The sequence below is a fragment of the Flavobacterium sp. HJSW_4 genome, from assembly GCF_042436695.1.
Taxonomy (GTDB): Bacteria; Bacteroidota; Bacteroidia; order Flavobacteriales; family Flavobacteriaceae; genus Flavobacterium.
Window position 1 is genome coordinate 1 of record NZ_JBHNPP010000030.1, and the last position, 55087, is coordinate 55087.

Annotated in this window: 37 protein-coding genes, 1 tRNA gene and 1 pseudogene; 21 read left to right on the top strand and 18 right to left on the bottom strand. The window is 32.9% G+C overall.

Annotation, left to right across the window (positions count from 1 at the left end; genetic code table 11):
* Both ACE01P_RS20505 and ACE01P_RS20510 read right to left on the bottom strand, forming a co-directional pair.
* The coding region (locus ACE01P_RS20505; protein WP_379700898.1) for an AMP-binding protein at positions 1-1751 on the bottom strand (1751 nt) is incomplete at its 3' end.
* A 506-nt stretch (positions 1752-2257) separates the two neighbouring features.
* Complete coding sequence (locus tag ACE01P_RS20510) at positions 2258-2908, bottom strand: response regulator (protein ID WP_379700899.1); 651 nt, start codon at positions 2906-2908, stop codon at positions 2258-2260.
* A gap of 375 nt (positions 2909-3283) precedes the next feature.
* Here ACE01P_RS20510 and ACE01P_RS20515 point away from each other — a divergent pair.
* Positions 3284-3499 (top strand): annotated as a pseudogene (locus ACE01P_RS20515) (T9SS type A sorting domain-containing protein); the annotation flags it as partial.
* Between the two features lie 599 nt (positions 3500-4098).
* On the opposite strand, the gene ACE01P_RS20520 reads toward ACE01P_RS20515, so the two are convergent.
* Positions 4099-4881, bottom strand: a complete 783-nt coding sequence (locus ACE01P_RS20520) for a T9SS type A sorting domain-containing protein (RefSeq protein ID WP_379700900.1) — start codon at positions 4879-4881, stop codon at positions 4099-4101.
* Positions 4882-5708: 827 nt separating this feature from the next.
* On the opposite strand from ACE01P_RS20520, the gene ACE01P_RS20525 reads away from it, so the two are divergent.
* The 6 genes from ACE01P_RS20525 (at position 5709) to ACE01P_RS20550 (ending at position 12544) form a co-directional block, all read left to right on the top strand.
* Complete coding sequence (locus tag ACE01P_RS20525; protein WP_379700901.1) at positions 5709-5867, top strand: TIGR04149 family rSAM-modified RiPP; 159 nt, start codon at positions 5709-5711, stop codon at positions 5865-5867.
* Between the two features lie 340 nt (positions 5868-6207).
* A complete protein-coding gene (locus ACE01P_RS20530; RefSeq protein ID WP_379700903.1) occupies positions 6208-6897 on the top strand; it encodes an ATP-binding cassette domain-containing protein in 690 nt (229 codons plus the stop codon).
* A gap of 1 nt (position 6898) precedes the next feature.
* The gene (locus ACE01P_RS20535) at positions 6899-8473 is read left to right on the top strand and encodes a vitamin K epoxide reductase family protein (protein WP_379700904.1); all 1575 of its coding nucleotides are present in this window, start codon (positions 6899-6901) and stop codon (positions 8471-8473) included.
* Positions 8474-8475: 2 nt separating this feature from the next.
* Positions 8476-10668 carry a peptidase domain-containing ABC transporter gene (locus ACE01P_RS20540; RefSeq protein ID WP_379700906.1) on the top strand — a complete coding sequence of 731 codons (2193 nt, stop codon included), beginning with the start codon at positions 8476-8478 and terminating at the stop codon, positions 10666-10668.
* Between the two features lie 28 nt (positions 10669-10696).
* On the top strand, positions 10697-11980 hold the full coding sequence (locus tag ACE01P_RS20545) for an HlyD family secretion protein (protein WP_379700907.1): 1284 nt from the start codon (positions 10697-10699) through the stop codon (positions 11978-11980).
* Between the two features lie 479 nt (positions 11981-12459).
* Positions 12460-12544, top strand: a tRNA-Ser gene (locus ACE01P_RS20550).
* A 194-nt stretch (positions 12545-12738) separates the two neighbouring features.
* Here the strand turns inward: ACE01P_RS20550 and ACE01P_RS20555 are convergent.
* The 9 genes from ACE01P_RS20555 to ACE01P_RS20595 form a co-directional block, all read right to left on the bottom strand.
* Positions 12739-13419, bottom strand: coding sequence for a hypothetical protein (locus ACE01P_RS20555; protein ID WP_379700908.1), 681 nt, complete (start codon positions 13417-13419; stop codon positions 12739-12741).
* Positions 13420-13592: 173 nt separating this feature from the next.
* Complete coding sequence (locus ACE01P_RS20560; RefSeq protein ID WP_379700909.1) at positions 13593-14492, bottom strand: ROK family protein; 900 nt, start codon at positions 14490-14492, stop codon at positions 13593-13595.
* 21 nt (positions 14493-14513) lie between these two features.
* Positions 14514-15977 carry a glycoside hydrolase family 125 protein gene (locus ACE01P_RS20565; protein WP_379700910.1) on the bottom strand — a complete coding sequence of 488 codons (1464 nt, stop codon included), beginning with the start codon at positions 15975-15977 and terminating at the stop codon, positions 14514-14516.
* 6 nt (positions 15978-15983) lie between these two features.
* Positions 15984-18269, bottom strand: coding sequence for a GH92 family glycosyl hydrolase (locus ACE01P_RS20570; RefSeq protein ID WP_379700911.1), 2286 nt, complete (start codon positions 18267-18269; stop codon positions 15984-15986).
* Between the two features lie 119 nt (positions 18270-18388).
* Positions 18389-20665: a GH92 family glycosyl hydrolase gene (locus tag ACE01P_RS20575; protein WP_379700912.1), complete on the bottom strand. Its 2277-nt coding sequence runs from the start codon at positions 20663-20665 to the stop codon at positions 18389-18391.
* 137 nt (positions 20666-20802) lie between these two features.
* Positions 20803-22794, bottom strand: a complete 1992-nt coding sequence (locus ACE01P_RS20580) for a glycoside hydrolase family 2 protein (protein ID WP_379700913.1) — start codon at positions 22792-22794, stop codon at positions 20803-20805.
* Positions 22795-23230: 436 nt separating this feature from the next.
* Positions 23231-24745, bottom strand: a complete 1515-nt coding sequence (locus ACE01P_RS20585) for a SusD/RagB family nutrient-binding outer membrane lipoprotein (protein ID WP_379700914.1) — start codon at positions 24743-24745, stop codon at positions 23231-23233.
* An 11-nt stretch (positions 24746-24756) separates the two neighbouring features.
* Positions 24757-27849 (bottom strand): SusC/RagA family TonB-linked outer membrane protein, encoded by a 3093-nt coding sequence (locus ACE01P_RS20590; RefSeq protein WP_379700915.1) that lies wholly within the window; start codon positions 27847-27849, stop codon positions 24757-24759.
* A 175-nt stretch (positions 27850-28024) separates the two neighbouring features.
* Entirely contained in the window at positions 28025-29035 is a 1011-nt protein-coding gene (locus tag ACE01P_RS20595) for a LacI family DNA-binding transcriptional regulator (RefSeq protein ID WP_379700916.1), read from the bottom strand.
* Positions 29036-29414: 379 nt separating this feature from the next.
* Here ACE01P_RS20595 and ACE01P_RS20600 point away from each other — a divergent pair, with 379 nt between their 5' ends.
* On the top strand, positions 29415-31019 hold the full coding sequence (locus ACE01P_RS20600) for a class I SAM-dependent methyltransferase (protein ID WP_379700917.1): 1605 nt from the start codon (positions 29415-29417) through the stop codon (positions 31017-31019).
* Positions 31020-31345: 326 nt separating this feature from the next.
* On the opposite strand, the gene ACE01P_RS20605 is transcribed toward ACE01P_RS20600, so the two are convergent.
* The 6 genes from ACE01P_RS20605 to ACE01P_RS20630 form a co-directional block, all read right to left on the bottom strand.
* On the bottom strand, positions 31346-33163 hold the full coding sequence (locus ACE01P_RS20605; RefSeq protein WP_379700919.1) for an alkaline phosphatase: 1818 nt from the start codon (positions 33161-33163) through the stop codon (positions 31346-31348).
* 144 nt (positions 33164-33307) lie between these two features.
* Positions 33308-34843, bottom strand: a complete 1536-nt coding sequence (locus tag ACE01P_RS20610) for a RagB/SusD family nutrient uptake outer membrane protein (protein ID WP_379700921.1) — start codon at positions 34841-34843, stop codon at positions 33308-33310.
* A 19-nt stretch (positions 34844-34862) separates the two neighbouring features.
* Positions 34863-38234: a TonB-dependent receptor gene (locus tag ACE01P_RS20615; RefSeq protein ID WP_379700923.1), complete on the bottom strand. Its 3372-nt coding sequence runs from the start codon at positions 38232-38234 to the stop codon at positions 34863-34865.
* Positions 38235-38305: 71 nt separating this feature from the next.
* The gene (locus ACE01P_RS20620) at positions 38306-39226 is read right to left on the bottom strand and encodes a FecR family protein (protein ID WP_379700925.1); all 921 of its coding nucleotides are present in this window, start codon (positions 39224-39226) and stop codon (positions 38306-38308) included.
* Positions 39227-39339: 113 nt separating this feature from the next.
* On the bottom strand, positions 39340-39897 hold the full coding sequence (locus tag ACE01P_RS20625) for an RNA polymerase sigma-70 factor (protein WP_379700926.1): 558 nt from the start codon (positions 39895-39897) through the stop codon (positions 39340-39342).
* 637 nt (positions 39898-40534) lie between these two features.
* Positions 40535-41218 carry a helix-turn-helix transcriptional regulator gene (locus ACE01P_RS20630; protein ID WP_379700928.1) on the bottom strand — a complete coding sequence of 228 codons (684 nt, stop codon included), beginning with the start codon at positions 41216-41218 and terminating at the stop codon, positions 40535-40537.
* Between the two features lie 309 nt (positions 41219-41527).
* Between ACE01P_RS20630 and ACE01P_RS20635 the strand changes: the two genes are divergently transcribed.
* The 13 genes from ACE01P_RS20635 to ACE01P_RS20695 all read left to right on the top strand — a co-directional run.
* A complete protein-coding gene (locus ACE01P_RS20635) occupies positions 41528-41665 on the top strand; it encodes a hypothetical protein (RefSeq protein ID WP_290973438.1) in 138 nt (45 codons plus the stop codon).
* Complete coding sequence (locus tag ACE01P_RS20640) at positions 41658-41936, top strand: hypothetical protein (RefSeq protein ID WP_379700929.1); 279 nt, start codon at positions 41658-41660, stop codon at positions 41934-41936. The genes ACE01P_RS20635 and ACE01P_RS20640 overlap by 8 nt, the downstream gene beginning before the upstream one ends.
* A gap of 21 nt (positions 41937-41957) precedes the next feature.
* Positions 41958-42668, top strand: a complete 711-nt coding sequence (locus ACE01P_RS20645; protein ID WP_379700930.1) for a DUF3164 family protein — start codon at positions 41958-41960, stop codon at positions 42666-42668.
* Positions 42669-42907: 239 nt separating this feature from the next.
* Positions 42908-43147, top strand: a complete 240-nt coding sequence (locus tag ACE01P_RS20650; RefSeq protein WP_379700931.1) for a hypothetical protein — start codon at positions 42908-42910, stop codon at positions 43145-43147.
* Between the two features lie 521 nt (positions 43148-43668).
* On the top strand, positions 43669-43809 hold the full coding sequence (locus ACE01P_RS20655; protein ID WP_264551920.1) for a hypothetical protein: 141 nt from the start codon (positions 43669-43671) through the stop codon (positions 43807-43809).
* Positions 43802-44074: a hypothetical protein gene (locus ACE01P_RS20660; RefSeq protein WP_379700932.1), complete on the top strand. Its 273-nt coding sequence runs from the start codon at positions 43802-43804 to the stop codon at positions 44072-44074. Before ACE01P_RS20655 ends, ACE01P_RS20660 begins: the two co-directional genes overlap by 8 nt.
* Before the next feature lie 1265 nt (positions 44075-45339).
* Entirely contained in the window at positions 45340-45627 is a 288-nt protein-coding gene (locus ACE01P_RS20665; protein WP_083219804.1) for a methyl-accepting chemotaxis protein, read from the top strand.
* Complete coding sequence (locus ACE01P_RS20670; RefSeq protein WP_379700934.1) at positions 45624-46076, top strand: CHAP domain-containing protein; 453 nt, start codon at positions 45624-45626, stop codon at positions 46074-46076. The genes ACE01P_RS20665 and ACE01P_RS20670 overlap by 4 nt, the downstream gene beginning before the upstream one ends.
* 28 nt (positions 46077-46104) lie before the next feature.
* Positions 46105-46596: a hypothetical protein gene (locus ACE01P_RS20675; RefSeq protein WP_379700935.1), complete on the top strand. Its 492-nt coding sequence runs from the start codon at positions 46105-46107 to the stop codon at positions 46594-46596.
* Between the two features lie 72 nt (positions 46597-46668).
* The gene (locus ACE01P_RS20680; RefSeq protein ID WP_379700936.1) at positions 46669-48732 is read left to right on the top strand and encodes a hypothetical protein; all 2064 of its coding nucleotides are present in this window, start codon (positions 46669-46671) and stop codon (positions 48730-48732) included.
* Between the two features lie 30 nt (positions 48733-48762).
* Positions 48763-52458: a peptidoglycan-binding domain-containing protein gene (locus tag ACE01P_RS20685; protein ID WP_379700937.1), complete on the top strand. Its 3696-nt coding sequence runs from the start codon at positions 48763-48765 to the stop codon at positions 52456-52458.
* 93 nt (positions 52459-52551) lie between these two features.
* The gene (locus tag ACE01P_RS20690; protein WP_379700938.1) at positions 52552-53676 is read left to right on the top strand and encodes a hypothetical protein; all 1125 of its coding nucleotides are present in this window, start codon (positions 52552-52554) and stop codon (positions 53674-53676) included.
* Between the two features lie 622 nt (positions 53677-54298).
* A partial coding sequence (locus ACE01P_RS20695) for a hypothetical protein (protein ID WP_379700940.1) occupies positions 54299-55087 on the top strand: 789 nt, incomplete at its 3' end.

The following is a 55087-nucleotide window of genomic DNA, read 5'->3' on the forward strand; positions in this document are numbered from 1 at the left end:
TAACCGCGAGCCAGTCCAGATCCAGAAATGTACAGCTTTCCTATTACTCCTATAGAAACAGGATTTAGAGAATCGTCCAATATGTAAAGTCTCGTATTAGAAATGGGTTTGCCAATAGGGATAATTGTTTTGTCAATATCATTCTCTGTAACTTTATATATAGAAACGCAAACCGCACATTCGGTAGGGCCATAGGCATTATAATAATCAATTCCTGATTTTATAATTTCTAATGCTTTACTAGGATTTGCGGATTCTCCCGCAGTAATAATACATCTTAATACTGAAATATCATCTTGAGATAACAATCCTAAATAGCTTGGAGGAAAAGTAACGACCGTTGATTTTGTTTCTTTTAAGAATCTTACAAATTCATCTTTATCTTTAATGATTTCTTCTGTTGGAATACATAAAGTTGATCCAATATATAAACACATCATGATTTCCGATATGGAGGCATCAAAAGAAACGGAAGCAAACCATACTACTTTATCTTTTTCGGTAATCTTAAATGATTTAATCTGATCCAGAGACATATTAACGTTACTGGTATGTTTTACCATGACACCCTTGGGCCGTCCTGTAGAACCCGAAGTGTAAATGATATATGCTAAATCTTTGGATGAAATTTCTTTGTATATATTTTGGCTACTATATTTTTCTAAATTAATGTCATTAATATTTAGTATATCACAATTTGCTGTTATTAAATCAAAACCGTTACCAATTAGCAATTTCAAGCCACTATCTTTTATTAAGTAATCAATTCTTTCTTGCGGATAATGAGTGTCTATAGGCAAATAGACTGCCCCTAATTTTAATATGGATAATAAAGTAATAACCCCAATATCTGATTTGGGCAAAAAGACACCGACTATATCTCCTTTATTTATATTATATTTAGAAGAAATACTACGAGCTAATTGGTTCGCCTTTTCATTTAATTCTTTGTAAGTTAATGAGCATCCTTGAAATGTAACAGCTGTATTATTTGGTGTTTTTATAACTTGTTCTTCAAATAAATCTACTATTGTTTTGTTTTTAGGGTACCCTACTTCAGTATTATTGAATTCAACTAATAGTTGTTTTTTCTCTATGTCAGTCAATAGGGGATATTGAGACAAATTAACTGCGATATTGTCTTCTAAATTAATTAGAAAGTATCTAAAATGTTGAACTAAATAGTCAGCTATTAATGGATTGACAAATCCTTCTATGTAAGAAACTTGAATTTTTATATCTTGATTACCATTGATTTTTACATCAAATAAAAGACCATTACAGTCTGACTTAACATCTGCGTTAATATTAATTCCATAATTGGATAGAAAACCAAAACCCTCAAAAACTTTTTTTTCTACACTTTCTTTATTGAAATTGTCATGGCTTAAGGTCTCTAAAATTTCGTGTTTTACTTTTTGAAGATAATCTTTGAATGAAATATTTAAATCTACAGGAAATGATAGAAGTAAAGATTTACATAGATCTTTATAGTCTGAAATAACATAACCATCAAATTCATTAATCAGTTTCTTTAACAAAAAAGAATAAATAGCAGTTATAACAGTATATTGGGCAATTGGTTTTCTATTGGTAAGCCTATTAAAATAATTTAATTCATTAACATTAATAGCAATACATGGCAGATTATTTTGATTCTGATACGTCTTGAGAACTTCCCCTCTATTTAATATCTTTTTCTTCCAATATTTTGAAACTAAATTAATATTTGTCACCGTATACTTATCCATTAAATTTAACATTCTTATTTTCTGGTCACAACCAGCATTCTATTATACAACCTTAATTTAATAACCATTTGGAAGGATTACCTAAGACTCTCCATTTCTATTCTAAACTATTTTCCATAAAGTCTTGATTTCCCCTTAAATCAAATAAAATACTTTGAATTAGTCATTTAACTATGTTGATTTAATATTTGTAATTCAGCAAATTAAAATGTCTATTTTTTAAAAACATGTGCACATATTAATTGAAGTCCTTGATTCTTTATATTGATTTTTCACAACTCACTTAAAATCAGTTAAAATGAAGACATATTCACATTACTTAAATACATAACTCAAAAAATATTATTTATTTACATCTCAACATAATTAACTTTTTTACGAAAATAACAGGAACATTTATGTAAAAATTACGGGCTTTTTGAATAATCGTTACGGACTTACAATAAAAAAACGATACGATCTAATAATCATGAAATATCAGAAAATAGCCAATGACAAATTTAACCTCACAGTAATCCAATCTTTCTTGCATGAAATATTAAATCTTTATCAGTACCTTTTCCTTTTAAAAGTTGATCTTTTATATTCGCTTTTCTTTTTTCAATAGCACTCATAGACAGAGGAATATATTTTGGTAAATTAATAGTCTTAATCCCTTGAGAAATTAAAAGTAATATTTCATTATCATGACTGTCCCAATTTATATTTTTCTTAAACAATTCCTTTTGAGATTCAACAATACGTTGACTATAGTATACATTACCATCAATAATTTCTCCACAAATTGAAGAAAACGATTTAGAACACACATCACTTTTAGAAAAAAAACCTTCCGGTTTTATCTTTTTTATAATCTTATCAATTACCAAAGAATCAGTATGCATAATGCTTATAATTATCTTGCACTCTGTAAATTTTGTTCTAATAAATAAAGCAAAATCTAGAAAATTATTAAAATCAAATCCTTTGTTTGGAGTTAGAGCAGCATCTAATAGTGCTAAATTAATGTTCTTTTGAAATTTTAGATTCAAAAATAAATTGCTGTAGACATCTTGGTAGTTATAACTTTTAATATTTATTTTGTTTTTTATAAAACCAGTTTTAGTTAGCAAGTTACTATAGTGGTCTATAATCATTGGATGATCGTCTACAATCAAAATTTCGTAATTCAAGTTCATTCTTAAAATAGATTTCTAATATTAATACTACTTTTTAACTTAAAAACGAATGTAGAAAGTTTACATATTATATCATTACGGTTTTCCTCATTTTAAGTAAAAATTTTCCTATTCGCCGTTTTGAGCATAAATGGCTAATTATCTATATTAAGTTTGGCAACCAACAACAGCTGCGAATCTGGTTTCTATCATTACGCAGGGTCTGCTAATAAATGGCTTGATCATGATGATGTCAAATTTTACTTGACTTCAGCGGGATCTTCAAATACTTTGAGCATAAAAAAAGCAAAAAAATGAGACGTAGGTCACCTTCCAGATTCTACTCCTACTGGAAATTTTGTCGCATATCCAAATCCTGTAAAACAAAGATCATCAATCAATGTTTCTTCAAGTGTCGGATTGCCATTTAATGCTTATATTACCAAAATGAATGGCGAGACTGTCTTTTCTAGATTAAATAATAACGATAATCTTATTTCTATCCCAATTTCTAATTTAAACAAAGGAGTATACTTCCTGAGAACCACTAATTCGGCAAGGACAAGTATTCAAAAAATATTTGCAGAATAAATCAAAAACCTCATATCACTTAAATACAATTTAAAGCAGGGAATCTTATTTTAACATTTCCGTCTATAATTTTTAGATTCAATTAAAAGGATACTAATCGACAATCTATAAATTTTCTTTTAGCCGAATATTGTATATTTGTAACAACCACTGGGTAAATGTGTTTAAAAAATAAGAATTAACAAAAGATAACTTCTTTAAAAAACATAAAAGTTTGTTTGTTTGGAAGGGATACCTTCTTGCCACAAAAAATTAAGGCGGTTTTACAAATAATCTACTTTTTCATTATACTGCATACTCGTGGCGAATAACTTTTCAAATCCTTCTTAAATCATTAAAATTAGCCCCTTCTGTACTGAGGTTCAGATGGCAGCATGCCCTTCTTCAAAATTAGAATACATCTATTTTTACAAAAAAATAGGCGTGTTACTTTTTTACCAAACCCCTTATTAATTTGCTGTCTGGCTGAGACTATAAATGATTTTTCTTTACTGTTAAATTCATAATTATTGTATTATCTAATAAGCCATCCGTAAAACAGAAACCCTCAATAGGTGTATTGAAGGTTTCTGTTTTAATCTTTTATATTCCTATTTCCGTTATTTTTTTATAAACCTATTTGTTTGCCCATTTAATTTATAAATGTAAACGCCATTGCTTAATTCACTAACATCTAAGCTTATTTCTTTACTACCTCCAGTTATATTTTTTGCAATTACTTTTTTTCCGTTTGCATCAAAGATTTCTAAAACACCTTTTTCTCCATCGGTCAATTTGTTTGTGATATTTATGTTGCTATCTGTGGGATTTGGATAGCCTACAAACGAAGTTTTTAGGTAAACGTCTTGCTGAGGCACAGACAATGTACCAGAAAGTGAGTATACATCATATAAAAGTTTATTATCACCTCCGTTTGTACTTACCACCAATTTATATTTATCACTAGGTGTTTTAATTACTCTTGCAAATCCCTTATTCTGAATAATTTGAACCACAACACTATTTTCATTTATAAGACATAGATTGTAATTGTCAGTATACAAAATTTCAATTAAATTATCCTGATTAAATAATTTGTCAGTGATAAAATTAATTCTATTTGGTCTTGTTGGAAAATTAACTGTCTTAATTAATACATGTTGTTCATTATATATTCTCATAATATTAATTGCTGTATTATCCCAAGGAATATCCAATGTATAATAACAAATACCACTTTCAACATTAAATGCACTTAAAGGTCCTCCAGCAGCTTCAAGGGCTCCCCAGTTATTTTGATTATTTGTCCAATTTGAACTATATGAATGTTCTAATGTAGCTTGTCCAAAAGACAAAGTTGAAATTGAAACTGTAGCAATTAAGCCTAAAATAATTTTTCTCATAAATATTTATAGTTCCCGACATTTTTTGTGTTTTGGCTTTGGGATTTAAAATAGCCATCAATTGTTAGTTTTGTAATATATCTTTTTATTCAATTTTGGTAAAATAGCTTTATTTTCTATAATTACATTTAGCCCTATGTTTTCTCATTTTTCATTTTCAAACATACAAAACCATTTTATTTATTTTAAAGTTTTTCATATTAATATCATTATAAAGTTTTGAATATCACACATTAAACCGCTACAATTTTGCCACAGAAAGCTAGTCGAATTTTACTGATTTTTTGCCAGTTTTAGTTTTGTGGCAAAATCTTGGCACATGGTGTTTTTGAAAACAAGAAATCCAGAAAATAAGCCTGAAAGCTGTTTTAATTTTTATGCGATATTGCGATAAACTGTTGTTATACTGCAAATGTCAGGTGCAATAATTAACCGCCAACACATCTGGTAAATTGCACTAGTTTTTAATGTCAAAAATTATTGCAAAATGTGGATTCCCGTAATAAAAACTTACAAAATAAAGATAAATTTGGCTCTGAATTTCTATTAAAACAAAAATTTAACATTTTACAAAAGAAAGAAAAAAGCTATATTAAACAATTAATTATTAGGTTTTTACATTCTTTTATTTAAAAACAGGAATTAAAATATATTTTTTTTTAAGTTTTTTCTTAGTTTAAGATTTGTTATTATAACTAATAATTTTACTTTTGGACAGAATTTATCATTAAAGCATTCCTAATAGACTAAGTGCACTAGTTCAGAAAAAGCTACTTTATATGTTAAAATTTTAAACATTTTTTTATTAAATAACAAAAATCGAAAAGATGAAAAAATCTAAAATCAACCTTAGTGGAGTTAAGGAAAAATTATCAAGAACAGAAATGAAAAAAGTAAGCGGTGGTAAATATCCGCCAGATCACGTATGCACTAAATGCTATAACCAATTATGGGAATGGTGGTGTGATTTATCATACGGCTGTTAATAAACAATTAAAAACCTTTGAGATCAAAATCGAAGGTTTTTTTGATTTTTAATCTTCCTAACTAAAATGAAAAAACTTAGCATGTTCGTAGAATTTTATAAGAGTTCCCTGCCTATAAGTGCTGGCACTGCAACCCTTTCCCTTTTATTTAATTTTAAGACAGTAACATTTTGTTTAATTTTCTGCACATTAGGCTTACTGGCAGCTTTACTGTTTAAGGAGTATTATAGGAAAAATGATTTTTTCTTTTACTACAATAGCCAAATGGCAAAACTGCACTTATACTTTTTTACGTTTGCCATTAATGCACTAATATCAATAATAATCCTGATTCTCTTCAATGCATAACATTCTGGAAATCGACAGTATTGTCAAAAATTATGGAACAAGAACGATCCTTTCCGATGTGCATTTAAAATGTGAGACGAAAGATATAATTGGGCTGTTTGGCAGAAACGGAACAGGAAAAACAACGCTGTTAAAAATCATTTTTGGAATTGAGCCTGCCGATTATAAGCATTTAAAAATAAATGGTATCATCTCTCCCACTCCATACCTTTTAAAGGAATGTATATCTTATCTTCCGCAGGTCAGCTTTATTCCCAAACATTTCACCGTAAAAAAAGCCGCAGAACTTTTTTTAGGAATAAACCATAACGATATTTTTTTCAATGACATTAATATATACAAGATTGTAGACAATAAAATAAAAGATCTCTCGGGCGGGGAACTCCGCTACCTTGAAATAAAACTTGTTTTATTGCAAAAGAGCAGATTCGTAATGCTTGACGAACCATTTGCAGGCCTTTCCCCGATTATAATTGAAGATGTAAAAGGGTTGATTGTCAAGTCATCGGAGACTAAAGGTGTCATAATTACAGATCACAATTATTTGGATGTTCTGGATATATGCACAAAAAAATATCTGGTCAGAGACTGTAGCTGCAAGCTCACATCAGACCAAGAAGACTTAAAGAAGTATGGCTACCTGCAGCCAAATCTAACAAACGAGATTACCACAACAAAATAATATGCCTGATACCGTTACAAGAGAAAATTTTAATTATATTTTTCAATATTTGCAAAAAGAAGAAATTGTTCTTCCAAAATCTGACTTTATTTTTGAATTTGAGTCGCACAGCGAGTTTCCCTCCATGTTGGCAATCAGCGATACGCTGAATTTATTTGGGGTTAAAAATGCTGCACTCAAAGTCGGTCCCTCTGAAATTAGCGACTTGCCTGACTATTTTCTGACTGTTTTAAGAGACGGCGAAAGTCATCCAAAATATCATTTCATCGAGAAAATAGAAAATGATTATTTCTCCATTTCCGAACAAGGCAAAACAAAAATATCTTCCATGGAGTTAAATACCAGATGGCTTAATGTTGCTTTACTTGCCGAAAAAAATGATCTGCTGACAAAACCAAAATCAAAAAACCTCTTCAATGCATTTTTAATAGCCTTAATCGGAATCTGCCTTTCTGCATTTTTATTCAGTTCAAATATTAAAATCGCGGCAAAACTATTTATCCTGTTTCCTGCTGCAGGCACTATCTTTTCAGTTATTAGCCTTAAAAGCCTATTTGACATAAGAAGTAGCATTATTGACAGATTTTGTAATTCAGGTGAATCTATGGATTGCGAGGCAGTAACCGCTTCCAGCAAATGGAAATTATTCAAAAAACTGAATTTCAATACATTAAGTATTGTTTTTTTTACATTCCAGTTATTAGCCTATTTGCTTTTACTGCTTGTAAAACAGTTAGATTCTTACTTTTCAATACAGGGGATCCTTCTTTTTTCTTCAGTTCCACTTATAATAGCTTCGATTTATTATCAGAAGTTCATAGTCCAAAAATGGTGCCCGACATGCTTGGCCATTATGGCAACATTACTTTTTGAGATCGGCTGGATCTTCTTATTGGATTTTGGAGCAAATTTAACTCTCAAGACAATTATAGTGCACGCTTTTATAGCAGCCACAACGCTACTGATTTGGAACACAATAAAAAAAAATCTGGCAGAACTAAAGAAACTTAAAGAGTCTGAAATAAAGTCGAACAAATTTCAGCGCAATTATCCCTTATTCAGAAGCGCTTTATTATCACAGAAAAAAATAGAACTTCCATTAGAAAGCATTTTCCTTGGCAGCGACAACTCCCCGCTTTCTTTTCTTCTTATTTTAAGCCTCAAATGCCCGCACTGCGAAGCGGCATACAAGGTTTTAAAAAGGGAGCTTAATAAATATGAATCCTTAAAAATCCATTTGATCCTTAAATGCGATTGGGACAATGAGAATGTGGATATCAGAAAGGTTTATACGGATCTGCTCGGCATCTACATTGAAGAGGGAGCATATACATTTACAAAAGCACTCGACAGCTGGTTTGAAATGAACAGCTCGGATCTATGGCTTGAAAAATACGGCTTTGGCGATTCCGAAAACAGATATACTGATTTACTTAGATCGCAATACCATTGGTGTTTAAAAACAAATGTGGTACAGACCCCGTCAGTCTATATCATGGGGTACAGGTATCCAAATGTTTACGATATTGAAAATATTGAATTTTTTATTAATGATTTACTTGAAGACACCTTATAGCCGTGAAAAAATTCCCCCATTATAAACAGGCAGATTTTAAGGACTGCGGACCGACATGCCTTAAGATAATTTCTAAACATTACGGAAGAATCATCAATATACAGGCATTGAGGGATTTATGCGATACCAATAGAGAAGGAAGCAATCTGATGTCATTGAGCGATGGGGCTGAAAAAATAGGCTTCAGAACTCTGGGCGTAAAAATATCATCAAAAAAATTGGAAGACCTGCCGCTTCCCTGCATTCTTCATTGGAATGGATGCCATTATGTAGTTTTATACGAGACCAAAAACAATGTCTATTACATTTCAGATCCGGCGCACGGAATCATAGAATATTCAGAAAAAGATTTTTTAAAATTCTGGATCGGCGAGAAAGCAGATGGAGATACCCCTGAAGGCATTGCCCTTTTAATGGAAGCATCTCCCAAATTCTATCAGAATACCGATGATGAAGAAAAAAACCGTGCATTCGGCTTTTCTCTATTATTTAAGTATGTCATTCCTTATAAATCATACATTATACAGCTTATACTTGGATTAAGTGCCACAAGCTTACTGCAGCTAATTATCCCCTTTTTAACCCAGAGTGTGGTGGATGTCGGCATACAGAATCAGAACATAAATTTCATATATCTGATTTTAATTGCCCAGCTGTTTTTATTTATAGGCAAAACCGTCCTTGAATTGATCCGCAGCTGGATACTACTTCATCTGTCGGCAAGAGTCAACATTTCGCTAATCTCCGATTTCTTCATAAAGCTGATGAATCTTCCAATTTCATTTTTTGATGTAAGGATGACCGGCGATATTATGCAAAGAATAAATGATCACCGCAGAATTGAAAAAATCCTGACCACATCCTCACTTGATGTTTTATTCTCAACGATCAATATGATTATAATGGGGGGGATACTTGCCTATTACAATCTAACGATTTTCGCTGTATTTTTTACTGGAAGCCTGCTGTATTTCCTATGGATTATACTTTTTCTAAAGAAGAGAAAAACACTGGATTATAAAAAATTTTCAGAAGTTTCACAGGAACAGAGTAAAGTTATTGAGCTTATAAACGGAATGCAGGAAATCAAGCTTCACAATGCAGAAAGACAGAAGAGATGGGGATGGGAATTCATACAGGCAAGGCTCTTTAAAGTGTCCCTAAAAGGCCTAGCACTTGAGCAGACACAGAATATCGGCTCCAATTTCATCAATGAATTAAAAAATATTCTTATCATTTTCCTTTCTGCAAAATTGGTTATAGATGGTAGCATAACCCTTGGGATGATGATGGCTATCAGCAGCATAGTGGGCAATCTCAATGGACCAATTGTCCAACTGATAAATTTCATAAGGGAAGTACAGGATGCAAAAATATCGCTGGCCAGATTATCTGAAATTCATGAGAAAGATGACGAAATCCAGGACAGCAAAGAAAAAGTTACTGAAATCCCGCAAGATGAAGACATAATAATAAATGACTTATCTTTCAGGTACATCGGTTCGGACACGAATGTTTTAGAAAACTTGAATTTAGTAATACCAGCCAATAAAGTTACTGCAATAGTGGGAACAAGCGGAAGCGGCAAAACAACATTAATGAAATTGCTTCTGAAATTCTACAACCCAAATTCTGGAAATATATCATTAAATAAGATACCTCTGGAAAGAATCTCCCAAAAAACTTGGAGGCATCATATCGGAACAGTCATGCAGGAGGGTTATATTTTTAATGATACTATAGCCAACAACATAGCAGTAGGTGTCGACATAATAGATAAAGATCGCCTTCTCTATGCTGTTGACGTGGCCAATATCCGAAGTTTCATTGATGAATTCCCTCTGGGCTTCAATACCAAAATAGGTATGGAAGGCATCGGCATGAGCACTGGCCAGAAGCAGCGTCTGTTAATAGCCAGAGCAGTTTACAAGAACCCCGAAATGCTGTTTTTCGACGAGGCAACCAGTGCCTTAGACGCCAATAATGAGAAGGAAATAATGAAAAAGCTAAATTTCTTTTTTAAAGACAAAACCGTGGTCGTCATTGCCCACCGATTAAGCACAGTCATAAACGCTGACAACATCGTGGTTCTCGAAAAGGGAAAAATTACAGAGATGGGAACCCATGATGAACTTGTTCGCCAGCAGAAAAGCTATTACAGACTGGTGAAAAATCAATTAGAATTAGGAAATTAATTTTCGAAAAAGAAAAGTTTAATACAAAATGACCGAAAACAGAGAAATTGAATTAAGAAGTGAAGAAATGCAGGACATATTGGAGAAAATGCCAAATTGGGCAATCCGATACGGTTCTTTTGTTGTGCTTATGATTTTAGTGCTGATTTTTTTTATCTCCTGGCTAGTGAAGTATCCTGATATCATAACAACTCAGATAAGCGTCACCACCAATATACCGCCAGAAAAAATAGCAGCTAGGATATCTGGAAAAATTGAAGCTATATTGGTGAGAAACAACGACAATGTTTCTAAAGGCCAGCCAATAGCAGTGTTGGAAAGTTCGGCAAAGTATTCTGATGTTTTTTTATTGAAGACAATCCTGGACACCATAAAGATCGGCAGATCCAGATTTCCATTTGAAAAAATGAAATCTGCCCAGCTTGGAGATATTGAGGCATCTTATGCTATGTTTCAAAAAGAATACCTATCGGAACAGCTTAATGATCAACTGCATCCATTTCAGATTCAAAGCGAAGCGCAAAACGGCGAACTGCTACAGTTAAAAGAACGTCTTAATTTACTTGAGACACAGAAAAGCATCAACCTGAATGAAATGGAGTTACGGAAGGAAGATTTGAAAAGATATGAAAGCCTCTATAGTAAAGGCATCATCTCTTCCCAGGAACTTGATAAGCATAAACTGGAATATCTTCAGTCCAATAGAGCCTATAGAAGCCTTCTAAGTACAATTTCCCAAACAAAATCATCTCTTAACGAGCTTCATAAAAATTCGAAAACAACAAAAATAGAGGCAGAAAAAGAAAACGTAAATTTGGAGAGAAATTTAACACAGTCTTTTTATCATCTTAAAAACGAAGTCAAAAACTGGGAATTGAATCATGTTTTCTCCTCCTCTTTTAACGGCCGAGTCTCATTCCTAGAATTTTGGTCCCCAAACCAGTCCGTAACAGCGGGGGACAATGTTTTTACCATTGTCCCGATTAAAGAAAATCAATACATTGGTAAGGTAAAAGCTGCAGCTCAAAATTCGGGAAAAATAAGGATCGGTCAGAAGGTGCATATCAGACTTCTCAATTATCCGGACAGGGAATTTGGAATAATAGATGGAACCGTAAAAAACATTTCAATGGTTCCTGATAAAGACGGAAATTTATTAATTGATGTTTCACTTCCAAAAGGGCTATTAACTTCATACAAAAAAAGAATAAGCTTCCAACAGGAAATGATTGGTAAGGCAGATATTGTAACAGAAGATTTAAGACTTATTGAGCGATTGCTGTACCAGTTCAGGGATCTGTTTAAAAATTAAATAATTAAGCAAAGCAATAAAACGATACAAATGTCTGATTTAAAAATAGTTATAAAAAATAAAAAAAAAATAGTTATATCAAATAAATCTACTTCAGAATTCCATTTCGATTTTAGAAGAGTGTTAATTCAACCCTGTATTCATATCTATCATTAGCACTCAATCAAAAACACCTAAAAAATCCAGTATAGCATTTAAATATTTAATCGAAAATAAAATTTTATGGAATAATCTAAATGTTCTTAAAAAATTTAAATTACTTAGATAGCATATCAATAGTTTACAAAAAAATCCGATCTTATTTTTTTGTAGTTTATCTAGCATACCCAAATAAAAATCCTAACAATGTATTTTTCTGTGGCTTCACTTTTAAATAACTTACTAGTACAACTTCGATATAAATAGTGTGAAAAAATTTTTTTCATTCAAAAAAACATATTATCTTTGCACCCGCAATCAGATAATGAGAGCGACATACTGGAGAAATGGCAGAGCGGTCGAATGCGGCAGTCTTGAAAACTGTTGACTGTAACAGGTCCGGGGGTTCGAATCCCTCTTTCTCCGCTAAAAGCTTAAAAAGAGACTTTTTAAAGTTTACAAAAAAGCTAAAAAAAATAAACCCTGAAGATCAAATGATTCTCAGGGTTTTGTATTTTAAGCGTATTTTCAATATATACAAAAATCGCATCTTAATTTTATTTATAAATCTTTTAAAAAAGTACAGACTTTAAAATAAATTTAAATCTTCAAAAAACATATTAAAGATATAGATCTTCATCAGCATCCCAGTTCTTCTTTAAGGCTTCAAAATATTCATTCTTAGCTCCTTCTATTTTCAAATAAATCTGCTGACTTACTTTTTGAGGAAACCTGCTTAATTCGGAAAAATTAAGTGCTAATTTTATTCTTGCACATCCATAGGAAATAGAAGCAGCGACAAGAAATAGAACTCCTCCTGGCAAATCATATACAATAAACAGAAATCCTGCGATAGAAAGTAAAATAACGATTATGCTGAAATTTTTAAAACTGTTCCAATCTATCATTCCATATAGGCCAAGAGAACTTGCTAGCATAAGATTGACAAGTCCTGCTGAAAAAAAGTAGAATAAAAAAAAATCATTTACGTTCAAAATTTTCAAACAGTCAAATAAAGTAATAATGCCTATGCAAAGAGCAAAAACTCCCGACTGTAATAATAACTCCAAACCTATTACTTTTCTCTTGTTCGAAAAATAATAAATGATCATAAAAAAACCGTTACTGATTAGAAGCCCTGAAAAAATCTCTGCTTCGTAAAAATCAAATACCAACGCAGCCAAACAAAGAACGTTAAACAATAACCCGCTGATATACAACAGGAAATTAAAACGGGGTGCGTCTTGAATTATTTTATAAATTCCAAGAGTTCTCATTGTTCCTGTTCTGCCAAGTTCCATATTTCTTTTTTACTATTATTACACTACTTTTAGGCGCTAGCCATCTTATTTAAATGCCAAAATCATTCGAAACAAAAGTACATATATTTCTTATACGTTTGCTGAAAAGGCACTTATTGATTATGATATTCAAAATAAAAACGGATGAGCAACTTCTCGCATCCGTTTGTATTTTAATCACAAAGAAAACTTACTGCCCCTAACAAGGCTGCTATTTCATTGTCATTTGAAATAGAAACCTCAACTTTTAAGTCAGATTCCTGAATTGCTTTATTAAACGATGATAAAAACAAATCGCTTGCATTGGCAATTTTTCCGCCAATAATAATGTGATCTACTGTAAAGTTTTTAATCCACGGAATAATAACTGCTGCTAAATCCTCTCCCATTCTTTCAAATACTTGAATTGCCGATTGATCTCCGCTTTTCGCTAGATGATACAATTCTAAGCCATTATTAAGTTCAAGACCATTTAAAGATTTGTAATGCGATAAAAGCCCTCTAGCAGAAACATAATCTTCTGCAATACCATCTTTATAAGGCAAATTGTAAATTTCACCATCAGCTGGAACAGAATTTCCTGTACTGATTGACACTCCTTTATTAATAAAACAAGCTCCTAATCCTGTGCCTAATGTTATGGCCATTACTTTTTTAGAAAGATTCTCTTGTTGTTTGAAAACTTCTCCTTTCCCAAAACAAACCGCATCATTTTCAAAAAGAACCGGAAAATCTGATGGAAAACCGAGAGTTTCCAAAAGCAACTCTCTAATGTTTAATCCGTAAAAATGTTCATATTTGGACTGATCTTTAATCCAACAGATGCCGTTTTTATAATCAAATGGGCCTGGCATGCAAATGGCTATTCCTGTAATATCTTTTATTTTAGAATTTTCCATTGAGGTACAGATTACTTTTTTCCAAATATTCATAACCTCATCTGCTGGTAAATTCGAATCAAAAGATTCTTTACAGAGCGAAAAGTCCAAAACTTTCATCTCCGTTTTATTTATAACCGCAGCAGTAATATGTGTTCCTCCTATATCCAGCCCAATGGCGTGTGATGCATTCATTTCTACTTATTTTACTTAGTACTAGATAGTTTTGTCTTTTAAAATTTGAGGATAATGAATACTTGTGTGTACAATCATTTCGCCAAATAAGGTATTCGCCCATGCAAACCATTTGCGAGTAAACTTATTTACATCGTCTTTATGAAAGGATTCGTGCATAAATCCAGTATCAGCATTGGTTTTAATTAAATTACTAATGCAAGCCTTTATTTCTTTTTCATCGACACTTGTAATGGCTCTCAAAACAATACTCATAGGCCAGATTGTATCGACTCCAGTGTGTGGACCACCAATTCCTTCTCCTGCTTTTCCTTTGTAGAAAAACGGATTATTCTCTGACAATACCACTTTTCTTGTATTCAAATACAAAGGATCATTTGGAGCAATTGCACCTAAATAAGGTAATGATAATAAAGATGGAACATTAGCATCGTCCATCATGTGGAAACTGCCATATCCGTTTACTTCAAAAGCAATGATTTTTCCGAATTTAGGATGATTGATAATTCCGTGTTCATTCAAACCTTTTTGAACTTGATCTCTTAATTCTGTAGCTTTTGCAACTAAATCATTGTCTTTTAAAGCTGGAAGAGAGAAAATTTCGATCAAATAACCTAATATTTCAATAGCAAACATATTACTCGGAATCAAATAACCGAATAAGGTAGAATCATCGCTTGGTCTGAAAGTCGAAACAATTAATCCGCATGGTTTTACAGGATAACCGTAACCTCCTAACGGAACTCCGTCTGTCGCCCAAGCCGTCTGACGCTGAAAACTATATGGCCCGCCTTTTCCGTCTAATCTTTGTTGTTCTTTAAAAGTCTGCAAAACTAAAAGCATCGCTTCTTTCCATTTTGCATCGAATAAACTGATGTCTCCCGTCTCTTTCCAATAGCCGTGTGCTAATCGAACTGGGTAACACAAACTGTCGATTTCCCATTTTCTTTCATGAATTCCAGGTTGCATTTTGGTAAGGTCATTTTTCCATTCACTTTCCTTGGTAAAATCTTTATAAAAAGCATTCGCATACGGATCCAACAGAATACATTTCGCTTGACGATTAATTACTCCTTTTACCAATTCTGCCAATTTCGGATCTTCTTTTACAAACGGAATATACGGCCAGATTTGCGCCGTACTGTCTCTCAACCACATAGCATCAATATCTCCTGTAATTACATAGGTATCTGGTTTTCCGTCAATAATTTCAAAATCGACTGTCGTATCTAATGTATTTGGAAAACAGTTTTCGAATATCCAAGCCAATTCTGGATTAGCGATTTGTTTTTTAACGCGTACGATTACAGCTTCTATTGCTTTACTTGTAAATTTTCTTTCGGCAACAGGAGGTCTTTTCGAAACAAAATCTTTTAAAGGAAACTGAAAAGTATCTGAATTAAATCCGAAAGCTTCTGTTTGAATGGCTAATAATCCTGCTGAAAAAATGCCTGCGTTTTTTATAAATTTTCTACGTGACTGCATATCTTTTTATTTTGAAGTTGAATAAGAATATGGGAATGCTTCTTTTGATGTTCCTCTTTTAAAATTTGGAGAACCTGTCATATCAAAATTTAATTCTCCACCTTTTAATACATCAAAGTGATTGATGTAATTTTTGGTATGAAGCGCATTATTCCATTTTAATTCGTTTACATATTTGTTTGTTTCTGAATTATTTGGTGCATTGATAACAAGCTGTTTTCCGTTTTCTAACTGCAAGGTTGTTTTCTTAAATAATGGCGCTCCCAAAACATACTCGTCTGTTCCTGGGCAAACTGGATAGAATCCCATAGCAGAGAAAATATACCATGCAGAAGTCTGTCCGTTATCTTCGTCTCCGCAATAGCCATCTGGAGTTGGTTTGTACAAACGGTTCATGACTTCTCTTGACCAATATTGCGTTTTCCAAGGTTCACCAGCATAATTGTACAAATAAATCATGTGCTGAATTGGTTGATTTCCGTGAGCATATTGTCCCATATTCATGATCTGCATTTCGCGGATTTCGTGAATAACAGCTCCATAATAACTGTCATCAAAAATTGGCGGAGTGGTAAATACTGCATCTAATTTTGCTGTGAAATTTTTCTCGCCTCCCATTAAATCAATTAATCCTTGAATATCATGAAAAACGCTCCAACTGTAGTGCCAGCTGTTTCCTTCGGTAAAAGCGTCTCCCCATTTAAATGGATTAAAATTGGCTGGAAAACTTCCGTCTTTATTTCTTCCGCTCATTAAACCAACAGAAGAATTATAGAGATTTTTATAATTCATCATTCGTTTTTCATACAAACTGATTTCTTTTTTCGGACGATTTAATGCTTTCGCTAATTTCCAAATCGTAAAATCATCATAAGCATATTCTAAAGTTCGAGCTGCATTTTCGTTGATGTTTACATCGTAAGGAACATATCCTAAAGTATTGTAATACTGAACTCCTTTTCTTCCAACAGCTTCCAAAGGCCCTTCATTGTTGGCTCCGTGCAATAAAGCTTCGTACAAAGTATTAATGTCATAACCCCGTAAACCTTTCATATAGGCATCAGAAACTACAGAAGCAGAATTATTTCCAACCATTACATCTCTAAAACCTGGACTTGACCATTCTGGCAAAAATCCGCCTTCTTTGTAATCGTTGATTAAACCTTCCTGCATTTCTTTATTTATCGAAGGATAAACCAGATTTAACAAAGGATATAAAGCTCGGAAAGTATCCCAAAATCCAGTTCCTGCATACATATATCCTTGCAACACTTTTCCGTTGTATGGACTGTAATGCACAATTTTTCCGTCTTTATCAATTTCATATTGCTTTTGAGGAAAACAAACTGTTCGGTATAAGCAAGAATAAAAAGTCTTTAACTGATCTACATTTGTATCTTCTACACTAATTTTCCCAAGAACTTTATTCCATTCTGCTTTAGATTGTGCAACAGTTTCTTCAAAAGTCGATTTAGCTAATTCGTTTTTCAAATTCAATTCTGCTTGTTCTGAACTTATAAAAGACGATGCTACTCTAACGTTTACCTTCTCTCCTTTTTTAGTTTTAAATCCAACAACAGCACCAACATGATTTCCTTCTGATTCTAATTTATCAGCGTTTAAAACTTTATCCAGCCAAGTCGAATTGGTTTCAAACTTTTTATCAAAAACCAAAACAAAATAGTTCTTGAAGTTTTGAGGAACTCCTCCACTATTGCGCGTTGTATAACCGATTATTTTATTTTCTGATGGAATTATTTTGATATACGAACCTTTATCAAATGCATCGATTACAATAGAAGATTTTTCGTTTTCTGGAAATGTAATCTGAAAATGTGCCGCTCTTTCCGTTGTTGTAATTTCGGTTGTAACGTCATGATCAGCCAAATAAACGCTATAATAATAGGGCTTTGAAACCTCAGCTTTATGACTGAACCAACTCGCGCGATCGTCTTCGGCGAAAGCCAATTTACCTGTAACAGGCATAATCGAAAACTGACCGTAATCGTTCATCCACGGAGAAGGCTGATGCGTTTGTTTGAATCCTTTAATCTTTTCGGCTGTATACGTATAAGCCCAGCCATCGCCCATTTTTCCTGTTTGAGGTGTCCAGAAATTCATTCCCCAAGGTCTGCAAATTGCTGGATACGTATTTCCGTTCGAAAGATTATGCAGCGATTGTGTTCCCATTAAAGGATTTACATATTCTACAGGATCTAAAGTCTTTATCTGTGCATTTAAAAAAAGGCAGGATTGCAATATTCCTAAAAAAATTAAACTCTTTATTTTCATATTTCTGAATTGTAAATGGTGAATTGTGAGTTGTAAAATGTTAAATGGCTTTTATAATACCTACAAGGTTTTAAAAACCTTGCAGGACTGTGACTGAGACTGAAAACTGCGACTGAAAACTAAAAAGGTCTATCTTCCTTCTTAACTCCCCATGTTGTTGATGGTTTATTTCCCATATATAATTTTAGTTCCCCGCCTTTTACTATCATTTCTTGTGTGATGTATGATTTTGTGTATGGTTTTCCGTTGTATTCTACTTTTTGGATATAGATGTTTGAAGCACTATTATTAACTGCATTTATCGTAAAAGAAACATCTTTTTTATGATGAATCACGGCAGTATTTACTAACGGACTTCCTAAAACATAAACTCCATTTGCTGGATTAACAGAATAGAATCCCATTGAAGATAAAATATACCAAGCCGACATTTGTCCTAAATCTTCATTACCGCATAATCCGTCCGGTTTTACCGAATAAAATTTATTATCGATTTCACGAATTAATTTTGCTGTTTTCCAAGGCTGACCAACATACGCATACAAATACGGAATATGATGATTGGGCTCGTTTCCGTGAGCGTACTGACCGATTAAACCGCTGATATCTGGTGAAACATCCTCGCCTTCAACTTTATCGGTTAGTAAGAAAAGTGAATCTAGTTTAGCTATAAATTTTTCTTCGCTACCAAATAAATCAATCAAACCGTACGGATCTTGAGGAACCAACCAAGTGTATTGCCAAGCATTTCCTTCTACATAATCGTCTTTACGGTGCGCTGAAGAAAGCGGATTAAATGGTGTTCTCCAATTTCCGTTTGTCAATTTACCACGCATAAAAGTGGTTTCTTTATCGAAATATTCTTTGTATAAATTGGCTCTTTTCGTAAAATAATTATAATCGTCTGTTTTGTTTAAAGATTTCGCCATCAAAGCAATACAATAATCATCGATTGCGTATTCTAAAGCATTTCCAACAGATTCTAATTGTTTGTCAGCCGGAATATATTCCAATTTTTGAACATAATCCATTCCGTCGCGCGTTTGCATTGCTGTTTTTTTGATTGCTTCGTAGGCTAAATTCGTATCGTAATCACGATATCCTTTTAAATAAGCATCGACAATAACGGCTATAGAATGGTTTCCGTTCATGGTATTGGTTTCGTTACCCATTAAATGCCAAACTGGTAATCTGCCCTGCTGCTCATAAATCGCTAAAAATGATTTTACAATATCATTGATTTTTTCTGGCTGCGTAATGGTGTATAATGGATGCAATCCGCGGTAAGTGTCCCAAAGTGAAAAAGTGGTGTAATTGGTAAAATTAGCTTTTTCGTATACTTTTTTGTCTGTACCTCTGTAATCTCCGTTGGCATCATTAAAAATAGAAGGCGCAAACATGGTGTGATACAATGAAGTATAAAAAACTTTCATTGTTTTATCATCTGCTTTTATCTGAACTTTATTCAGTTCTTTATTCCATTTTGAATCTGCTAATTTTACAATGGCTTCAAAATTCCAATCTGGGATTTCTGCTTTTATGTTTGCAGAAGCATTCTCTGTACTTACTGGAGAAATTCCGACTTTTACTAGAATCTGTTTATTTTTTAAGGTTTTAAAATCTAAAACCGCTTTTATTTTTAAGCCTTCTCCTTCTGTCCCTTTTACCACAGCTGTACTATCGTAAACCGCCATATTGGTAATTGGTTCAGAGAATTCCATTGCAAAATAAACGCGCTGATCTGAAGCCCAGCCTGTCGAATAACGATATCCTTCTATTTTATTTTCGCTGATTTTTTTAATGAACGTTTTTACGGGTCTGTCCCAGCCAATTCCGTCAGCAAGGTCTATTAAAATGTGTGAATCATTTGTGTTTTCGAAAGTATATTTATGAAAACCAACTCTTTCGCTCGCAGTTAATTCGGCTTTAATTTTATATTTGTCTAATAAAACGCTGTAATATCCGGGTTTGGTCACTTCGTTTTTATGAGAGAAATACGAACCGTAACCGTTTACCATATCTTCTTTTGTGCCTTTGGTCAAACCAACTTTTCCGCTTACTGGAAGCACCAGAATATCATTTAAATCTCCAATTCCAGTTCCGCTTAAATGCGTGTGTGTAAAACCTAAAATGGTATTGCTGGCGTAGTTGTAACCGCTGCACCAATCCCAACCTTCAAAAATATTTACCGGACCTAGCTGAACCGCTCCAAAAGGAACATTAGCCCCCACAAAAACATGACCATGGCCAGCTGATCCGATAATTGGATCGACATATTGCGTATAATTTGTTTGTACTTCTTTGTCTTTTTTCTTCTGTGAATTTACAGGATTTACAAAAAACAGGTTTAAAGCTAAAATGCCTCCAAGAGCAATTCTGTTGTATTTTTTAACCATTTTGTTTGTTTTTATTATTTCAATGCAAATCAATAATTAAAAAAGATTTACGTATTTTTTATCACTTTGCGCAGAGGCACAGCAGTGCGCCTCTACAGAAAACCTTTGCCCCTTTGAGCCTTTGTCCCTTTGAACCTCTATTTATTTCTTTCCAAAACCTCAAACAAAGAATAAATCTTAACTTCAGATTTTGTTATTTTTCCTTCAAACGAAGTTATTTTTTCTTCTCCTGCAGCTAAATCAAAATAATTGTCGCTCCATTTTCCTGTATATCCTTTGGCAGAAATGCAAACATATTTAGCTGCTTTTTCTGCTTTTATGATAATTGAATTTCCTTTTATCTGCCAACTTAATTTTGGATCTTCCAATTTTAAATTTATTGGGCGCGTCAGATCAATTTCTGGTTTTATATCATCCCGATATGCTTCTTTTATGGCGTACCATGCCGCTTTTGGCTGTCGGTTTTCGTAATCGGTAATGCTCCAACTTGCCACAGGCCAACAATCGTTTAATTGCCAAACTAAAGTTCCCATGTTATAAGGCGCTTTCGAACGGTGAATTCCGACAATATTTTTTATGGAATAATAATGCATACACTGACTCAAATATGCGTAATCTTCCAAATTCATCTTTTTTATTTTAGAGGCATCAATAAAATATTTACCGAGATAAGAATCTAATTTTTCAAAACCTTTACCCGCTTTTAAATGTACTTTTAGTACATCTGAATATAAATGACGATCTTCTTCTGAAGTGAAATTTTCGACTGACGAATAGTTTGGCAAAGAAAGCATTCCGTACTCACTCACAAAACGTCCTGTTTTGGTTTTAGCGTTTTCAATATCTTCTAATCCCCACCAGATTCCCCAATAATGGCTATCTCCTTCGGTTATGCTTTTGGCTTTTGACCAATGATGCAAAGGCGACGAACTTAAATACGGACGTTTATCATCGACTTCTTTTACCCATTTCGGAATACTGTCGTGAAACAAACGCGTGTAATCTTTCCATAATCGAGTTGAATCTTGTTTGGAGATTTTAAAGCTTTTCATCCAACCCCAATTTTTAAAAGCTTCATCAGCTTCGTTGTTTCCGCACCACAAAACGATACTCGGATGATGGCGTAATCTTTTTACTTGGTACTGAACTTCTTTTTTTACATTATCAAAAAAAGCATCGTCTCCAGGAACCATTGTGCCTGCAAACATAAAATCCTCCCAAACGTTTATTCCGTATTTATCGCATAAATCGTAGAAATAATCGTCTTCGTAAATGCCGCCACCCCAAACACGGAGCATATTCATATTGGCTTCTTTGGCAGATAAAACTATTTTTTCGTATTCTTTTTTGGTTACTCTTGACAGAAAAGCATCAGACGGAATATAATTGGCTCCTTTCATATAAACCGGTTTTCCATCAATTTTAAAATAAAAAGATCTGCCCAAACTATCTGGTTCTTGAATCAATTCAATTTTTCGATTTAAAACATACGGTTTCTCAGGAGTTTTTTCGTCATAAGCTTCCAATCTTGGCGTTTTCCATATTCCGCAGGTAGTAAATTTTGGTCCCCAATCCCAACCGAAATGATATTGCGCTTTACGTACATAAGCACGCGGATTGTCTGGAATTACAAACGGATAATCTTTTTTTGCCAATGAATCGACTACATTTTGTGCCGATTGAAATACAATTCGTAAATCGTTATTTCCTGATTTCAAGACTTTTTTAACCTCAACACGCCATTGACGAAACATATTATCGGCTCTTAAAACCAACTGATTATTTACATATACAGATGCATAAGTGTCTAGTCCGTCAAAAACCAATTCTGTATTTTTCTTTTTCAGCATATTTGCTGTAACCTGAAAAGTGTTTTTGTATTCCCAGTTTTTGCGTTCTATCCATTGCAGTTTTTCTTCATTATCTCTGTAAAACGGATCTGGTATTAATTTGCTGTTTAGCAAATCGGTGTGAATTTCTCCAGGAACAGTCGCTGGATACCATTTTTGCGTTTTCTCTTCACGATATGTCCAATTGTTTTTTAAATCAACACTTTGCGCGAAAGCAATTGATGTAAAACCTATCAAAAACAGGCATATGAAACAGTGAAGTTTTTTTTGATAATTCATTTTATGAAGTGATATTTTAATACCTTCTAAAATTAGTAAAAAGGCAACTAATTTGGCAGTTTAGAGAAGGAAAGAAATGACCAAGTTTATTCCTTCTCTGTAGAATTTATTCTTTGTTAGTAACTCTAAAATACAACTAGAAATTTCTTCTTTACCACTGCCTTATGCTTTATTTTGGTTTTGATATGGATTGCTTTAAATTCAAATAATTGAATAAACTTTTAAGTATCGTTTTTTGAAATTTTTAAAATGCAGAAAATAAAATCCATCTTTTTCAGCAGAATCTCTATTAGTTTGCTGCGAAAAAAAGGCATTTGAATCTGCAAGGTAACTTTTCAAATTGTTCACTTTTTAGATCAATCAATTACAAGATTTAAAAATAAGCCGGGTATGCTCACTACCCGACTTATCTTAACTAACCAACCAAATTTAAAAATTACTTATCCCACCAAATTCTTGTGGTCATTAAATCTAAACCTTGACGCTGTATTGCTTCTTTATAATTAGCCTCGTTTGTAATAAGTTCTGACTGATCATAAATTAATCTTCTCGGAATTGTTCCTTTTGTTTCTCCTGTCGGATCATTTACGGGAACTAAAACTGGATATCCTGTTCTTCTGTATTCTGAGAATGCTTCAAAACCGTTAAACAATAATAAAATCCATTTTTGAGTGATAATCTGTTCGATTTTTTCTGCTTCTGTTCCTCCAGATTTAAACGGATAAGTCGTAATGTAAGTGTTGTATTCTGCTAATGAAACTGCAGGCACTTTATCTCCAAAAATCGTTAAAATATTCATTGCTGCTCTTACTCCATTTTCGTAATAAGTCTGATCAGATCCGCCAACATTCCAACCTTTTACTGCTGCTTCTGCCAATAAATACTGAACCTCAGCATATGACATAATTAATGTTGGAGCATCGTAACGCAATACTGTTGAAGTATTTGGATCTGAGAAAAGCTTTTTATCGCCGCCTGGAAAATCTTTTGCATCATTTGCCAAACCTAGCTGACTTGCTGGACTGTTATCTCCAGTTGCTTCTATTTTTGCATAAATTCTTAAACGCGGATCGTTTGTATTTTTCAATAAATCGATAAAAGTTTTACTGAATTTGATATTCGCTTCACCACCGTTCAAGTCATTTCTAACCCATGCAGAAGTAATAGGATTTGTTTTAACTCCCGGAGGCCCTGCATCATGGCGTAAAACCAAACTATCATCATTTGAAGTAAATACGCCTTTAGCATACGCTTTTTCTACAAATTCTTTTGCTTTTGCTGGATTTACTTTAGACAAACGCATTGCTACTCTTAACATTAAAGAGTTTGCTAGTTTTTTCCATCTTGCAACATCACTTTGGTAATACAAATCGGCATTTCCTACGAAAGGTTTTCCAGCATCTAAAGCCGTTCCAGCTTCATCCAATTCTTTTAAAAGATCATTGTAAATAGCTTCTTGCGTATCGTATTTTGGAGAATAAACACCTCCGTTGTACCCTTTTCCTGCTTCGAAATAAGGAACTTCACCGTAAGTATCTGTCAATTTTTGAAACAAAAATACTTTCATGATTCTACAAGCCTGAATCATGTTTGAATTTTCAGGCGTATTTTCTACTACAGATAATAATTGGAAAATCTGATTTAATCCTTTACCATAAGTTTCACCAAAAAGCGCTGCCGAATATTCAGAAGAATACGAGTATTTCGAACCTGCTCCTGTAGGTGACGAGAATTGCTGCACAATCTGCGCTGCGTAAATATTATTCCCTCTTGTGTTAGAAAAATCCTGTCCGTCTACATAAATCTCAGCAAGTGTAAACATCGATTTTACAGCTGGATCTGTTAAGGCATTTGGATTCGTATTCATTTCTTCGAATCCTTTATCGCATGAAGCCAATGTCAAAACACCAACAATTGCGACACAAAATATTTTGATATATCTATTTTTCATCTTTTTTAGTATTAGAATTTGACATTAAGTGCAAAACCATAATTTCTTGTCAAAGGCATTGAAGCTCTCTCCATACCTTGTGCATTACTGTTTGAGTAATTTGACTCAGGATCGATGTTTGGAACTTTGTCATAAATAGTCCATAAATTATGTGCTGAAAATGCTAAACTAACAGACTGAAATGGTGTTCTTTTTAAATACTCTTTTGGAAAATTATAAGCGAATGAAATTGCTCTAAGTTTCACGAAATCTGCATCGTAAACAAAGTTTGATGTTACATCACTGTAACTTCTCCAGTAATCGTAAGCCGAAACTGTTTTGTTTACAGGATTTCCGTTAACATCTGTTCCGCTTACTGCAACTCCAGTTTCACGACCAGGAAGTGTGATTTCAGATAATCCGTAACGTGTTCCTAACTGATTGGTAGCAGAATAGATTTCTCCTCCAAATTTAGCATCAACAAAAACAGAAAGAGTGAAATTTTTATATGAAAAATCATTTGAAAGTCCCATAGAAGTTGGCGCAACACCTTGTCCTGCAATAACTAGATTTCCTCTTAAGAATTTTCCATCTGCATCTAATACAACATTTCCGTTTGCATCTCTTAAATAATCATATGCTTTAATAACTCCAAAAGGTTGTCCTTTTTCTAAAACTACATTAGCTCTTCCGTCTCTGTTTCCTTCTAATGTTTTTGTTGTAATTTTATCAGAAAGATTTAAAACTTCACTATCGTTGTAAGCAAAATTATAACTCACATTCCAAGAAAAACTAGGCGTTTTAACTGCTTTCACATTAATCGCAAACTCCACCCCTTTATTTAAGATTTCTCCAACGTTGATTTTTGTAGTTCTATATCCAGAAGCTTGAGAAACATCCGCATCTGTAATATCGTTCGTTGTTTTTTTGCTGTAGAAAGTTAAATCTGTACTTACTCTATTATTGAAAAATGTGTTTTCAAAACCAAACTCAATTGTGCTTACGTTGTATGGTTTTAAAGTTCTGTTCGGAATTGTTTCTCCATTTACACCCAAAATTGGCTGTCCTAACGAATCTGTTTGTCCGTCTGGCGTTATATAAGTTAAAGCTAAAGCGTAAGCTTCTGGCAATGCACCCCCTACGTTACCCCAACCTGCTCTAATTTTACCATATGAAATCCATTCTGGAAGACCGATAACTTCTGAGTAAATGAAACTTGAACTTACAGAAGGATAGAAAGTGCTATTATTTGACGGATCTAAAGTTGAAAACCAATCTTCACGACCTGTTAAACTTAAAAACAAGTAATCTTTGTATCCTAAATCTGCAGAATAGAAAAGAGAGTTTACTTCACTTTCAGAGAATAATTTTTCTGTTTTATCTGGCTGTGTATTTGCGTAGAAATATTTGAACGGAACAATAAAGTTATTTCCTTTCATTTTAATACCACTGTATCTATTATGCTGACGGTTTGCACCAATAAAAGCATCTAATGAAAGATCTTTAGCAATATCTCCTTTGTAACCTAAGAAACCAGAAGCATTTACTTCAGAACGAGTTTCAACTCTGTTTTCGATAGATCCACCTGGGCTGTAATTTATTCCAGTAGGCTCAACTTCAGTATATTCATAATTAATATCATCAATACCAATAACAGCTTTAGCATAAATTTTATCTGTAATGTTATAATTTACTTTTGCAGAACCAATAAAACGCTTTCTAAGATCGTCGTTTAAAGGAGATTTTGTAGCAAAATAAGGGTTTGTATGATATACGTTTGCTCCTAAAAAGTCTTCTTCTCCGCCATTTGCATCATAAGGATCGCTTAACCATCTGATATCTGTTCCCGGAGTCATAAAAGTTGTTGGGAAAGATGGATTTCTTGGCGAATCATTTAAGTACGGACGGTTATGGCTTTTCTCAGAAATATATTGCGCATTGGTCTCGACACTTATTTTTTTATTTGGGGCAGAGTTTAAACTCAAAGCCACGTTATTTCTACCAAAAGTAGTTTCTGGCAAAATAGATTCGTCTTTGGTATTTCCAAAAGATAATCTAAAGTTTGTTGATTCATTTCCTCCAGAAATCGCTAAAGTATTACTGAAAGAATATCCAGTTCTGTAGAAATTTTCCACGTTATCTTTTCCATACGCTTGGTAAGGTCTAGTTTTACCGTCAAGAGACAAAGAAGGTGTTCCGTCATATTTATCTCCCCATGCAAAATAGTATGAATCTCTAAGTTCCTGTAAATTAGTAAATCTAGTTGGCACACCGTTTGCATCTGGCGCTCCGGCACCGTATTGGTCTTGCCATTTTAAAAGACTTGCAGGAGTATTAAAAGTAGAATTTGTACTAAAATCTACCCCTATTCCAGTTCCACTTTTTCCTTTTTTTGTTGTAATTAAGATAACACCATTTGAACCTCTATACCCGTAAAGAGCAGAAGCGGCACTACCTTTTAAAACTGACATCGAAGCAATATCATCTGGATTGAAAGAAGACATACCATCTCCTTTATCGGCACCACCCCACATTCCAGCATTTCCTTGTTGCGTATTATCAATCGGAATTCCGTCTACCACATACAAAGGCTGGTTCAATCCTGATGCTGAAGTTGCACCACGAATAACAACGCGGCTTGAACCTGATGGTCCTGTAACTGGAGCCGAAACGTTTACACCGGCAATTTTACCTTGCAAAGCATTTCCTAAATTGATTTCTTTATTTTTTGTCAGATCCTCGCCTTTTAATTCTCCAACGGCGTAACCTAAACTTTTCTTTTGTTTTTTAACTCCAAATGAAGTTACCACAACGTCTTTTAATTCCTGAGTATTTTCAACAAGTGTAACAGCAACTCTTGTTTCTTTTTCTTGCAATACAACTTGTTTTGACTGAAACCCTATAGAGGAAACATTAAGGGTAATTTTACCTTCTGGAACATTCATTTTGAATCGGCCTTCAGCATCTGTAACAGCGCTAAATGGTTTTCCTTGAACTTCGATTGATGCAGCAACAACTCCCTTGTTTTCTCCATCTGTAACTATGCCGGTTATTAATCGATTTTGAGCAGCAGCACTTAAACTGCTAAGCAATATCACTCCTAACACTGCTAATATTTGTCTCATAAGCATTCTTTTTGGTTATTGGTTTTGATTTCGTTTGTGTTTGTTGTTACGTGTTTGTTTTTAAATAATTAATAAAAATTGGTACTCTATTTTAAATATCACAGCAAACAGCTTTTACAAGTAGTGCTGTATTCTATTTTCACTAAAACGTTTTAGTGAAATGGTTAAAAAATTTTTAAACTGATTCTCTTATTATTAAAGTGCCCTTTTTGAGAATTTTTTCAACTTTATAATCCTCAAAGTTTGTCATCTGACTCATTAGCAATTCTATAGATTTAACTGCGATATCTTCTATGGGCTGAGCAATTACAGATATTGTGGGCGTATGCAGTTTGAAACTGTCATGATCATCAAAACTAATAACTGAAATATCCTCTGGAATTTTACATTTTAAAGTTCTAAAGGCCTGAAGTCCTGCAAGTCCGAGGTAATTTGCCGAAAAAAGTACAGCATCAATCTCTTTATTTTTTTCAAAGAAATTTATAATTGCTCCCACTCTGCTTTCTTCACTGGCGTGATAATCTAAGTGAAGCGTGTACTTTTCGTTATAAATTCCTTCTTCTTTTAACGCTTCGACATATCCTTTTTCTCTTAATTTCATCTGAATCATTCCAGATTCATTATTCACAACGGCAATATTTTTTCTGCCTTTGCTAATTAAAAATTTAACCGCCGAGTAAGATCCTTCGTAATTGTCCATTACAACATGACTTACTTTTTGATTGGCAAAATATCGGTCAATTAGCACAATCGGTTTTTGCATTTTTAAAAGCTGACTGATTGTTTTTTCTAAATTTCGTGTTGGCGTAATAATAAAACCTTCAACATTTGCCTGCAAAAGACTTTGCACCAATTCTTCCGAACGATTGTTATCATCTCCTGTGCTACAATAAAAAACTCTATAGTTTATATTTTTTGCTTCGTCTTCGATTACTCTTGCCAAGTCTGCAAAAAACTGATTGGAGATATCTTCTACAATAAGTCCGATTGACCTCGTTTTCCCAGTTCGCAAACTACTCGCAATCATGCTCGGTTTGTATTGCAATTTTTGCGCTACATCCTGAACCTTTTTGATTACTGATGGACTAATGGCCATTTTTTCGCCTTTGCCGTTGATGACAAAAGACACAGTAGAAATAGAAACCTCTGCTTGCTTAGCAATATCTCTAATTGTAATCTTTTTCATCTAGTAAAAAATTTATTGTTGCATATTTTAGTACATCACAAATATATGTAAGTACGGCTTACAAAAACGTTTTAGTAAAATTTTTTTTCAATAAATCTCTTTTTTAAACATAAAATAAAACGAAATATTCAGTAAATACTATATTTCTATCAGTTATTGTCATTTTGACTTTTAATATTGATTTTATAAATTTTATAGCGATTTAATTGTGTTTTAAACTAATTCATATTCTTTTTTCAACGCTATTTTGAGAAAAAAATTTTAGAAAAATCCAAAATTCTTTAAAAAAGCCTTTTTCAGAAAACCACAAGATGTAAAAACAAGATGCAGGAAGTAAGAAAAAAATCCTTATTTTTAACTAACCTTCATTTTTTGCATTATGACCGATAAATCACAACTTTTAAGTTCCATTTTCAGGCATCTTGACGGCTTGGTTACTGCTCCAGTAGCAGTAGCGCTCAAAAATAAATCTGTATTAGAATTTATTTTAAATAAAAGACAAACAACATTATCTGAACTTGCAAGTACTTTTAATGCCAACGAAGGCTATCTGAATGTTGCGTTGAGAGTTCTGGCTTCTCAGGGATTTTTAGAATATGAAATCGATAATAAAACACAGATAATTGCAATTTCTGTAAACGAGAAAACCGAAACTGCTTTTTCTCTGTTCTATCTCTACGATGATGTTGTTGAATTGCTTCAATTATCTATACATTTTCATCCGCGTTTGTTTGAAGATACGCCGTTTGAAAAGCTCCATATTATTTTTGAAAAATATAAAAAAAGATACGGAATTGAACCTTCTAGCGATCCTCTGACCAATAGCATTCAGGAACAAATTTTAAAACATATTGAAGGCTACCTCATCGGACCAACTATTGTGCGTCTGGCAATGAATGGAATGTTTCATAAGTATTTTATGGAAACTTCTTTCAGACCCGAAGAATTTCATAAATCGCCCGAAAATTTTAAAAAGATATTAGACTTTTTTGTGCATTTGGGCTGGTTTTTGGAAAAAAATGGAAATTATCAATTTACTGAAGCTGGTTTATTTTTCGCTAAAAGAGCTAGCGCTTACGGCGTTACGGTTTCTTATCTGCCAACATTTGCCAAAATTGAAGAATTAATTTTTGGAAATCCTGATGCTTTAAGAATTGCTGAAGGCAAAAACGAAATTCATGTGGATCGAGAAATGAATGTTTGGGGAAGCGGCGGCGCACACGATACTTATTTTAAAGTAGTTGACGAAATTCTGATCAAACTTTTTAATCTTCCGATTGAAGAACAGCCAAAAGGAATCCTTGATATGGGATGCGGAAATGGTGCTTTCCTGCAGCATATTTTTGAAGTAATCGACAGACAAACTTTACGCGGAAAAATGCTCGATGAATATCCGTTATTTTTGGTTGGAGCCGATTACAATCAGACAGCTTTGAAAGTAACGAGAGCCAATCTTATAAACGCAGATATTTGGGCAAAAGTAATTTGGGGCGACATCGGACGTCCTGATTTACTGGCAGATGACCTAAAAGAAAATTATAATATCGATTTGAAAGATCTTCTGAATGTGAGAACTTTTCTCGATCACAATCGAATTTGGCAAGATCCGAATCAAATTAACGAAAACAGAGTAAGTACCTCAACTGGCGCATTTGCTTACAGAGGCAAAAGAATCAGCAATAATTTGGTTGAAGATAATCTTTTAGAACATTTGCAAAAATGGTCGCCATACGTACACAAATTCGGTTTGCTTCTGATTGAACTTCATACTATAAATCCGAAACTTACAGCCAAAAATTTAGGTCGAACTCCCGCAACAGCTTATGATGCTACTCACGGTTTTTCGGATCAGTATATTGTTGAAATTGATGTTTTTAATGCAATTGCCGCAGAAGCAGGATTGTTTCCGGATAAAGCAATTTTTAAAAGATTTCCCGATGCTGATACTGCAACGGTGAGCATTAATTTATTGAAAGGAAAATAGATTATTTTAATTTCTATACATTTCCCAAGGTTGAAACCTTGGGAAATATTTGAATAAGATGATTTAAAAAATAATGTATTTTAAATACATATTTCATTCCTACGGGGCTTTCCTTAATCTCTAAATATATTTTCTATAAATATTTCGTCCCGCTGGGACTTTTCAAAATAATTTTTCAAGCTCTGGAAGAGCGAAATATTTATAGCCAGAATTCAAAACAACATCAAAAAAGCTCCAGCGGAGCGACATATTTTATCTAAAAATAAAAAAGGAGCCGTCCGCAAAGACGCTCCTTTTTTATTGAATTTTCATTAATTAAAGAGAAATTATTTCCCTCCAATCAACTCCATAATTTTGTCATAAATCGCTATATTTTGGTAAACTCCCATGAATTTTTCAGAACCTGGACCGTAAGCAAAAACTGGAACTGGAATTGAAGTATGATCGTTCGTGCTGAAACTTCCGTGAACATAACCTTTTTCAATACTTCCGTCAATTAAAGATAATCCGCCGGTTTCGTGATCTGCAGTTACAATTAATAACGTTTCTGGATTTTTATCTACAAATTCCATTGCCTGACCAACCAATTTATCAAAATCAAGCATTTCTCTAACTACGTATTCTACATTAGTTTGATGTCCGCCGTAATCGATTTGAGCACCTTCTGCCATAATAAAAAACGGATTTTTAGTTTTTGCAAAAGTATTTGTTGCTTTCGCAAAAGATTTAGCTAAGAAATCTCCTCTCCCATTTTTCATAGAAACTACCGCTGCATCTTCTAAAACTACAAATTTGCTGCTTTTAATAGTATCTAAACTTGAGAATTTGTCAGAGAAAGTATAGCCTTTTTCTATTAAAGCTTTAGACAAATCTTTACCATCTTTTCTGGAAACAAATTCTTTTTGTCCTCCTCCAATTAAAATATCAGAAGAATTAGAAAGAAAATCATTTGCAATAGGTTCGCTGTAACTTCTATCAGACTGATGCGCATAAAACGCAGCCGGAGTTGCATCAGTAATATTTCCAGCAGAAATAATTGCTGTTTTATAGTTTTTCTTCGCCAATTGTTCCGCAATTGTCGGAAGTGGTTTTCCTTGTTCATCGACACTTATAAAACGATTATTAGTTTTATGTCCCGTTGCCATTGCCGTTCCTCCTGCTGCAGAATCTGTGATATAACTATCTGAAGCTTTTGTAATTGAGAATCCTTGAGTTGGAATATTAAACAAACTCAATTGCCCTTTGTTTGCAGTGTAACCAGAATAGATTTGCGTTAATCCCATTCCGTCTCCAATTAAAAGAATAACATTTTTCGGGCGTTTATTCTTGAAACCATTTTTAGGAATATACGCTTGGTGAAATTCTGTATTCTGGTAAAATGTAGTTTTAATGCTATTTATAAATTGAGTCAATTCGGCCACTTTATCCGTTCCGATAAAATCAACTTTTAAGTTCATTAAAGTCATATAGGTATTCACGTTGTCTTGCGTAGCCCAGAATCTTATTTTTTTCTTTTGATCGTGGACTTTTTTGATAATTGCCTGAATTTTTTCAATATCTGGCTGCGTAACAACACCTTTTCCGTTCCAAACTGTAATTTCATGCAAATCTTCGCTGATCATTTCAACTCTCGCCAATTGATCTGGAGTATAGTTTTCATTCAACCTTCCATCAAAATAAATAAAATCTGGATAAGTTGCCCAAAGTGATGGCAAAGGTCTGTTTCCAGAAATAACCACTTTTATATTTTTATTCGAAATAATATCTGGAAAAGCCTTTAATTGTTGCGTAATTACTTTCAAAGTCAAGTCGGCATCTGACTTAATATCAATCATTAAAATCAAAGGTTTATTGCTTGGATAAGCCTTTCCTTCCAACGTTTTTAATTTGTTTGAAAGCGGCTCTAAATACATACTTTTAAGCGTATTGTGAGCAGCTATTTCTTTAGAAGTATGTGCCACAAACAATTCGTTATTCACTAAAAAAACATCGGCTTCTATCACGCCTGTTTCGTTAGAATAAGCTCCGTAAAATGGCAGTTTACTTTCGTAATCGTTATGCGAATGAATGTTAGACGAAGTGTATTCTTGCGCTTGTGCGAATAGGCAAAATTGAAGGCAAAAAAGGGTGATTATTTTTTTCATTGAAAATAAAATTAATAGCAAAAAGTCGTGGGTTACTTTCCTGCTATATTGAAACAAAAAAGGTTTTAGCGTTTTTTAAAACCGCAGTCTCCTGACCAAAGACTGCAGTATAAAAAACTAAAAAAACACAATGAAATTAAGTTACTACCAGCCTTGGTTTTGAGTCAAAGCTCCTTTGCTCACCGCGATTTCATCTGGCGGTATTGGCCAAACGTGGTGAATCGCAGGATTAAAATTACGAGCAGGATAAATTACGCTTCCATCATAATGGTGCAATGGTTTTGCATAAGTTTCTTTTGCATCTCCCCAACGCACTAAATCATAATGACGATCTGTCCATTCTCCTGCTAACTCGCATCTTCTTTCTCTTTTCAAATCAACCATTGTCGCTCCAGAAATATCGGTAAGACCTGCACGGTGACGAATCATATTTATTTCTGTATCTGCACTTTGACCTTTCATTAACTTCGCTTCCGCTAACATTAAAATCACATCTGCATATCTTAAAAGAGGCACATTTAAAGCTGTTGAAGGTTTGTCTCCGTTTGCATTTACATAACGAATATCAACTCCGCCCGATGTTGTTTTTGGATAACTGAACGGCTCCATATATTTTTTAAACTGATAACCTGTTCTGTTACTTGAACTTACTACATGATTTCCTTCATTGAACGTTACTGTCTCACCGAAATAAACAAATTTGTCTCCCTTTTGTAAAATCGTAGCGCTTCGTCTTTTATCGTTTGCGGCATAAGTATCGAACAATTCTTTTGTCGGATAGAAATTTCCCCAACCGTTGTAAACTCCCCAACCTTTATCTTCTAAACAAACTCCAGGAAAAATAGAACCCAAAGATGTATTTTCTGCACTTGAAGTTACAGCCCAAATATATTCTGAAGACCAGTTATTACTGATTTTAAATACATCTTCAAAATTGTCTAACAATTTGTGCTTTCCGCTAGCCACAATCATATTCGCATATTTAATGGCGTTATCCCAATCTTTTGCATACAAATAAGTACGCACCAAATAAGCCCAAGCCGCAGTTTTATGAGCGCGTCCGTAATTGTCTTGAGTAAGCTGATCAAAGTATGGCAATAAATCAGCCGCTTTTATTAAATCTGCTTCAATATAAGCGTAATTCTCCGCTACATTTTTAGCACGAGGCACATAAACATTTGTTGGATTTTCTCTGTCTTGAATTGGAATTCCTGCACGATCATCTCCATAATGGTAAGCCAATTCTAAGTGCATTACTGCATGATTAAAATAAGCTTCTCCCAACATTCCATTTTTTGTGCTTTCGTCTAATTTAATATTTGGAATATTACGAATTACGTCGTTACAACGTTTCATAATTTCGTAGTGAATTCTCCAGATATCTTTTGTATCCGACTCTGATCCATCTACGATAAAATTTTTAATTCTTTCTGCATTTTGTCTTGGTTTTGTTCCGATATCATCGCTGGCATTATTTAGCCAAAAGAAACCACGACCGTACATATTATCATCAGAATACAAAGCATAAATTGCATTAACTCCCGCTTTTGCGTCTGCTGGCGTTTTCCAGAAATTCCCGCTTGAAGGAGCTCCTTGCGGCACAACATCAAGTTCACTTTCGCAAGCCGAAGTGCTTACCAAAAGCACGAAACTCAATAATAAAAGACTTATTTTTTTCATTTTAATTGTTTTTTATTTTTTAAAAAGTTGCGTTAATACCTGTCATGTAAATACGAGAAAGCGGGTAACGAGCTAAATCCATTCCGAAGTTTTTAAGTCCAACTTCAGGATCCATTCCAGAATATTTCGTGATTGTAAATAAGTTTTGTCCCGAAATAAAGAATCTCAATTTCGCTTTTCCGTTCAACCAGCTTTCTTTAACTGTATAACCAATCGAAACGTTTTTCAATCTTAAGAAAGAAGCGTCTTCGATAAATAAATTAGAAATACGTCCGAAGTTGTTATTGTTATCTGTTGATGAAAGAACTGGAACATTTGTATCGGTATTTGTTGGAGTCCAAGCATCTTTTGATTCAGACAACAAGTTGTAACCTGGAAAAGAAGCATTTAAACCTGTATGTTTTACAGCGTTGAAAACACTATTTCCTGCAGCACCCGTGAAGAAAACATTCATATCAAATCCTTTGTATCTGAAATTCGCATTCAAACTATAAGTTGTTTTTGGGAACGGACTTCCTAAAATTACTCTATCGCTGTTGTTGATTACACCATCTCCATTTTCATCTTTAAATTTAATATCACCAGCAACCGCATTTGGCTGATACATAACTCCATCTTTATTTACATACGATTTTACCTCATCATTACTTTGAAATAATCCGTCTGTCTGGTATCCGTAGAAAGCACCAACTGGGCTTCCAACTTGGTAAATATTCGCTAAAGGCAAGCTACGAACTCGGCTTAAACCTAGAGGCTCTAATGAAGTCAAATCGTCTTTAATAGAAACAATTTTATTGCTTAAAAATCCAGCATTTGCCGTTACATCAAATTTAAATTCACCACGAGTTTTTTGGTACGTTAAACTTACCTCTATCCCTTTGTTTTCAACATCTCCAGAGTTCACGATTCTTCCTTGCGGTGTTCCTGAAACTCCAGGCAATTGGTCACGAACCAACATGTCTTTGTTTTTCTTCACGTAAGCATCAACAGATCCTACCAAAGTATTGTTTAGCATTGAAAAATCTAAACCAATATTAGTCTGTTCAGAACTTTCCCATTTCAAATTCGGGTTTGATAATTCGCTTTCCGCGTAACCATAATTGATTGATGGCACTGCTCCAATTAAAGCTTGAGATTGAACTAAAGGCACACTAAATTGGTATGGCCCAAGATTTCCTAAGTTTCCAATTTGTCCCCAGCTTGCGCGAAGTTTTAAATTGCTGATGATTGGCTCGATTCCTTTCATGAAATTTTCTTCAGAAATTAACCAACCTGCAGAAACTGAAGGATATACTTTCCAACGGTTATTTTCTAATAATTTTGAAGTTCCATCACGACGAACAATTCCAGAGATTAAATATTTCTGATTGAAATCGTAATTGATTCTTCCCACATATGAAGAAATAATTTCATCTGATCTTCCTGCTGCTGTTTGCTGAATTAATTTTGCATTCAACAAATAACGCTGCGATGGATCTTCGTTATCAAAACCAGTTCCTTCAATAGTGTAGAAATCTTTTTTAGTTTCTTGATACGTATAACCCGCTAAAGCTTTCAGATTGTGTTTTCCGAATGATTTTTCATAAGAAATTGTCTGCTCGCTTAATAAATCTGTAGTTGTGATGTTTTTAATAGTCAATCTGTTGAAGTCAAAGATTTTTCCTGGCTCTGTAACTTTTACTGTAAAATCATTTGCATTATCTTGAATTCTAGTGTAACCCCAGTTAGATTTTACTTTTAAACTCGGAACAATTTCCCATTCTGCATAAGGATTGATCAAAATCGTAGAAATTGGATTTTCGTTATCTAATCTTTTCAAATACGCCACCGGATTGATAACGTCTCCGTAAGAACCAATATATTTTTCTGGAACTCCACCAAATTGTCCAGAACCATCTTCTCTATAAATTGTAGCATTTGGCGGATACAAAATTGCTGCTTGGATTGCTCCTGTGTACGAACTTGAAGTATTAGCCGTCTGACCATTTGTTAATGAGTACGAAATATTTTCTCCAATTGTAAAATTATCAGCTAATTTGAAAGAAGAATTTGCTCTTACTGTATAACGTTCTCCATAAGTATTTAGCAAAATACCTTCGTTTTTTCTATAACTTCCAGAAAGAAAGAAATTAGATTTTTCTGTTTTTCCGTTTATCGAAAGCGATAAATCCTGAATTTCTCCTGTACGGAAAATTTCGTCCATCCAGTTTGTTTTTGTTGTTCTTGCTGTTGGCTCATAAGCAGGATCGAAAGCAGGAATTCTTGGCAAACCAGCATTATCTCTTGCAATATTCATTGCATCAGCATATTCTGCAGCGTTTAAAACTTCTAATTTTTTGGCTACATTCTGAAAACCTCCTTGATAATTTACATTCACATTAATTTTATCCGAAACTCCTTTTTTAGAAGTAATTAAAATTACCCCACCAGAAGCTCTCGCACCATAAATTGCTGCAGAAGCCGCGTCTTTCAAAACGTTGATCGAAGCAATATCATTTGGATTTATTGTATTTAAAGAGCCACTGTAAATGATTCCGTCTAAAACGATTAAAGGCGTTTCAGCATTCAAAGATCCAATACCACGAATATTGATTGTTGGCGCTGCAGTTGGATCTCCACCATCGTTGATTACTGTAACTCCGGCAACAGTTCCTTGCAATAATTCAGCAGCATTGTTGTACGTTCTGCTTGAAGCTTCTTTCATAGAAACTGAACCAACAGCTCCTAAAACTTCATTCTTTTTCACACTTCCGTAACCCATAACCACAACTTCCTGAAGCTGTTTTACATCGGCTACTAATTTTACTGTAATGTTTTGCGAGCTTGTTACTTTTACTTCTTGCGTTATATAACCTACGTAAGAAAAAATAAGCGTCGCTTCAGAAGAGTTTACCTCCAATTTAAATGTTCCATCAAAATCTGTTGCTGTTGCTGCATCAGAAGTTTTATCTTTAATTCCTACACCTGGCAAAGGCATATTATCGTCCCCGCCAAAAACAGTTCCCGAAATAGTAATTTTGTTCTCTGCAAGTTTCTGATTTTTCTTGATTACGATATTATTGCTAACGATCTCATATTTAAGAACATTTCCGCAAATTTTATCCAACGCTTGTTCTAGCGTTACATTACTCAGTTTTAAACTTAATTTCTGATTGGCGTTTACTTGGCTGCTTTCGTACATAAAATGCACATCAACCTGATTTTCAATTTTTTGAAATATATTTTTTATACTTTCATTATCAACTTTTAAAGTCACTCTTTTGCTAATGTCAACATTCCCGGCTTGTACTGTTAATACAGCAAAAAACAAAGCCATAAATAGGAATAATTTTGCTCCCATTGTCCTTATGCTCTGACATTTTGCGGCATACCGCATTTGTTTTTCATTCATAGTTTTTAGATTTAGTGTAATTGTTTTGTTTATTAGTTTGCTACGTAGTTTTATTTTTATTGTTTAAAGAATTACTCGATTTTGTAACCCCCTGAATCTATTTTGTATTGGGCGTTGATGATATTGCACACCAATCCAATCACCTGATCGGCAGGCAATTCTTTAAAATAGGCGCTAATCTTTAAATCGTTTAAATTCTTGTTTTTGACTTCAATCGCAACATTATAATTACGGTTGATTGTGGCTACAACTTCTGGCAAAGGCGTTTCTTCAAAAACCATAATGTTTTTTCGCCATAGCGAAATTGTATTTACTGGAACATCTTTAAAAGCCTGAAGTTTATTGTCTTGCGATTTAAAAACCACTTTTTGTCCCGGAGTCACATATACATTTTCTTCTGTCACAGTCGATTTTACGTTTACTCTTCCTGTTGCAACCGAAACTTCTTGCGTTCTTTGGTCTGGATATGCTTGAACATTAAAACTGGTTCCGAGAACTTTGGTATCCATTTTATTGGTATGAATGATAAAAGGATGTTTTTTGTCTTTGGCTACATCAAAAAAAGCTTCACCGCTTAAATACACTTCTCTGGTATCTCCTTTAAACTCTTTCGGATATTTAAGAACACTTCCTGCATTTAACCAGATTTGTGTTCCGTCACTTAATTTTATTTGAGCATGTTCTCCAAATTTTACTGTAAATTCTTTGCTTTCAACAGGATTTGATGTTTGGTAGAAAAACACCGATAATCCGATTAGGAAAACTAAAGAAGCCGCCACAGCCCAATTTTTATATGGAAGAGCAATAACTTTATTGGTATTCTTTATTTGTCTTAATTCTTTTTTCAGTTTTGAACGGTCTGATTGAACCATTTCCATATTATCAAAAAAATCATCTGTACGATCGTACCATTTATTCCACATTTCTTGTCCTTTCGGAGAATACTTTCCTTCTAAAAAATTTTTGATTTCGTTATTTGAATTTTCAGGCATTATAATTTCTTTATGTCTTTAATAGTATGTCTTGGGAATTGTAATTTTAGGTAGGCGCAAAAGGTTACGCTTCTGTTAAGAAAAAAGCTGAGTTCTTAATCTGAAGTTTACTTTTAATTGAATTCGCCCAAATACGTGCGCATAAATTTCAGCGAATACGTAATATGGTATTTTACGGTTTCGATCGAAACATTCAATTCTTCTGCGATTTCTTTATTGGTATAATGTTTTACACGGCTCAGAATAAAAACCTCTTTTGATTTTTTTGGAAGTAAATCTGCAGCTTCATCAACCGCTTTTTGCAATTCATCGTAATAAATAGAATCTTCGATTGCATTATAACTGGTTTGTGAAACGGTATTTTTTTCTAAAACTTCTTGAATGTATTGATCGGTAACTTCATGCGATTTAATGTAATCTAAAGTCATGTAGCGAACCGAAGTGTAGATATAAGCCGCAAAACTTTTCTGGATTACAATTGTTTTGCGTCTTTCCCAAATAGAGGTAAAAACTTCCTGCACAATTTCTTCTGAAATAGCGATTGATTTCATTCGGAGATATACAAATCGAACGAGCAGATCTCGATATCGGAAATAAAGTTCATCAAAAGCTTTATCCTTGCCTGATTTTAGTAATTCGACAAGTTCTTCGTCTGTAAACTTCTTATACATGATTCATTATTTTATGATTAACCAAATGAAAAGCGTGAGCCAAAACACTTTTTCTGATTTTGTCTTGATAATGATCTTGCTGTTTTAAAAATGGCATATACAAAGTATTGGGTTCTTCTTATATGTCTCCAAAATTAAAACTGAGGGTAGGTCGATTAGGTTACGTTTACATTAATAAACTCCCTCTAAAACGAAACATATTATTAACATTTGGAGTAAAAAAAAAGCTGTAAAATAGAACTTTGGAGTATTTGGAGTAAAAAATGAAAACCGCAGTTTCATATAACAATCCTTCTCTTATAAAAAGCAGAATTAAGCTGGAAAATCGCTTAACAAATAATTAATGAGAATGCTTTAAAAACGAATTTCAAACCATTAAAAAAATCTATTTTACAGAAATAAAAAGTAAAAAATGAAGCATTTCAGGAATGAGAAAAAACACTTTTATGAGGAATATTATAATTTAAAGCTTTCCACTTAAAACTGAATTCTGCAAAAAAGAAACTATTTCCGATTTTAGCGTAAAATAGATTTGTTTGCAAAAAACACGAAAAGGCTTTAGCTAAAATTTTAAGTTTTAGCTAAAGCCTTTTTATTTCTCTTTATTTTTAAATGAAAGAGATTTTCTCGAAAAAAATTACATCATTGTATTAATACGTATACTGGCTTTTATTAGCGCCAAAGCAGAAATTTTTGAAATATGAATATCTTTCGGCTGATGATGCGAATTCTGACTTACCAATTTTACAAATTCATGTCCTTGTTCCGATTTTTGAACATATTTCACCGTAATATATTCTTCCCAGTCATTTAGTTTTACACTTAGAAGATACATTTCGCCAAAAAAGATATTTTCAAATTCCGTTTCCTTATACAGAATAATATCTCCAGATTTTAATAAAGGATACATACTGTCTCCTGTTACAGAAATGGCTCCATCACATTTTGGCAGATTTGGAATTTTTATAGTATCTAAAATTCTTTGCGGTTCTCCGCTGCTAAATAATTCTCGCAAACCTGCAACTGCTTCCAAATCATATAAAGGTATTTCTTGACTCGCATGCAGCGAATCGACTGTTTTTCTATCACTATTCATAATTACAACGCTTGTATTTTCTTCCTTAATCATTGGTCCATTTCCTGTTAACAGCCACTCTGAATTTAAGTCCGGATAGTAGTGTAATATTTTACACGCCTTATCTGTTCCCATATTACTGCTATTATCTAAAAACTTATTAGAAAATCCTAAATCGTTACAAAATTTATACTTAGTAATCCCTTTATAATCAAGGTATTCTCGCACTCTTTCCGTTGACCCCATAAAAAGATGTATTATTTTACGTTAAAAATTTGGTTTCATGTATTATTTTACATTATATTTGCAAAGTAAAGAAAAATAAAATTGAAAAACAATAGCTTAAGCCAGAAAATATTGGGAAAACAAAAATTACAGTATTTTAAAATGTAATGTAAAAACCTGATTTAAAATAAATTAAACCATTTAAAATTTAAAAAGAAAAATATTACCCTAAAATCTCAAAAAGATGTAAAATACTACTAGTTTAAAAATAATCATTTCTAGAAAATCTAAAAACAATAAATACCATCAAAACTTTAATCCGAATTAAAAATGGGAACAATTCAAATCAAAGAGAAAATTCAGGAATTGGAAAATTGGCTGATTGAAAATCCAAATAGTCCTGAAAGAAGTTTAATCGAATCTGACATTAACAAATTAAAAAATCAATTAAAAGAAAATCATGAGTAACACACAAATTCAACAACGCATTGCACTACTTTATTTAGCCTTACAGTTTTGTTCTGAAAAAATTAAAACATTTACGGCTGGAGAAAGAATCTGCATTAACCAGGAACGTTTTCAGTGGATGCACATTTTAGAAAATGAAAACGCGACCCCAAGGCCTGTTTCATCAGTTATAGAAAACAAAATTATAGAAGTTTCGAAACTGGCTCTGAAATATAATTTTAAGCCCTATCATGAAGATCCGCTTAAAGAAGAGATTAATACCACTTTTTAAAAATCTAAAAACCAACAAACTATGAACACTTCAATTATCAACAACCAAACAATCGACTTGTCTCAATTTTCAGCAAAACAGCTAAAAGAAGCTTTAATTAGAGTCGAAAGCAAAAAAAATCAAGAAAGAGACACTTACAAAAAATTAGTAGCAGAAACGATTCCTAAAGCGCTTTTGAAATTAAAAAAAACCTCTGAAATGATTCAAAATGTAAAGACAGAAACATTCCAACTTTTTGAAACAATTTTAGATTTAAAAAACCAAGTTTATGGTTTTAAGGAAAAACAAATGTCGCATACCTTTTCTAATGAAAAAGAAGAAATCACAATTGGATATCGAATTAACGAAGGATGGGACGACACGGTAACTATCGGAATTGAAAAAGTGCAAAATTACATTGCATCACTTTCTACAAGTAAAGAAACAGCATCGTTGGTAAAAATTGTTTTCAATCTTCTAAAAAAAGATGCCAAAGGAAATCTAAAAGGTTCTAGAGTTCTTGAATTGCAAAAACTTACAAAAGAATTTAATGATGAAGAGTTTACAGATGGTGTCGAAATTATTGCTTCAGCATTTAAGCCAATTCGTTCAAGCTGGTTTATTGAAGCAAGCACAATTAACGAAAATGGAACAAGAACAAGTATTCCGCTTTCTATGTCTTCAGTTGATTTTCTTCACGGATATGTTTTTAACTTTTTTAACCAACAGAACGAACACATAAATGCAGCCTAATAACGACATCTACGCATCAGCACTTTTAGCGCTTTTATTAATTGCAACCAATCTGAAACCGATTCTAATCTTTCATGAATGGCTCAATTTTAAAATAAGCACGACGTACAAACAATATAGAAATGAACTTAAAAACAAAGTTAAAAATAGATCACAAAATTCTTTTTTAGGCAATTAATTTCAACCAAATACCACAAATTACTACACTTCATTATTTCATCACTTTAATCTTTTTTACCATGTCAATCTCAAGCCAAAGAAGCCTCGGAATTCAAAAAAACAAATTACTTAGATATAAACTTATCAAAGATTTGTATCAAAAACACAAAACAGAAGATATCCCAACTACAGTAGTTTGGCGTAAATATATCTATCCTGTTTATCCTATTTCAAGAACTACACTTTACGAAATTCTGTGTACTCCGATTACAATCGAATTGAAAAAAATCGAGGAAATGAGCCAGAAAATGGCTTCCTAATTACATCTAATAAATTCAGCTAAAATTGCTTTCTGTACAAATGTGTAAAAACTTCGAACATTGATGTTCAACCACCTTGCATACACTTTTTTTAAGCATATAAAGCTCTGATCTTTGCTCTCTCAAATAGATTCATTTATAAAAAACTGAATCAAAAAATCATCTAAATTGATTTAAAATCATAGTATTGAAAATACGTTCTTTTGACATTTTAATCAAAGAAAAAGCCTGTAACAATTTATTTTTACAGGCTTTTTCTTCTAATCAAAACTCGATTTTGATCTTAACCGTTTTTCTAAACGTATTGCTTCCTTTTAGCTTTTTTTTATAAAAAAGCTTCTAATTAACATCTTCTCAAGTGAATCAAAAAGTCTCATTTTGTCTGATTTCACTTTTTTTTTAAAATCTTCTCCATTTGTAAAAATTAAGACAATTCATTTACAAAAAACAACATTCGAATATCCTAAATCCATAAACTCATTTATGCAAAAAAGTCTTCCATTTTTAAATCCTAAATCAAAATGACTATTTCTCAAATCATCGAAAAAATACAGGAACTAGAATCTTGGCTGATTAAAAATCCTAACAGCGCCGAAAGAAGCCTAATTGAATACGATCTGAAAAAATTACGAACTATTTTACAACTTCGAAAACATGAATAAAACCCAAATTAAGGAACGTATTGCGGCACTTTATGTTGCGCTTCAGTTTTGCTCAGAGAAAATCAAAACTTTTACTGCAGGAGAACGAATCTGCATTAATCAAGAGCGTTTTCAATGGATGCACATTTTAGATAATCCAGAAGCTGAACCTCGTCCTATTTCACCAGATCTTGAAAAGAAAGTAGAAAACGTTACAAAGCTTGTAATGAAATTTGATTTTACGCCTTATTACGAAGATCCTTTTATGGATGAAGAGGAATTATAATCAAAGAAAAAGACCAATTAAAACTTTCCAAAAACAACCCAAAAACACTATAAATCGATGTTACCAGACCATGACATTTATGCTTCTCTACTTTTAGGGGCTCTTTTAATTGCAACGAATTTAAAACCGATATTGGATTTTCGTGAATGGATCAATTTCAAAATAAATTCAACTTTTAAGCCAAACAAAAATGAGCGTAAAAACAAGACCAATCTCAGATCATAAAAGCTGTAAGATTGTGAATCAAGCATCTTAAAATTTATCATCACTTCCTAAAAACATCAAACCTTATAGGTTTGATGTTACTCTTATTTCTCTAGAAAACCTGGCAGTTTTTTAAACTGTAGCAAATAAAAAAAGGCTCCTGTTTTCTTAACTTATTTTAAGAAAATCAGGAACCGAAAAGCGGGCGCTTTCTGCCCTAATCAAATAACTCAAAACCATTCTTTTTCCCAGGATGTTCCAAGTTTATAACTCAGGAACAAAATTGTCGTGCGGACTCTGCTGACTTAAATTATTTAAGTGCTTATGCCAGAATGACTTCAGGACGAAGTTCCAGACGATTTTCGGCATTAGGAGAGAGTCGCCATTGATATATAAGGATCAAATGGTTTTGGTTATCTGTAATGCATTTATGTATTTATTTAAGCCTTAAATGGCTGTATTTCTTCAATCTAAAAACAATTCTTTCAATCATTTTACTCTTTCATTATGGCAATATCTAATAATAGAAGTCTAGGCATTCAAAAAAATAAACTCTTACGCTATAAGCTTATCAAAGAATTGTATCAAAAACACAAAACGGAAGATATTCCTACTACTGTAGTTTGGCGTAAATATATTTATCCGGTCTACCCTATTTCTCGTACCACTTTGTATGAGATTCTTTGTACTCCGATAACTTCTGAACTCAAAAAAATAGAAGAACTGCTTTCGAATCAGACAAAGAATTTATAAAGCAGCAAAACCAAATTGGCTACTGTTATTTTATCTGAATCGCTCTGCAAAGATGCGGTGTTTTTCTCGGTAAAAATAGTTCCTGTTCGTTGACTGAACAACCTTGTAAAGCACCAGAATACAAGTGTTTAAACACCTTTCATTCGTTTTTTTTACTGCTTTTTTAGGACAATCTTTGTACCCACAAAAGGAAACAGCGACAGCAATTACTACAGAAAATTAAGGCCAGATTTCTTCCACAAAACAATACTTCAAGCTGTTTCTCAAAAACAAAATTTTAATCCTAACAAATATTTTTCAAAACATTAATGGAACAATTTCTATACCCCACTCTTACCGCATTTTTTGCCGCTTTTATTACTTGGTTTTTCTCGATGAGGAAATCATTAGCGGAAGACCGAGCTGCCGAACTTGACAATGCCGTGAGCGCAGTAAAATATTATCGTGACTTACTTGATGATCTTACCGCTCGATTGACCTCCGCAACCGAAACCATCAAAAAGATGGAAATACAACACAAAGAACTCATGCTCATAAACCAGCAATTGGTAGATGAGCTTCAAAAATTTAAACAACTAAACGGAAAGCAACAATGACATTAGCCGAAAAAACCTTAGAAACTGCGTTTGCGCAAGTTGGTGTTGAAGAAATGCCACGAAACAGCAACGCTGGTCCTGAAGTCGAAATTTATCTGAGAAGCGTCGGACTGCCAAAAGGATATCCTTGGTGCATGGCTTTTGTTTACTGGTGTACTCAAAAAGCCGCATTGCAACTGGGAGTCAAAAATCCTTTAAAGAAAACTGGCGGAGTATTAGACCAATACAATTCTAGCAAACCTCTAGTAAAAAAAGATCCTCAGCCTGGAGATGTTTTTATCATCGACTTTAAAAACGGGACAGGTCATGCCGGAATTGTAGACAAAGTCGCAGGAAGTCTTATCTACACCATTGAAGGAAATACAAACGACATGGGAGGACGAGAAGGCTATAAAGTAGCCAGAAGAAAAAGAGAAATTAAAAGTATTAAAGGCTTCTTGAGACTATAAAACACAATTAATAAACAAATTATAATTTATGATGAATAATTTAAAACGTCTTGTTTTTTTGTTTTTTTCAGTCTTAGTTCTGGTTTCGTGCAAAAGTCCGAAGCCAGTTCTAAGTGAAGAAAAAACCAAAACGATCACAATCAAAGAAACGGTGCATGATACTGTTTTTAAAATTCAGAAAGACAGCAGTTCTTTCAAAGCATTACTCGAATGCCAAAACGGAAAAGTAGTTGTTAAGAATGTTACTCAAGCCGAACCAGGGCGTACATTAAAAAACCCAAAGGTTCGTCTTGATAACAATAAACTTAACGTAGACTGCGAACTCAAAGAGCAGGAACTCTACGCCCGCTGGAAATCGCAACAGGTAAAAGAAACCGAAGTAAAAACCATCAACACCACAAAATTTGTCAATTATTTGACTTTCTGGCAAAAGGTGCAGATCTGGTTGGGAAGGATTTTTCTGTTGGTGTTGGTTTATTATGCTGTAAAACCAATTGCACGATTCTATAGATTATTCTAGGATCAAGTAAATAATTTAAAAAATAATTCATTCTAAAATTTCAATTGAATTTTAGATTTAAAAACTAAACGCATGTCGAAAATATATTTTTTTACAAAAGAAAGTTCAATAGAAACTGATCAATTAGCAGAATTAGCTTTTGGACAGCAGCCAGATGTAGGCAATGTTGAAAAATACAATTTGGATAATAATTTTTCTGTTTCTGAAGACGCTCCAGCTTATGCCATTACAAAATCGTTAGTATTGGCAATTCCAAGTAATACGAATTCTTCATTATTGAACATCGCATTGCTACCTATGAATACTTATGTGAGTGGCTTCCCTGTAAAAATGTTTATTTACAGAGGAATTAAAAAGTCCTCATTGGTTGATAATGTTGGAAATATCCTCGAATCAGATGGTTCATGGGCTTCTAGCAATATCCTTAAAGTCATAAAAGAGGTACAAGATAAACTGAATTCAAAAAATGGCACCAATTTAATTGCGAAATCAGATTGTTTAGGTTTAAACTTTTCAGAACTTCCTGACACTACTTTTATCGAAAAAATATTCTTCGATGACACGGATACTTTCCATCCTTTAATTGTTGAAGGAGGATGCCAAATCGGAAAATTTGCCGGTGGATCTACCCTTGCAGGAGTTGAAGTTATCCTTGATATGATTGGTTATGAGCCAACATTTAAATTGCTAAAAGCTCCAAACCATACTTTAGAAATCGATAAACTAGTTATTGACAGCAACGTAACTGAAGCTGATAAACTAAAACTAAAATTTAACAACAGATCCCAAAAAGAAGAAATCTTAAGTTATCTTGATATTACAGCCTTTTATGGTGCTGCAAAAAATCAAGGATTAAGAATTAAAGGAGCTGATAGTGGCAACAACTTCTTGCAAAAATTTCACAACAAAAATACTGTCTATATCGACATCAGAGACGACTGGGGCTTTTCATACAATCACTTCTTTAAATTTAAAGATGAGTTAAATGTTGGTTTTTATTCTGCAGATAACGCTATTAAAGATCCTGTCTATTCTGCCATGAATTATTATACTAGTTGGCCAATTCTTAAAATTACCGATCAAGTTTATAATAATAGTAAGAAGTGGTTTTATATAACGATTCCTGTAAATATTGGCAGCCCTGTAAATTCAAATTTCCTTTCTTCATATGTTGGCAAGATTTCAACTGAAAAAGACACTACGCAAAAGAAACACTTTATAATTGCCGATGATGACAGTACTAATTCTATAGAACTGGAGCAATCAGAAGCCATCAAATTAAAAAACTGGAAGTATGATGATAATAAATTAGGAGCGAATTATTACCTCCTAAAAAAATCAACAAAAGGGAATAAAATTGACAAAAAAAATATTTCATCAATATGGAATAATTTTTTCTCATTAAAAATGAATAATATTTTTGGGTTTGATGATTTAATTGATGGTGATTTTAGAGTTTATACTTACTCTTCTATTAATTCACCTGTAATTATTGATTCATCAAAAGGAGAAGCATATTTACCAACTTCTGGTATTGCAGTTGACAAAAATCACGTAACCTTCTTTTCTTTCAAAGATAATACTGTTCATAAAAACACTAAAAATAGACCAGATAGTCAAATTTCTTTAATAGGAAAAGGGAAATTTCACATAAGCTTTAAAACATCTGACTATGATTATGAAAATACTACAAATCCGCATATAGGTTTTTTAAATCAAATTGTGAAAACTTCAAAAGATTTAAACTTTGAATTACGCAAATTTTCAGTTCCTGATTCTCAAGATGAAAACAATATATTAAAATTTATTTCTTATTCAAGATCAGGAGATTTGAGCGACTATGATTCTATTTTTCAAACTTTTGAAGCTATTACTTTCACCCATAACGAATATAATGCTTTAAAAGCATATCAACAGGCACAAGGTGAATTTCTTGGTCATCCTCTATATATAAAATGCAAGGAACATTTTTACCAAAATTATGGAAAATTTACTTTGGAGAATTATGTTTTAACATTAGGAACACCTCTTCTGGTAGAAAATGAGGATGCGACGTTGTCTTTCTTAGATATTTCAAATTCTATAAATGACATCACATACAATAGCTTGCCTATTAGTTTAACTAGTGCAAATTAGGAACAAATTAAAAATAATAAAATTTAAACTATGCCTATATATATATCAAAAGATGCTATAAATAATATTCCATTAGCAGAACAAAACCTTGTCAATAGTAATAACGGAGGTACCCTTCAGAGTTTAATTTTTCGTAATAATCCTTTTTTAGTAAGGCTTGCAAAAAATGATACAATAAATAGTCCATTAAAAGTAGGGGCAGAAAATGAAGCTGTAAAATTAATTAAAGTTGCACTAAATTTTATCAACGAACGAAATGATATATATCCCGATTATGTTATTACTGAATTAAACACTAACACATTTAAATTTGATATAAATTTAAAAGACGCCATAGAAAAATTTCAATCTTGGGAAGGTATTCCAATAACAGGAACAGTAAATTCTGAAACATTACTTGCAATTGACAGAAAGTTTTTGGGTAATGAGTTCTTTGATGCAGAAAGAAAAAAATACATCGGAAGCTCCTCTAACAAACAATTAAATTTCAAGCAATCATTTAATAATAATAAATATGAATATTTTATTTCCATAACAGAAAATGGTGAAATGATAAAAGTTGAAACTGATTCTGTCATTACGGGATCAGTTATACATAAAGATCTTAGCAATAATAACAAGAATAAGAACACAATAGTAAATCCTTCTAATAAAAGTAAAAATGAACTTTTAAAGAATAAAAACGTTCAAAGATTTATCCAAGAAAAAAAAATTGATAGTTCTGAATTCATATTTGGTTTAAATACAATAAACACTCAACTTGAATTTAATAACACAGAAATCCCTCTCTTATATTTTCCTTTAGAACAAGAAAATACACCACCTTTACTATTTGATGATGATAATGCTAAATTACATAAAGTACAGAAAGGTGATACTCTTTCACAAATTGTAATAGACAATTACTATGGCGGTGATTCTAATGGGTTTCCTATAATAAATCCATATGATAATTCTGTTATTTTTACATTACCTAAAAGAGAATTATTTCCTAAAGACAAAAGAAGTGAAGATGCCCGTTATCAATTTTATCTTAATCTAATTTATTATTACAACATTGAAGAGGTTGGAGAAGAAGTAAAAGAATGGGGAGTAATTGGTGATAATGGTTATGAAAGATATAAGATTAACCATCTTGATGATGTAAATATTTTTAATGTTAAGCCAATTGATTCTGAATCAGCTCTTCCAAATTACAATCGCTTTTTAAAAAAAATGGAAGGTTTGAATCCAAAATCCAAAATTAATTTTGATGCTGAAGGGAATACTACTTCTTTTAAAATGATTGAAGGCAAAAATATTAGAATACCTTCAAGACAGTTTGCAGATTCAATGTTTTATTTTTTAAGTTTTAGGTACAATGATATGTTAGTTCCTGTTGTTTTGCCTCCTATATTTCCAGGAGCTCCTCAGACATCGGTAATGGATTATGTTGTTGATCATGGATTAGACATTCTTATTGACAGTCTTACATCAGTAATTAGCGAAGTAAAAAATGATGCCAAAAAACTATATGATGAAACTCTTGCCTTTTTTAAGTCTGCTTACGATTTTGCTATTTCTGTAGCTAGCAATTGGCCCAGAGGGCTCGGCGGTGTGCTCGATGCTAAAGCAAATGTTACTTGGGGACTTCCAATTAATACCAAAGGTGGAATTGAAAAAAGCCTTAAACGCGAGATAACTGATCGAGAGGAGCTTAAAATAGTTTATAAAGTAAAATCTACACTAGGCGTTTCTGTAGATGAATATCAAGGTTATACTGTAAAATTAGGTCAAAGATTTGGTCATGGAAGATCTAGGAGAAAATTTGAAATCGGGACAGGCGTTAGTGCTAGTGTTGGTGTAGATTTCAGTATATCAACAGAGTATACTTTTCCAGTAAGAAAAGACGAGACAGCATTATTAACAATGATTATGAGTGTTTTTGCAGGATCAATCATAAACTCTTTGGCAAAAATTTTAAATCATTTCGAAATACTTAATCTTGATCCAAATCAATATTTAACAAATATGGAGATTGGGGTGGATCCTAGTATTAGTGCTGGTCTTCTTGCAAAAGTAGGTCCAGATAATGAGAATGCCCTCCGAATGCCTACCGAAAATTCAGAAAGTCCTGAGGTCCAAAATACAAATAGAAGTTTTGGGCAGGCTGGGAATCTTTTAAATAAGTTACCAAGTTTAAGTGTCGATGCTAATTTTAATGCAGGCGTTTCCTTAAGTTTTAAAGCAGATTATGGAACAATGCCCTACGAGGGTGAAGAGAAGCATAGAGTTTTCGAAAATATTGAAATAGATTGTAAAAACTATGTTAAGGCAGTTCTAGATACAAAACTTAAAATGGGACTTCTTTATAAACTTTTTGCTGGAATTACCCCAATTGGAAATATAACTACTTTGCTAACTAGTCTTTTATCCTTTGACGTACAATTAATGTATGGAATAAACTGGAAGCTTAATAGGAAATCAAGTCCTAACTTAATAAATGCATTAGATTTTGCTTTTAACCATATAGACCTTGATGCCATTAATTCAACAAACAATAATAGAACACTCAAATATAAACGAGGTGATAATCTAGACAATAATGTTGATACAGAGGTATCCATATATTTTGCGACTAATACAGGCGATGTAGGCAGCATTTGTCAGCCAGGTACGGAAGTAAAATATAATATTGATATGGGAGTGCTATTCGATATGTTAAAAATTGAAAATGATCATGATCATGACTACTATGATTTTGAAAGCATTTTTAAATTGATTAAAAGCATTGAATATCGAAAAAAAATTGGGTACCTACACGATAATAGAGGCAAAAAAATGTTAATTAAAAAAGTTGTCAATGACGATGGTGTTACAAACAGAACTGTTGATGCATATAATTCCGGCGATCAAGGGAATACAGAAATACAATTAACAACAAAAATATTAAATGCAACTCTGGAGAACATCGGTCCAGACAATTTTTTCATTATAGCTGGTTTGGGACTTGACATGAAAATGGAAATTAATCCAAGCTTAATTCGTCAAGTTATTGAATTTACTTTAAAGAAATTATACTTAAAATACATTGTAAACTCGGAAGAACCTGATCAAAAGAAAGTTGATACAGATATTTTAAAATATAGAACTCTAATTGAAAATGCTATCAAGGAGTATAATAAAAATGAGAATCACAAAAAAAAGATAGAAGGTGAATTATACTACACTTCCCTTTATGGTAAAGATCGAATTCCTGGAAGCTCGGTCAGAGGACTTTTATGGAAAATAGATAAAATGATAGACGATGAAGATGATAGCAAAAAGCCGACAATTAATACATATTTGAATGTTTTTAAAGAATATATCAAAGGTATTATAGTTGCCAATTTATATATGGACGGAGAACAACCAAAAGATCTAGATTACAATACTTCTGATATTATAGACTTTTTTAGTTTTATTACTGATTTAGGGAAACTTGATATAACACTGGAAGGTACACTAGGTGGTGCATTTGGCGGAACTCTAAAAGGAGGTGGAGCACTATTGACTGCTGGCGTTGGACTAGATTTGGCTGCGACATTAACATATGAGGCAAAACTTTATGAAAAAGGTGCAATATCATATTTCAAAGAGGATGATCCTTTACGTTTTATTTATCAAAACATTCGGAACATATTTGTTCCTTCGAGCGCTAATGGTCGTATTGAAGGGAAAAAAGTTTTTAAATTATTAGAAGATTAATCTCAAAAAACTTATTGAAAAAAAAATGAGAATAAACTAATTTAATATCCTTATTTTTAATAATTATTTTATTAGAAAAACAAAACGATATTTATGAAATTTTTACTTTCAATTTTGTTACTCAATTCATTACTATTCTCAATTAATGTTAAAGCACAATCTAAACAAAAATATAGCGGTTTACTATCTGAAAAAAGAAATGATTATACGGGTCAAAATTTAAGAGATTCTGTAAAAGTTGTTTATTCTAAAATGGATGTTGCCAAACAAAACTTAACAGAGGCTGAGAAAAGTGATTTTTTGCGTAATAATGATATCCATGGTTATAAGTATTTACACTTTGACAGACTTGGCCGAATCAAAGAAAGGCTCGGATCTTCTTTAAGTAAAAACTATGTAATGAATGTCGATAAAAAGAAAACAAAGTCTTATGAGTATGATGAGAATGATTGGATAGAAAAAAACAAACATAAAATATCATTAAAGCAATATATTCCAGTACACAATCATAATTTGCTTCAAAAGTTAAACAAAATCAATGTGTCTAAAGATACAGTAATTATTGGAGATAAAATATGGCAAGAATACGACGTAGATGTCTATAATTACATCTATGATAAACAAGGACGAATTCAAGAAGAACAATCTTTTTGTGTTTACCGAGCGGCTCCAACAATAGATGACAAAAAACCAAATGATGGCGATTTAAGTACTCGGAAATTGTTTATTTATGATAAAGACGGCCTTGTTGCAAACCAAAAAATAATTAAAGGTGCTTTTAGTAAAAACATACCTTATACAGATATGGGTACAGAAAGTCCTTTTTGTGATGATTTGCAATTACAGTATAAATACGATAAGCAAGGTAGAATAACACAAACAACCATGTATGGCTGTGAAAAAATAGTAGCTAAAGAAGAATATATTTACCATCCAACCAAAGATTACGTAGAAAAGGTTAAATGCATCGTTACTGGTCCTGGAGAAATTTCAAATCCAACCAAAAATTTCATAAAGATTTATAATGAGCAAGGAGATCTTATACAAAAAGAATTTATTCCTGATAATTCCGAACAAAATCTCAAAGTAAAAGTTCGCTACTACACCTACGAATACGACAACCATAACAACTGGATAAAATGCAACATGTTTCTTGAAGGAACACCAGATGGAGAACCAACTTTGGTTGCCGAAAGAAAAATCGAATACTACAATTAGTTTTTTACAAAACACTATCTCAATACTGCGCTTAAGTTTTAGGCGCAGTAAAAGGTAGTTTTATGCTGCTTTTAAAGCAGACATTTTTTCTACATACTTCATTTCATAGAAGTAATACATTAAAATTCTCTTTGCTTTTAAAAGCAAACATTCATTTCATCTTTCCTCCAAAAAAACATAATTGTTCACCTTCTGAACAACTGTGTTAAGTCTTAAAATACAATTGTTCAGTGACCTTGCATCCGTTTTTTTAAGCCTGTTTTTTTTCAAATATTTGCAATGTGAAAAAGAAACAACTATCAAAATTAAAAGCAAAATTCACATATAAACACAATTTTCTGATTTAGACAAAAAGACTTAACAACAATGTTTTTTAACTAACTATTGAAACAATTAAAAATTCATGGTCATTATGCCATTAAAAAACACAACTACCTAAGGAACAGGTAAAACACAACACAAAAACACATTTCAAAATTATTTTGTCCTCTCTTGCTCGAAAGGAATGCACTCTACCTATGCCTTGTTCTAACAGAAACATTTGGAGAGAATTACAGCAAGATCCTAAAAAAATTGAATGAGTTTGTGTAAACCACTAACAACAGAAAATAAATTTTAGAATATGTCAAATCAAATAATGCACCCCTCGTTAAGCCAATTATTACCATTAGACAAAATCCCTAATGAATTAGAGGCAATCAGAGATGCCCTCGCAAGTCTTTTTGATTCTGTTTTTGTCAAAGATTTAATTGCCAGCCAAAGTTATGACAACTCTTCTGGTTTTTACAGCATGACATTAACCACGTACAATTCACTTGGACTTGATATTCCGCTTGCGCAAGATTTAAAGCTGGTTTTGAATCCAACTGTCGATGGTAACACTGAAATTCCAATCAGTTTTGATTACTCTTGGATTATTCTAAAGTACATCAATGATTTCAACTTTGAATCATTCGACAATACTATTGAATCCGTGTTACGTATTCTTTTTGAATTAGCAGAAATCAACGAAAAAACATTTTTAAATGAACTTATTAATACTTTTTATCCTGGTGCTAATGCATTAGTAGATTTTGTTAATCAGTTTAATAGCGTACACACAGACGCTTTAGCAACTTTAAACGACACAAATGCCTCTTTTGATAATCAAGTAGAGCATTTATCACAACAAATAGGAAGTTTAGACATCGATTTGCTAAAGTTTGCTTACGATACTCTTCTAAACGTAGGAAATGAAGGATTAGATCGTTTGAAGAAATTGTTTGCTCGCTATTTCGATAATATCGAAAAAAACATCAAAGAGGCTTTAACACTTCAGTTTAGAATGGCTATTAATGAAATTAGCGTAGGGCTTCAATTTCCTCATAAATGGCTACAACCAGTTTATACTGGTAATGAAAATGTTACCGGA

Bases quoted from the DNA above. Each gene is read 5' to 3' on its own strand.
- ACE01P_RS20520 (WP_379700900.1), bottom strand. From the start codon at position 4,881: ATGAGAAAAATTATTTTAGGCTTAATTGCTACAGTTTCAATTTCAACT.
- ACE01P_RS20525 (WP_379700901.1), top strand. From the start codon at position 5,709: ATGAAAAAATCTAAAATCAACCTTAGTGGAGTTAAGGAAAAATTATCA.
- ACE01P_RS20530 (WP_379700903.1), top strand. From the start codon at position 6,208: ATGCATAACATTCTGGAAATCGACAGTATTGTCAAAAATTATGGAACA.
- ACE01P_RS20535 (WP_379700904.1), top strand. From the start codon at position 6,899: ATGCCTGATACCGTTACAAGAGAAAATTTTAATTATATTTTTCAATAT.
- ACE01P_RS20545 (WP_379700907.1), top strand. From the start codon at position 10,697: ATGACCGAAAACAGAGAAATTGAATTAAGAAGTGAAGAAATGCAGGAC.
- ACE01P_RS20555 (WP_379700908.1), bottom strand. From the start codon at position 13,419: ATGGAACTTGGCAGAACAGGAACAATGAGAACTCTTGGAATTTATAAA.
- ACE01P_RS20560 (WP_379700909.1), bottom strand. From the start codon at position 14,492: ATGAATGCATCACACGCCATTGGGCTGGATATAGGAGGAACACATATT.
- ACE01P_RS20565 (WP_379700910.1), bottom strand. From the start codon at position 15,977: ATGCAGTCACGTAGAAAATTTATAAAAAACGCAGGCATTTTTTCAGCA.
- ACE01P_RS20570 (WP_379700911.1), bottom strand. From the start codon at position 18,269: ATGAAAATAAAGAGTTTAATTTTTTTAGGAATATTGCAATCCTGCCTT.
- ACE01P_RS20575 (WP_379700912.1), bottom strand. From the start codon at position 20,665: ATGGTTAAAAAATACAACAGAATTGCTCTTGGAGGCATTTTAGCTTTA.
- ACE01P_RS20580 (WP_379700913.1), bottom strand. From the start codon at position 22,794: ATGAATTATCAAAAAAAACTTCACTGTTTCATATGCCTGTTTTTGATA.
- ACE01P_RS20585 (WP_379700914.1), bottom strand. From the start codon at position 24,745: ATGAAAAATAGATATATCAAAATATTTTGTGTCGCAATTGTTGGTGTT.
- ACE01P_RS20590 (WP_379700915.1), bottom strand. From the start codon at position 27,849: ATGAGACAAATATTAGCAGTGTTAGGAGTGATATTGCTTAGCAGTTTA.
- ACE01P_RS20595 (WP_379700916.1), bottom strand. From the start codon at position 29,035: ATGAAAAAGATTACAATTAGAGATATTGCTAAGCAAGCAGAGGTTTCT.
- ACE01P_RS20600 (WP_379700917.1), top strand. From the start codon at position 29,415: ATGACCGATAAATCACAACTTTTAAGTTCCATTTTCAGGCATCTTGAC.
- ACE01P_RS20605 (WP_379700919.1), bottom strand. From the start codon at position 33,163: ATGAAAAAAATAATCACCCTTTTTTGCCTTCAATTTTGCCTATTCGCA.
- ACE01P_RS20610 (WP_379700921.1), bottom strand. From the start codon at position 34,843: ATGAAAAAAATAAGTCTTTTATTATTGAGTTTCGTGCTTTTGGTAAGC.
- ACE01P_RS20615 (WP_379700923.1), bottom strand. From the start codon at position 38,234: ATGAATGAAAAACAAATGCGGTATGCCGCAAAATGTCAGAGCATAAGG.
- ACE01P_RS20620 (WP_379700925.1), bottom strand. From the start codon at position 39,226: ATGCCTGAAAATTCAAATAACGAAATCAAAAATTTTTTAGAAGGAAAG.
- ACE01P_RS20625 (WP_379700926.1), bottom strand. From the start codon at position 39,897: ATGTATAAGAAGTTTACAGACGAAGAACTTGTCGAATTACTAAAATCA.
- ACE01P_RS20630 (WP_379700928.1), bottom strand. From the start codon at position 41,218: ATGGGGTCAACGGAAAGAGTGCGAGAATACCTTGATTATAAAGGGATT.
- ACE01P_RS20635 (WP_290973438.1), top strand. From the start codon at position 41,528: ATGGGAACAATTCAAATCAAAGAGAAAATTCAGGAATTGGAAAATTGG.
- ACE01P_RS20640 (WP_379700929.1), top strand. From the start codon at position 41,658: ATGAGTAACACACAAATTCAACAACGCATTGCACTACTTTATTTAGCC.
- ACE01P_RS20645 (WP_379700930.1), top strand. From the start codon at position 41,958: ATGAACACTTCAATTATCAACAACCAAACAATCGACTTGTCTCAATTT.
- ACE01P_RS20650 (WP_379700931.1), top strand. From the start codon at position 42,908: ATGTCAATCTCAAGCCAAAGAAGCCTCGGAATTCAAAAAAACAAATTA.
- ACE01P_RS20655 (WP_264551920.1), top strand. From the start codon at position 43,669: ATGACTATTTCTCAAATCATCGAAAAAATACAGGAACTAGAATCTTGG.
- ACE01P_RS20660 (WP_379700932.1), top strand. From the start codon at position 43,802: ATGAATAAAACCCAAATTAAGGAACGTATTGCGGCACTTTATGTTGCG.
- ACE01P_RS20665 (WP_083219804.1), top strand. From the start codon at position 45,340: ATGGAACAATTTCTATACCCCACTCTTACCGCATTTTTTGCCGCTTTT.
- ACE01P_RS20670 (WP_379700934.1), top strand. From the start codon at position 45,624: ATGACATTAGCCGAAAAAACCTTAGAAACTGCGTTTGCGCAAGTTGGT.
- ACE01P_RS20675 (WP_379700935.1), top strand. From the start codon at position 46,105: ATGATGAATAATTTAAAACGTCTTGTTTTTTTGTTTTTTTCAGTCTTA.
- ACE01P_RS20680 (WP_379700936.1), top strand. From the start codon at position 46,669: ATGTCGAAAATATATTTTTTTACAAAAGAAAGTTCAATAGAAACTGAT.
- ACE01P_RS20685 (WP_379700937.1), top strand. From the start codon at position 48,763: ATGCCTATATATATATCAAAAGATGCTATAAATAATATTCCATTAGCA.
- ACE01P_RS20690 (WP_379700938.1), top strand. From the start codon at position 52,552: ATGAAATTTTTACTTTCAATTTTGTTACTCAATTCATTACTATTCTCA.